Source organism: Vibrio ruber DSM 16370 (assembly GCF_900163965.1).
Taxonomy (GTDB): domain Bacteria; phylum Pseudomonadota; class Gammaproteobacteria; order Enterobacterales; family Vibrionaceae; genus Vibrio; species Vibrio ruber.
The window spans coordinates 57672-115342 of the sequence record NZ_FULE01000050.1 but is presented as its reverse complement, the minus strand read 5'-3'; the positions used below and the strand labels follow the sequence as shown (position 1 = coordinate 115342).

Here is a 57671-nt window from a genome sequence, read left to right as displayed (position 1 = left end):
TTTTGGTGGAGATGATTCCGGCCACAGCCTGGTGTGAACAATGTCAGAAACCAGTTGAAATCGATACCCATTATACCGGCTGTCCGTTATGTCATTCGTATCAGTTGCGAGTTGAAACCGGAGAAGAATTAAAAATTAAATCGATAGAGGTAGAATCTTATGTGTAGTGTTTGCGGTTGTGGCGAAAGCCATTTGGATGAGCATCATCATGACCATCATGACCATCATGACCATCATGACCATCATGACCATCATGACCATCATGACCATCATGACCATCATGACCATCATGACCATCATGACCATTCCCATCCTCATACACATGCTGAACCGTCAAAAGTACAGCCGATGGTGGTTCATCATCATTACAGCCATCAGGGCGACGTTCATCATCATATCCATTATCATATTCATCAGGACGAAGTCTCTTCACAAATGCAGACGATGCATCAATCTTCTGCAAAGCCTCACACGCATGACTCCCACCATCATCATGACCATGAAGCACCGCATCAGCCAACGGTCACGACTCAAGGCGATCTTCATTATGGTCAGGGAGCGGCTCAAACCCATGTCACAGGGGTATCTCAGCGCCAGTTAATTCATTTGGAACAAGATATTTTGAGCCAGAATGATCGCATCGCTGATGAAAACCGTGCTCATTTTCAGCAACATGGCCAACTGGTGTTAAACCTGATGTCGAGCCCGGGGTCCGGTAAAACGACGCTACTGGTCGAAACATTGAAGCAGTTGCAATCAACCTGTTCATGCGCAGTGATTGAAGGGGATCAACAGACCAGTCAGGATGCCAACCGAATTCGGGCAACCTCTGTTCCCGCGATTCAAGTCAATACCGGCAAGGGCTGCCATCTCGACGCTCAGATGATCCACCGCGCGTATCATCAGCTTGACATGCAAACGTCTGGCATCTTGTTTATTGAAAATGTCGGCAATTTAGTTTGTCCTGCGAGTTTTGATCTGGGAGAGCGGCATAAAGTCACCATTTTATCTGTCACTGAAGGTGAAGATAAGCCATTGAAGTATCCCAATATGTTTGCTGCTTCTCAGTTGATGCTGGTGAATAAAATTGATCTGTTGAACTATGTCGATTTTGATATTGAAGCCTGTATTGCCAATGCTCGTCAGATCAATCCGGATATCCAAGTGATCAAAATCTCAGCGACCACGGGTGAGGGGATGTCAGCCTGGATTGACTGGCTGACGCAACAGCAGAAGCAACTTGTATCTTGATGGTGCGTTGTTGAAGGTCATTTATTGGAGGAATGTCTCAAATTTGCGTTGAACCCGATGAATGGATCTCAGTTTGATAAAAACCGTCATAACAACAGATATCTTGATGAAATGGAGGAACTTATCTGAGAACAGGAAAGAACAGGCGGAATAAAATCTAGCTTGGACGTAGAAAGTGGATGAAGGTGTTCTTTTGGATACTTCGGTTCAGGTATATATTGTCTTCCATAGGGTAGTCAATATTTCCTGTTATTTTTGATTGTGTTATACGATTTGCCGCCGCATGACACGATTTCGTTGTATCCTGAATGAAAGATCATTCAATTTTTCAATGAATATAAAAGGATTTGATATTCATGAGATATACGCCAACGCTCAAGCTCAGCACCCGACTGGTTGCGGTGGTCACGATGATTGTGACCGGAGCGATTTTTATTTTATTTATTGGCGGAACCCTTTCTTTCCAACGCTTAGGACAGGAATATCTCAATCATTACCTACATGGTGTGGTTGAAGTCATTGATAAAGAACTGGAAGAGCCTGACGCGGCCTATTCTATGCAGCGTTGGGTTCCCAAGTTACTTCATGCCAGTAATATTGTTGAAATGACGCTCACATCCAAAGCCGGTGTGGTATATCGATTTAAAGATACGACCTCTTCGGTTGAGGAGAGCCGCTTGTATCATGCTGCTTTTGAGCTGAAACGTAATCAAGATTACACCTTACATTTTAAGGCGGTTCCGCCTTATATTGGTTTTACCTACTCTTTCAGCGCCATGTGGTCAACTACCTTTGCTGTCATTTTGATTGTGGTGTGTCTGCTGCGAGGTGTGAAATGGTTACGGGCTCAGTTACTTGGTTCTGAGTTGCTTGAAGAACGCGGCAGGATGATTCTGGCGGGACAGGTCGAGCGCTATGCAAAGGGTGATGAAAGAGAATGGCCTTACACAGCAAGTGAAGCGCTTGATCGACTGATTGAAGAACTGAAAGATGCCCGGCAGGAACGAAGCCGTTTTGATACATTTATCCGCACGCAGACATTTCTGGATCAATTGACTGGGGCTGCCAACCGGGTGTTATTTGATAGTAAACTGGAAGCGGCTTTACTTGAAAATGATGCACGTGGCGGTGTCTTAATGTTACAGCTCGAAGAGCTGGACGGGCGGGATAAATCAGAATTTGATCATTTGGTTGTTCAGGTCGGCGAATGTATTTCGAATGTTATCCAGCGTTATCCGGATGCAATTCTGTCGCGTTATTATGACACCGTTTTCTCGGTGTTGATCCCTCATCAAAATTCAAAGGAAGTGGCTCAGGTTGCTGTTCAATGTTTGAAAGGGATTGAGCGGTTGAGCCCGCCACTGCCATTGGATCAGAGTAACTGGTGTCATATCGGCATCACGATGTACAGCGAAGGTGAACAGTGGGGGAGAATTATTGATGAAGTGGAGACCGCATTAAAAAGTGCACAACTGGAAGGGGGCAACGCATGGAGCCGTTTTAACAAGGTTAAATCGGTTGATGATGAGAGAGGCAATGTCCGCTGGCGCAGTTTGTTTGAACATAACCTGACCGAAGATAAAATATGTTTGTTCAAACAGGACTGTTATATTGTTTCCCCTCAGAAGCAGCTTTCAGTTGCCCATAAAGAACTGTTTGTCAGAATTCCCGAACCGGGGCAGGGATTTATGAAAACATCCCGGTTTATCTCTGCAATTGTGGCCGTCGGATATGAGATGGTGCTGGATCGTGTGACCTGTCATCGTGTGGTTCAGTTTCTCCGGGAGGAAGACAGTGCCTGCGACATGTACTCGATTAATTTATATGTCACCTCATTTGCGCAGCGTGCTCATTTTATCTGGTTCAGGAATTTGCTGATGCAACTGCCCCGGGCCTATCGTCAGCGGCTCTGTTTCGAGTTTACCGAAAGCCATTTAGTCAAACATCTTGATTATATGCGGCCAGTGTTAAAAATGATCGAGGCGTTCAGTTGTCAGACTGTGGTTGGACAAGTCGGCCGAACGATTGTCAGTACTCATTACGTCAAAGAATTCAAAATTGACTATCTGAAACTTCACCGTAGTCTGGTAAAAGGAATTGAACGGCGTTCCGAGAACCAATTATTTGTACGGAGTATGGTTGGAGTCTGCCGGGGAGCAGATACTCAGGTTATCGCTGTTGGTGTTGAATCTGACAATGAATGGAAAATACTTCAGTCTTTGGGTGTCAGTGGCGTTCAGGGACGGTTATTTGATATCGAATCTCAATGGATTCCTAAACCCCGGGTAACCAATATTAAACCGGGGAAACGCAAACGCTGGAAAACGAAACACACACAACGCTGACAGAATAGGTTAAGATTCGGTGCTATTTCAGGCTGAATCTTTGCCCTGAGTAAGAAATCTGTTAGAAATTGCGTGTTTCTGTCCATGTTTCGGTGTCAATATCTTGCTGTGACAGCAAGGCATTGGTACATTTAACGGAATTTTAATCTTCAATTTTCTTGCAGGATGAACGAAGAATATGTTTAAGAAACTTCGTGGCATGTTTTCAAACGACTTATCGATTGATTTAGGGACTGCCAACACGCTTATATACGTGAAAGGACAAGGTATTGTTCTTGACGAGCCTTCAGTTGTAGCAATTCGCCAAGATAAAGGGCGTGGTGGTCGTAGTGTCGCTGCTGTCGGACATGCGGCGAAACAGATGCTGGGACGAACTCCGGGGAATATTTCAGCAATCCGCCCCATGAAAGATGGTGTGATTGCTGACTTCTATGTCACTGAGAAAATGTTGCAGACTTTTATCAAACAAGTCCATGACAATAGTTTTCTTAAACCGAGCCCCCGAGTGTTGATTTGTGTGCCTTGTGGTTCGACTCAGGTTGAACGGCGTGCGATCAAAGAATCGGCAGAAGGTGCGGGTGCGCGTGAAGTCTATTTGATTGATGAACCAATGGCAGCAGCCATCGGTGCGGGGCTTCGTGTTTCAGAGCCGACCGGTTCAATGGTGGTTGATATCGGTGGCGGTACAACGGAAGTCGCAGTCATTTCTCTTAATGGTGTCGTGTATTCGTCTTCGGTTCGCATTGGTGGTGACCGCTTTGATGAAGCGATTATCAATTATGTCCGCCGTAACTACGGTAGTTTGATCGGTGAGGCAACCGCAGAAAAGATTAAACATGAAATCGGGACGGCTTATCCGGGCGATGATGTCCGTGAAATCGAAGTTCGTGGTCGGAACTTAGCTGAAGGTGTACCGCGCAGTTTCACGCTCAATTCGAATGAAATTCTGGAAGCGCTTCAGGAGCCGCTCACCGGTATCGTCTCTGCTGTGATGATTGCATTAGAGCAATGTCCTCCGGAACTGGCATCTGATATTTCTGAAAACGGGATGGTGCTGACCGGTGGTGGTGCACTGCTGAAAGATCTTGATCGTCTGCTGACGGAAGAAACGGGAATCCCTGTTGTGGTTGCCGATGATCCACTGACCTGTGTCGCCCGCGGTGGTGGTAAAGCGCTAGAAATGATCGACATGCATGGCGGTGATTTATTTAGTGAAGAGTAGTGCCATCTTTGTGTCATTGTTTGAGATGAAGAGACGCTGCAAAACGGGATTGTCATCATGAAGCCAATTTTTGGGCGAGGTCCATCTCTTTCGCTACGTCTTTTTTTTGCCGTTGTACTATCAGCCAGTCTCATGCTGGCTGATAGTCGTTTAAATACTTTTTCTCACGTACGTTACTTTCTCAATAGTTTCGTTGCGCCTATTCAGTATGCAGCAGACTTGCCTCGGGTTTTATTTGACGGTTTATACGAACGGATGCAGAGTCACAAGACGTTATTGGAGTCCAATCAACGGCTGAAACAAGAAGTGTTGACGCTCAGAAGTGATTTAATTTTGTTCAATCAGTATAAAGAAGAAAACCAGCGCCTGAGAAAATTGCTGGGCTCTTCTTTTGTTCGGGATGAGCGAAAGATGGTCACGGAAGTGATGGCGGTCGATACCTCACCATATACCCACCAAGTTGTGATTGATAAAGGCCGGACCGATGGCGTCTATGAAGGCCAGCCTGTCATTAATGAAAAAGGGATCGTCGGTCAGGTGACGTTTGTGGCTGCTCATAATAGCCGGGTGTTACTGCTGATTGATGCCAATAGTGCGATTCCTGTTCAGGATTTACGCAATGATATTCGAGTGATTGCTTCCGGGAATGGCCAGTCGGAATATATTCAACTGGAGCATATTCCGAGTAGTACCGATATCGAAGAAGGGGATTTGCTGGCCTCTTCAGGGTTGGGAGGCATTTACCCGGAGGGTTATCCTGTCGCCAGAGTATCCAAAGTAGATAAAGACACACGTCGTGAGTTTGCTGTGATTGAAGCAACCCCGGTCGTTGACTTCGATCGCTTACGTTATTTGTTGTTAGTCTGGCCGAATGAGGATCGACAGCAGAAAGCCCGCCAGTCTTTAACGGATACCTTGGATAAGGAGGCGCAGCGTGGCCAATAAAGTCCTGAAAGGACATGTTGTGATCTGGATATCCTTCTTTTGTGCGCTGGTTTTACAGACGATCCCGTGGCCGGGGGCGCTTGAATTATTGCGCCCCTCATGGATTTTACTGATTCTCTGCTACTGGGTACTTGCGTTGCCGCACCGTGTGAATGTCGGTACAGCGTTGGTTCTTGGGCTACTCTGGGACTTGATTCTCGGATCGACTCTGGGGATCCGTGGCATGATGTTGTCTATTATTGTGTATATTGTCGCGATGAATTTTTTGATTCTGCGAAATATGGCGTTGTGGCAGCAGGCAATCGTGATTGGGTTACTGACCATTGCGCTTGATGTGATGGTACTGGGCGGAGAGTTTTTATTCAGGCCGGTCGAGTTCAATGCGCTGTCTCTATGGGGCGGAATCATTAGCTGTATTTTATGGCCGTGGCTTTTCCTGCTGCTGAGACGTGTGAGACGCTACTGGAATATCCGATGAACAACCGGACTCTTTATCTTGCTTCAGCTTCCCCGAGACGAAAAGAGCTCCTGACGCAGTTAGGTTACTCGTTCAATATTATTTTACCTGAGGTTGCAGAAGAGCATCAGGCGCATGAATCAGCGCAAGCCTATGTGTCGAGATTATCCCGGGAAAAAGCAATCGCGGGTTTGCACATGGTGACCTCTGAGGACGCCGTTGTGTTAGGAGCTGATACAATCGTCGTGGTTGATCAGCATATTCTCGAAAAACCGCAATGTTTTACACATGCCCGGCAGATGCTCTCGCAGCTTTCAGGACGAAACCATCAGGTCATGACCGCCGTGACGGTCACCGATGCCCGACAAACACACACGATAGTGGTAACCACGGATGTATGGTTTAAACCGTTGTCAGATAATGAAATAGAACGCTATTGGCAATCGGGTGAACCGTGTGATAAAGCTGGCAGTTATGGAATTCAGGGATTGGGTGGAAAATTTGTAACTCGGATTGAAGGTAGTTATTTTGCCGTTGTCGGACTACCGTTATTTGAAACTGACCAGCTCTTGCATAAGTTTTTATAAAATCAAATTGAGGTGCGCTCATGAGTGCAGAGTTGTTGTTGAATGTAACGCCGAGTGAGAGTCGCGTGGCGATGATAGAGGGTGGCGTCCTGCAGGAAATTCATATCGAACGGGATGCAAAACGCGGTATCGTCGGAAATATTTATAAAGGAAAAGTGAGCCGGGTGTTGCCCGGAATGCAGGCTGCATTTGTTGATATCGGTCTGGATAAGGCTGCTTTTCTTCATGCCTCTGATATTGTTCCCCATACAGAATGTGTGGCGGAAAATGAGAAACAACAGTTTCAGGTTCGTGATATTTCAGAACTTGTCCGTCAGGGACAAGATATTGTGGTGCAAGTTGTCAAAGATCCGCTCGGTACCAAAGGAGCCCGTCTGACAACGGATATCACTCTGCCTTCCCGTTATTTGGTCTTTATGCCCGGAGCCAGCCATGTCGGTGTTTCCCAACGGATTGAAAGTGAATGTGAAAGAGAGCGTCTCAAGAATATTGTCGCAAACTACTGTGATGAGCTGGGCGGTTTTATTATCCGCACCGCCGCAGAAGGTGCTGATGAGAAAGAACTCTCCCAGGATGCTGCTTTTCTCAAGCGCTTGTGGAGCAAGATCATGGAGCGGCGGGCAAAGTATAAAACGCGAACCACCCTCTATGGTGAACTGGGACTGTCACAGCGTATTCTCAGAGATTTCGTCGGAACGGATTTAACTAAAATTCTGGTAGATTCTCGTCTGGAGTTTGAAAACCTTAAAGAATTTACTTCTGAATATGTGCCGGAACTGACCGAGAAATTGTTTTTGTATGAAGGCGATAAACCCATTTTTGATATGTATGATACAGAGAATGAAATTCAGCGTTCTCTGGAGCGTAAGGTTGAGCTGAAATCCGGTGGTTATCTGATTATCGACCAAACGGAAGCCATGACCACGATTGATATCAATACCGGAGCGTTTGTCGGTCGTCGTAATCTGGAAGAGACCATTTTCAACACCAATATTGAAGCCACCCAAGCGATCGCCCGGCAACTTCGGCTGCGCAATCTCGGTGGCATTATTATTATCGATTTTATTGATATGGCCTCCGAAGAACACCGAACCCGAGTGTTGGCTTCCTTAGAAACGGCCTTGAGTAAGGATCGGGTCAAAACCAACATTAATGGCTTTACGCATTTGGGGTTGGTTGAGATGACACGCAAGAGAACGCGGGAAAGTATTGAACATGTGCTGTGTTCCACTTGTCCAACCTGTGAAGGGCGTGGACAAGTCAAAACCGTTGAAACCGTTTGTTTTGAGATCTTGCGTGAAATTACCCGGGTGAACCGGGCTTATGATGCAGATAAGTTCGTCGTTTATGCTTCGCCGGCCGTTGCTGATTCTTTACAGGGTGATGAATCTCATGCGTTGGCAGAACTTGAGGTCTTTATTGGCAAGCAAGTGCGGATTCAAGCGGAACATTTGTATGTCCAAGAACAGTTTGATGTTGTCATGATGTGACTTAACTGAGTAGGGTATTGTGCGTTTTATAGTTTCTCGTTTTGTACGGACATTACTATGGCTGTTATTAAGCCTGTTGGTTCTGCTTGCGATTCTGATTTCAGCTTTGAGAGTTGCTTTACCTCATATGAATCAGTATCAAGTACCAATGACCGAATGGATGAACCTGCAGGCTGAAATTCAGTTTTCTGTGAAGAACATAGAGGGGTTTTGGCGTAATCGGCATCCTTCTATTTCTTTAGAAGGCTTTCAAGCTCATTTACCTGACACATCGGATATTCATTTTACGGCTGACCGGGTTGATCTTGAATTTGATTTATTTAAATCCCTGCTGCAATGGCAGCCAGTGATTGCCAATTTAGTCATTTATCAGTCAAAGCTGGATGTCAGTTCGGTTGATCTGTTTCAACAGCAGTCGCCCAATGACAAGGATGAGCAGAAAAAAGTACAGCTTGAAACCATTCGTCATCTGGACAATATTTTTCTGCGTCAGCTCGATGATTTCTCGGTGCTGGACTCGGCTGTTCGTTATCGTTCCGTCTCTGGTGATATCCGGCAGTTGGAGATTTCCAGGCTAAAATGGCAGAACAATGGACACCGTCATCAGGCGCAAGGCGTGGTAAGTGTTACCAATACCGGTATTAACTCGCTTTCTGTTCGTGCAGACTTTGAAGATTTTGATTCATTTCATGATATTTCCGGTCAGTTTTATGTAAGTTCAGACAATATTAGTGTCGGCCCGTGGTTGTCTCAGTACCTGAAAAAAGAAACCGGTATTCATAGCGGTCAGGTCAGTTTTAATGGCTGGTTGACGCTCGAACACAATACGCCGAAAGATGGCTATGTGCAGGTTCTCCCTTCCGATCTGTTCTGGGCGGATTTATCCAATAAAGACGCAACGACAAGGACAAGTAAGCAGCACCGTTTACATATGCAGGAAGGGGTATTCCGGCTGATTCCGAAACAAGACGGCATGGTGATTCAGGCGCAGTCTGTCGTCTTACAAACGGATGAGATTCAGTGGCCGGAACTCAACTTTTTAATGAAATGGCAGCCGGATCACTGGCTGATGAATATCGGTGAGATCAATATTGGCTCGCTCGTGCCGATGATTAAACGCATACCTTTGTCCAAGCAATTGCAAGGGATGTTGGCACAACTGAAACCGCAAGGCACACTGCATGATATTCGCTTAGCCGGTAATATGCAGGGGATCCGCCAATATTCAGCACAACTTTCCGAGGGCGCGATTCAGCAGTGGTACTTGTTGCCGGAAGTACATCACTTACAGGCAAGTATCCGTGGCAATACCGATAAGGCTGTCATTCGGGCCAGTCTCGATGATGACACACTGCCTTACGGTGATGTGTTTCAGGCACCGCTGATTATCCAGAAAGGGCAGGTTAATTTAGTCTGGCAGTCTACTGCTGACGGTTGGTCATTATGGTCAGACAAGGTTGCCGTACGCACCCCTGATTTACAGACCGTCGGTCAATTTAAACTGGATTTTTTCCATGATCAAAGCCCGTTACTGTCACTGTATACCGAAGTCGATCTGTTTCAGGCTGGTGAAACATGGCGTTATTTACCGGTACGTGCACTTGGTGATGAATTGACCGATTATCTGTCGACTGCGATTCAGGGCGGAGAGGTCAAGACAGCGAAGATACTGTGGTACGGGCATCTGAACGATTTTCCTTATCAGCACAATGACGGTATTTTTCAGGCTTGGGTCGGGTTAAAAAATGCCCGGTTCAGTTATGATACCGCATGGCCACCTTTAACCGATTTGCAGGTGAATCTGCTGTTTCAGAATGAATCCATGTATCTGGATTCGAGGCAGGCACATCTGATGGATGTCAACGCGCTACGCATAACCGGACGGATTCCGGCTTTAATCAATTCGGGACATATTGAAATTGAAGCAAGAGCGGAAGCTCAGGGGAATGCATTACGTGATTTCATGACATCGACCCCGTTGGTCAATTCCGTCGGTGCCGCATTAACCACCGTACAGGTGAACGGCAAGATTCAATCTGAGTTTCAGCTCAACATTCCCTTTGAAAGTGGTCAAGAGCCGAGGGCATGGGGATGGGCAGATTTAAAGAACAATCAAGTTGATATTCAGTCTCCCTCACTGGATTTACGCAAAGTTTCCGGCCGGATTCGTTTTGATAATGATGTGGTTACAGCTTCAGCCTTACAGGGGGAAATGCTGGGCCAACCTGTGTCATGGGATTTTCAGGGTGAAAGCAGCAGCAAAGGATACAACGTCCATATTGATACGGTGGGCGATTGGGAAGTGACGCCTCTGGCATCTTATGTCGGTCAAAAATGGGTTAAACCGCTTTCCGGCCATGCACCGTGGGAAATGGGCGTTGATATTCAGCTCAATGATATCGGTTTCTCTTATCAGGCAAACCTGAACACCGATTTGCAAGCGATTGCCAGTCAGTATCCTTATCCGTTAAATAAAAAGAGTCAGGAACCAGGGAAAGCCGTATTACAAATTTCCGGCAATCAGGAAACGATCAGTGCCCGGATTCAGGTGCCTCATGCCAAGTATCAGACGGAAATCGACGTGACACAATCCGAGCCGGTGCTTACGGCAACCAATCTGATTTTAGGCAATGGCAGCTTTAAAGTCAGCCCGATTGTCGGCCATTCAGCTACAATTCGCTTGAATCACTTCGATCTCGATCAGTGGATTGAACTGCTGACCACAGAAGAGGCACCTTCAGGTGCACCGAAAAGCAGTGCCAGTCAAGCTGCCGCAATGCCACCGCTCCCGATACCGGATCATATTGAAATACAGGTGAAAGATCTGATATTGGCGACACTGGAATGGCATGATGTGGATTTTCTGGCCCGTCACAAAAGTTTTGGCTGGCGGATGAATGTCCAGAGTCAAGAAGTTCAGGGGAAAGCCAATTATATTGCTCCCTATGATTTAAGTGTCGCGTTGGATCAACTGCATCTGTATATCCCTGCGTTAGAAAACCGGAAAGAGCACGATTCGTTGTTTATTGATGAATCTCGACAGAACGAGCGCAGTATTACCAATTTTGATCGTCAGTTTCATCAGTTGATGCCAAACCTGACACTAGTGATCCAAGACTTCTGGTTTCAGGGGTATAAAGTCGGTCGGTTGAATATGGATTTCCAGCGGCAAGGAAAAGTGCTGTCGTGGAAGAATATTGATATCGTCAGCGGGAGTAATGAAATTCATGCCAATGGTCAGTGGACACTGGATGGGAAACAGTCCCATACTGTGCTAAGTATGGATTTGAAAGGCGATAATAATAGTGATCTGATGGAGCGTTTTGGGATCACGTCTGGGATCCAGAATGCACCGTTCTCGATCAAGACGCAGATGGCATGGGATGGCGCGCCATGGGCCGCACAGGTCGATACACTCAAAGGATCGGTCAGTTCAAAACTTGGTAAAGGCAGCATCTCCGATGTCAGTGGTGCGGCACGTTTTCTGGGGTTATTCAGTTTAGATTCCATTATTCGTAAGATGCAGCTCGATTTCAGTGATGTATTTGATCAGGGAATGGCGTTTGACTCCATTGAAGGGAGCGGAGAAATCTCACAGGGTGTGTTCGTGACCAATAATATTGAGATGGATGCACTGGCTGGCAATATGACCATTAAAGGGATGGTTGACCTGAACGCGAATACCATTGATGCTGAAGTAAATTTTGTGCCGGATATGACTTCGGGGATCCCTGTCCTCAGTGCGTTCGCCGTTAACCCGGTAACAGCACTTTATGTGTTGGCAATCACGACGGTGATCTCCCCGGTGGTTGAGGTATTTACCGAGGTCAACTATGAAGTGAAAGGGCCGATTGATAAACCTGTGGTGAAAGAGATCTCCCGGAGTAAAGGTGAATTCAAACTACCGGAAAAATTACGCGAAGAAGCACAGCAACACAAACAAGGAGCGACCCAATGAGCCGAGTCGGTTTAATTCAAATGACATCCGGGCCCGATCCTGAGCACAATCTCCGCTGGATTGAAGCACAGGTGGAAGCTTTATCTGCTCAGGGCGCAGAGTGGATTGTCACACCGGAAAATGCCATCGTCTTCGGTAACAAAGAGGATTATCATCGTCATGCCGAAGTTTTGGGTACCGGCCCTTTGCAGGATGCTTTTGGCCGGATTGCAAAAGCGTTTTCAGTCTGGCTTGTCATCGGTAGTTTCCCGGTGAGAACGCCGCAGGGCGTGACAACCACTTTGCTGGTTTATTCCTCCGACGGTCAGCTCGTCACATCTTATGATAAGCTGCATATGTTTGACGTTGATGTCGCCGATGGACACCGACATTATCGCGAGTCGGATATCTTTCTTGCCGGCTCGGCAGTCCGGATGGCGTCAACACCATTTGGTGAGTTGGGGCTTTCGATTTGTTATGATGTGCGTTTCCCCCATCTTTACTCCATGTTACGCCAGCAAGGTGCCCAGATTATCTTAGTGCCGGCCGCGTTTACCGCGGTGACCGGACGTGCTCACTGGGAAACGCTCCTGAGAGCCCGAGCGATTGAAACTCAGTGTTGGGTGGTTGCTGTCAATCAGGGCGGTGTTCATGAAGGTGGTCGTGAAACGTGGGGACATTCGATGGTTATCAATCCTTGGGGAGAGATTGTGGCTGGTCTTGCGCAAACCGCAGCGACATTAGTCACCGATATTGATCTGGATGTATTAGATCAGGTGAGATCTTCAATGCCGGTCCAATCTCATACAAGATTTACCAATCAGTTTTTGGAACAGAAGAGCGAATTATGACAATTGAACATATAGAAAAAGCACTGCTTCATCCGACCGGGCTTTCTGAACAATTCATTGAGCAAACGTTGTCGAATATGATGGCCCGGCAGATCGATTATGCGGATCTGTATTTTCAGTCCAGTTGGCATGAATCGCTGGTTCTGGAAGATGGGTTGATTAAAGACGGCTCTTTCAATATTGACCGGGGCGTTGGCGTCCGGGCGGTCAGTGGTGAAAAAACCGGGTTTGCTTATTCGGATCAGTTGACAGAAGATGCTTTGCAACAGAGTGCGACAGCAGCAAGAGGGATCGCGCAACAAGGCCAGACAGGACAGCAACGGGTTCGGCCGTTTTCCCGTAGAAATACCCAAGATTACTATGGTATGGATAATCCGCTTGATAGCTGGCAAAAGCAACAGAAGACTGAGTTGCTGAAAGCGTTGGATGCGTATATCCGTACCAAAGAACCGTTGATACAGGAAGTGTCGATCAGCCTGAGCGCTGTCTATGAGCAAATTTTGATTGCAGCCACTGACGGTACATATGCCGGTGATACCCGCCCGTTAGTCAGACTGTCGATTAGTGTGCTGGCTCAAAAAGGTGATCGTCGCGAAAGAGGCAGTGCCGGAGGCGGTGGCCGGGTCGGTTATGACTATTTTCTGACTGAGCGTGACGGTATGGCCGTCGCCTATGAATTTGCTGATGAAGCGATTCGACAAGCATTAGTCAATTTAGAAGCCATTGCAGCACCGGCGGGAACGATGCCGGTGGTACTCGGGGCTGGCTGGCCGGGCGTGTTATTACATGAAGCAGTCGGTCATGGGCTTGAAGGGGACTTCAATCGTAAAGGCTCGTCAGTATTTTCCGGTAAAATCGGGCAGAAGGTTACCTCGGATCTTTGCACTATCGTTGATGACGGCACATTAAAAGATCGCCGCGGATCATTGAATATTGATGATGAAGGGGTTCAGGGTCAGTATAATGTCTTGATCGAAAATGGCGTGCTGAAAGGCTATATGCAAGATAAGCTCAATGCTCGCCTGATGGGGATGGCACCGACCGGTAATGGTCGCCGGGAATCTTACGCGCATCTGCCGATGCCAAGAATGACCAATACTTATATGCTTCCCGGCCAACATACACCGGAAGAAATTATTTCAACGGTTAAGAAAGGCGTGTATGCCCCGAACTTTGGTGGTGGTCAGGTGGATATTACCTCCGGAAAGTTTGTGTTTTCGGCATCTGAAGCCTATTTGATCGAAAACGGCAAAATCACACGCCCCATCAAAGGGGCAACATTGATCGGTTCCGGGATTGAAGCGATGCAACAAGTCTCGATGGTCGGGAATGATTTACAAATTGATAAAGGGGTTGGCGTGTGTGGTAAATCCGGACAAAGTTTACCTGTCGGTGTCGGGCAACCAACCTTAAAACTCGATGCAATTACTGTTGGTGGGACGGATTAATCATCAATATTTTTCAATATCAAGCTGGAGTATGAACATGTCCCATGAAGACGATTATGTTTCTGTTGAGTCGTTGATCGAATTACAGAAAGAAGATACCCGAGAAATTATTGCGGCACTCCTCGAAGATGGCAGTGACCCTGAAGCGCTGTATGAGATAGAACACCACCTGTTTGCAGAGACATTTGAGCAGCTTGAAAAAGCCGCTGTTGAAGCGTTTAAAATGGGCTTTGAGGTGTTGGAAGCCGAAGAAGTTGAAGACGAAGCTGACGGGCAAATGCTGTTTTGTTGCGATGCAACCATGCAGTCAGCCCTGAATGCTGAAGCCATTGATGAGCAGGCTGAAAAATTAATCCATCTGGCGGAGAAATTCGACATTATCTATGATGGTTGGGGGACGTATTACGAAGGGGAAGATGCCCTTTATCCTGACGATGATGAAGATGATGACGAATAAGAAAGACCAATAAGAATAGAAAGCCAGCGAGTGATCGCTGGTTTTTCCAGCGTTAGGTCATGGTTCATGTAGATCGCTACACTTCACATGACCTGCCTTGACTAAATGCACGACAAATTGCTGCAAAAACCATCACGAAAGAACAACAGCCCCTAGTGATTTCATATTACTCAAAAGTGAGAATCTTACAGGTTGGCAATGGACACCTTTTCCGATTTTTTCCTTTTAATCAGAAAATGATGAATCATCGTCTGGTTTCGCAGAAACTTTCAATGAAGAACCTTGCTGTAAAGCAAGGTTTTTTTGTGGTCTGGTTTGGCTATTCAAAGAAGGCCTTGAGGTATTTGCGGATCGCACATCTGCGAATGCTAAATTGATCATTTATGCTCAAGCGGGGAGGTCAGACTCGATTTTGGTTTGAGTTTTTTTGAACAAAACCAGATTCCAACCCCAATGAGCAACGCACTGACAATATGGTAACTCTTTAATTGAACGTCCAGAAAAACGATACTGAATACACCGCCTGATAAAGGGATGATATGCGTGTAGATTTCTCCTCTTGTCGCGCCGATCTCTCCGATACCTTTGTTCCAAAAGACATAAGATAACCAAGACGGAAAGAGTACTAAATACAGCAGACCAGCCAGAAAACTACCATGAGTATAGGCTGATAGACTGATAGGAGATTGAGTCGTGGTGTAGTACCAGACAATTGGTACTAAGATGACTGCGCCTGTAAAAGAGCTGACAGTGACGAAAGCATTACTGGGGATCGTTTTGTCTTTTAGCCGTAAGAAAGAACAATAAAATGCCCAGCTTAAGGCCGACCCCATAGCCCATAGATCACCGGTATTGATATGGTGGAAGACTCGAGTATCGCTCACATTGCCTTTCATCACTAAAAAGAAAACACCAAACGTACTCAAAATAACACCCAGAATATTATTCAATGTAATTTTATCTCTGAATATGACGCCATTGATAATTAACACAATCCCCGGTGTCGCTGACATATATATTGCAGCATTCAATGATGTAGTGGTTTGTAGTCCGATATAGAGTGTTAGCGGAAACAGAACCTGCCCAAAAACAGAAAGAAATATTATTGCAATAAAACAGTTTCTTATCTTGTTTAAATTGTTTTTAACTTGGTTGAAATACAAAAAATCCAAGTAATATCGCAGTGAGTAACCATCGTGCTTCAGTCATAACAATCGGGTCTGCTTGGGCAACGAGTATATGACCAACAACATAATTACCACCCCAAAACATGGCAGCAAGGATTAATAAAAAATATGGCATTACAATATCCATTTAAATAATTATTAATATACAACAGGGGACAGTTGTGTATTGGTGACTATCGTCACATCGTGCTTTCTATTTTCCGGCTATTCAAAACATGTTTTGGGGCACTCGCGGATCGCTACATCTGCTGACATGTATTTATTTTTGCTTATTTTTTCCCCGACTTGGGTCCAGCCATATAGCGCAATTCCCGGGTGTTCCAGATTCTTTTCAATTTGATAGAGTTTGAATTTGAAGAGCTGTTTTAAATGGGGCGAGTCTCCGGATTTAATTGCAACCACCAGATAGACCTGCTTTGATGTTTTGATAAAACCGAAACTCCTCACCAACACATTGGAAACCGAGACATTGATACCAAAGAGTGTGAACCGGTCACCTGCCGGTGTCGGTACAATCGAGTAGGTTGCATCGTTATTCTTGATATAAACCGAGAGGGTCGGATCCGGATGAGATGTGTTGTTATCAAACCTTGCATAAAAAACAGCATCAGCAATGCCATCTGAGTTTAAATCTATCTGGTTCAAGCCACTATTTAATTCGAAAAAGCTAGCCGCAGGATAAGCATAAAAAGGGTGCAGGAGCAGTACGACCAAGTACAGATACCTCATTTGTGAACCGCCTCTTTTTTCGTCACCAAATGAGCACGGTTGACGATGTAGGTATATAGGTTAGGAATAGCTAAGCCCGCAAATGAGATGATAATACCGATGATCTGGTATTGATCAGGGATGAAACCGGTAAACATAGCGAAGATAGTGGCAAAAACCGGGATTAAATTAAAGAATAACGAGGACTCTGTCGGTCCGATTTTTCTCACGGAGTGAACCCACAAGAGGTGAGGAATGCAGGTTGTAAATATCGCCATATATAGAATGAGCCCCCAAGCCTGAGTGTTTATTTCTGTCAATACGCGGAACAAGTTCAAATGAGATGAGCTCAGCAAGACAATACAAATTGAGCCAAAAAACATCACCACGAATGTTAACTGAAGTGGCTCGATTTGAGATCTGATTTTTGTGGAAAAAATGGTATAGATGCTCCAAGAAAGTGTGCCGACAAAAATGATTAAATCGCCTTTAATCATCAGCCAGCTATGATCCAATGGTGAACCAATCACCAGAAAAACCCCAAGCATACAGAGTAAAAGAGCGATGACGTGAGAGAGATTGACTCGCTCTATGTGAAAGCGACTGGCGATAAATAAGGTCATCAATGGTGAAAGAGACACAATAAGCGACGCATGGATAGGTGATGTGTCGTTAAGCCCATAAAAAAGCCCCAGATTAAACCCTGCAATTCCGAGTATCCCAAGGAAAAAGAGAAACATATAGTTTCTCAATGACAGTGGTGTGGCCGATTGCCGTCTGAAAAGGCAGATCCCGCCAAGAATCATCGTACTCAGCACAAAGCGAATCGAGAGTAGCGCTAATGTGTCCACCTGCTGTAGTGCGATTTTTATCACCACAAAATTGCTTCCCCATAGGATGACAGCAATCAGTACGCCAATATAATATTTGTAGGCATGATTCAAAATAGATTTCTCATCGTGTTTGTTGTGGGAATATTTAAGGCTGGGAGGCATATCTCACTAACCGGAACCCTAAGTCAGGTCTTTTATGATGACGGGAATGGATATCGCAGTTTGCCAGTGAGTTGTCGCTGATAATAAAGCTCCCCCCACAGTAGTAGTAAAGGACGTTATTGCCATCCAGATTAAAGACTTCACCTGTCCATTCTGCAACATTACCGGACATATCAAACAGATTGAGTTCATTGGGTTGTTTCTGTCCGACAATATAGGGAATTTCTTGTTGTGATAAATCATCCGTTGGAAACCACCCGACCGTATCTGGTTGATCTGAGCCCGCAAACAGTGTGCCATATGTCTGGTTTTTTAATGCTTCTTGCCCCCCGCGAGCTGCAATTTGCCACTCAAAAATACTGGGAAGTCGATAGCCGGATGCTGACTCATTCACAGACACAGTGCCATCTTTAGGGCGTTCAAAAATGGGATTGCCGGACTTATCTAAATAATAGGGAGACAGATTGAAGTAACGGCTGATCATATTTGAAAAAATTATGGCATCCCACCATGATACACTTGCGACAGCGATGTTTGCCTCTGCTTTATTTGTATGTTTAACGATATCCCCTTCAACCAATTTATTCTGTATTGCCCAATTTGTGATTTGTTCAAATAGTGAACGTGTTACTTCTGTCTGCATTATATAGAAAGATTTTACAGATACATTCGTATGTTCTTCATATGGCTGTCGGCCAAAAACATCACCAACATAATAATCACCGGATTGTACCAGTGACTCATTTAATTTAAGTTGTTTGTCCGTTGATGAAAATGCTGGGGGATTAATAAAAAAAACACATAGAAATAATAAGTAACGCATCAATTAATAACCTCTATTTCAATTGGGGTTAGGGGGGTTGAACAGCAAGCTAAAATATAGCTGTCTTTTATTTCTGTTCGAGAGATTCCCCCTGAATGGTCCATATTAACTTGCCCTTTCTTTAATAACACTTTACAACGGCCACAGAAACCGGCTCGGCAATTGTAGTGTAAATCAATGCCAAATTTCAATGCGGTGTCTAATATGGAGGTTTCTTTATCAAGTGGAAACTCAATTATTTCTTTGTTGATGATACATTTGTTAATTTTCATTGTTATCTCTTGTCATCTAATTGGTTTAAATTTGATGGTGTTTTTTTATGAAATAGTCTGTTCTTTATCTCTTTTTTGATCGTTTTTTGCTCTTCAAGAAAAGATTTGGTAGAGATGGAGCTTTCTTCAATTCGCCGTAGCAGATAGGGCAAAGAGCTCTCCATCGGGCCATAGGGAATATATTTACTTGTTTTAAATCCATATTGTTTAAGGTAATTGGTTAAGTGATCCGAAAGTCCATAAAGTTGACCGGACCAAGTATGAGATAGCACCGGGTATTGAACGATTTTATCAACACTTTCACTATTATGTGTTGCAAAGAAAGGGGAGAAATGACTAATGTTTGTTGCAATAAATTCAATGGCGGATGAATAATTATTATCTGTTTCTTCTTTTGTTGAAAAAATAGGAAATTCAGACATATCTGTACAATATTTTCGCTCATCTTCCAAGTAGGCGCCCCGAACCAATTTAATGCCCGCTTTGAAGTGATGCTGAACCGATTGTTGATAGCAATGTTTGAGAAATGCCAGTTTATCTTTGAGATAGCATTGAACAGTTAAGTAAATAACGGTTTGGCTCGTATTATATTGCTTCATATATTGAACGACCAATTCATCCACAGCAGGCTGAATCCAGGACTGTTCGGCATCGACCATCACTTTCACATGATGCTGAGACGCCATCTCGAATATATCTTCATAACGTTGTTTGGTTTGGTTCCAGTCATTTAGTTCACTTGTTGAAAGGCATTGACGATGAGATATCTTCTGATAAATCAGGCTTGAGCCAATTGAAGACGGTTTAATAACAACAAATGGGATATGCTGTTTCTGACTCGATAGCTTGATTAAACTTATTGTATTATCGAGAGCCGCTTGAAACCCGGATGAGTGATCTATACCTTCGACAGCATAGTCGAGTAAACTTGCGGTTCCATCCCGGCTGAGTGTATCAGATGTATGGATTGCTTCATTGATACTTTCTCCGCCAAAATATATTTTATATATAATATTGTGAAACTTTGATCTTACACCTTGAGTAATTAGCCATTTAAATAATTTTACCGATAATATCCCAGTATATTTGTTGGATAAAATAATAGATGAAAAATACTTGAAAAATAATTCTAAATTTGAGTGCCGAGAATACATATTTCCCTCTCCATAGGATATCCATTATTATAAAAATAAGGCAAGTAATCATTACACATTACTTGCCTTTGCTATTTTAGGTTAGGCGGATAGCTCAGCTAACTCTTTCGCTTCAGATGTTTGACCACGATATAGACGTCGCACTATATTATCATCCTGGAATTCTTCTCTTTCGTGAATAACTCTACGGTTATCCATAATAAGAAGCTCATTACTTTTCCAATAATGCTTATAATAATATCGATCTTGTTTGTAGAATGCTTCAAGCTCTTTGAAGAATTTATCATTCTCTTCCTGTGAGAAACCGACGATTCTTGATTCCCAGCTAGCTGGCTGACCTTCATGGAATGGAAAATAGATCAGCATCTTTTTAATCCACCCTAGGTCTGTAAAGACCGGCACATCAAACCAACCTTCCGGAGAGACATCAGAGTAATACCCTTTTTCTAAAACACGCGCTTGGAATGTCTCATTTTCAAGTATATCTTTCAGGTGACTCGGCATTTCTTGGTTCGCAAGAACATGGTCAACGACGGTTGTTGCCCCTCTGAATTTCATGTTTTCTATGGTATCGGAATAAAGAAAAACATGGTCTACCGCAGTGAGTAATAATCCACCATCCGCATGGAGTGGTAATTGTCCCCGGCCAGTAACAATTTTTCCTTTTTCACCATCGAGCTTGAGTGTATCGACATAGCCAAATCCGACACCGATTCGCTCTTCCGAATACTCAACTATTTCACCATAAGTGGTATAAAAATCTCGGAAGTCATTTGCATCAAGTTTAATGTCTTGAACAACCAAGAACCCTTTCTCTCTTAAGAGCTGTTTGATTTCTTCAGGTGTTGATTGTCTGAAGCCTTCCTCAGTCATTCTGGCACCAAAGCTGGTACTCATGATTGGTTCGTAATCCATTAGTTTTATACTCCTATTTCTGACGTTGTTTTTAATACCCGGTTAAAATGTTTTTGTGCATCTCCGGCGCTAAATGAAAGCCGGTGAACTTCTTTAGATTCTTTTCTTGCGGTCTCTAAAAGCTCAAAATATTTATGATTCATTACTTTTTTCGTCGATTGGAAAGACGGTGTTGGGTAGGCCGCTAATTTCTCTGCTTCGTTAATCGCGGCTGCTAAAAGCTGCTCGGGTTGAGTCATCGTATCAGCGAGATGCAGTTGAGTTGCTTGCGTTGCATCCAGCTCATCACAGCTGTAAACAATCGACTTCATCGTGTTATAGCCAATGCAGTGCGATAGTATTTGAGCGCCTAAAGAACACCCAATCCCATGTTTTAATTCAGGCATAATGAATTTTCCGGTAGATGATATGATTCGGACATCAAACATCATGGCAAATTGAAAACCCATTCCAATCGCATAACCGTCGATTGCCGCAACAGTTGGCTTTCTGACGTTGAGTACAGTCTGATATAAGTCAATGACTCTATCGATCCATCGATCAACTTCTATCCCGCCTTTTAGATTGCGGACTTCATTAAAATCGCCCCCGGCACTAAAAGAGCGATTCTCACCACCATGAACAACGATGGCACTGATATTCGTATCGTGATCCGCTTCAACTAAAGCTGCCTTCACGGCATCTTCAAGTTCTTCACTAAACGGATTATGGATACTTTTATGATTGAGTGTAATTACTCTGACAGAATTGATGTCGGAAGTTTTAATAGTCATGACATTACTCCGTAATAATTTTTTTAATTTCATCTAAGTTGTAGTCATCAATATTAATTCGGCCTAATATTAATGATTGGTACATCTTGTATGTAAATAAATTCTTCTCGTAATAATTATCAACTTTTACACCAAGTGTATTGGCAAATGATTGATCAACGGCTGAGCCTTCATGGATGCCGATTTTTTTACGCCAGACAATTTCATCCGGTAATTTTTTGAATGAGTCTACATATTTTCTCAGAATATATTTATTTTCATTATCTCTGATTTTTAATTTGTGATTCATATTTTCACATAATGAAATGAGTCTTCTTGTCCAGAAAGGATGTCGGATATCAATACCAAGCTCGCGAGGCCCGAGTGTTGAAAACTCTGATGTCCACTGTGTCCGATAGACTAATTGGCTCAGTTCCTGGTTCGGGTCATGCTGACTATTTGGATTGATGACGCCACCAAATAATAAATCTGAACCATAACCCGTCAGTAAGAGCTCTGAGTTTTTATTTGCCATTTTGTAAACATTAAATAAACCAGATTGAATTTCTGCAGAGAGCCCATCAAAAATTTCATTATAGTAAATCGATTCAATAACACCATGAATGATATCTTTCTCATCCAATACCTTATTTTCATGAGTGGTGTGCAGACACTCTGAGACGATCTCTGCATATGGAAATTCATTGAATGATTCAGTGCCAATTGAATAGGTATAAATATTATCGAATTGTTCGCTTGCTAATAGCGTAATGAGACTGGAGTCAAGTCCGCCAGAAAGGGGAATCCCCACCTTTTTATACTGGTTATGCGAATCACTGACAGGTGCTTTGATGTAGTTATCAATGATTTGCAGCAGGTGCTCTTCATCAAAGTTTGTTTCACCATGATTACTGCAAAAGGATAGATCTGAACTTTTATTATAAAAATATCCTTTACGATCAAAAGATATCTCATTAATACTGGCTGGTTTTAGTTTAGTTGCATTGTGAATGGGAGAAAAGTTATTTTCTCTTGGACCATCGATACAAACTAAATTCGGATTTTTAAAATGAACTGCTTTATCACCCTCAACAGCTGCGAATACTTTCAAATTATTCGTAATCCACAATGAATGATTATCGTAAGATGAAATAATACTGACAGGATTCATACCAAATGGATTAGTAATAACTTGGCATGTTAAATTATTATTCTCCATGATGATGCAAAAATCGCCTTCCAGTACAGAGAGTGATTGAAAGCCTAGTTGCTTTATCATGATCATTATAATATCTGCAGGATTTAGATTATTCGCATTCGAGCATAAGTTTGACACAAACTCATGAATAAAACCTAAGTTATGTATATCGCCAATTAAATGGATGGTGCTTTCTCCATTATGCTGGCTATATTTTTCTTTTTTTCCTACACATAATATTCCATCTGATATAGGGATGGTATTACAGTTAAATGAATTTTCTACTTTTTTCTCTATATTGGCAGTCGATTTTTTGATTAAAGAAAATCCTGTCTCCATGGAAACCTCTGTTGAGTTTAATTAATTAGAAATGAATTTCTTGTGCTAATCAATCTAAACAAGCCTAATTTTTTGTCAATCTTGATAAATTTACAAACGCTATTTAGATCACATTATTAATAAATTATTAACACAATTTAAATAAATTAATTTTTTCAACCCAAGTTGGAGTTTATATATGTCTTTTCGTGTTGATAAATTGGTTTTTTTATCTATATGAATAATATTGTTTAATTTGTTTTATTATGTAAATATCTTAATTATATTGCATGTAATTTGTTACTTTATTATTATATGTCATTGATTTACAAGTGTTATTTTAATGTTAAGATGTTATTTATTTTGTTACATTATGTGTAATTGGTGGTTTGGTTATTATATGTGTATGAATCCTATTCATTAATTGAAAATATATCACTAGGATGTTTTTAATAATATTGAATTGTTTATTTTGTCAATTTCTTTATTATCTGAATTCTCAGTTATTTAATTGCCTATTTGAACAGTTTGATAATGATTAATTGATTAAATATACCCATAAGCACCGATTCTAAAGTGAGCTAATGGTGTCAGCGTAATCATGTGGGAGGCTCAGAGTGTAGAATGAATTGAGATTCGGACGATAAGCGGACTCATCGGGGTGAGCAGAAGGTTGGTTTCAGCGGATTTGTTTCGTGGGGGCAGCAAGGCTGTTACTTTTTGGATCCCCCTCACTCAATGAGGGGGGATTTTGGTCAGGGCTTACGCTTGAATCAAAGCGACCGCTTCGCGCGTGAGGCGGGCGACTTCTTCCCAGTTTCCGGATTCAATCAGTGATTTTTCGACCATCCATGTTCCCCCACAGGCTATCACGCGAGGGATATCGAGGTAATCTTTGATATTTGATGGTTTGATACCACCGGTCGGCATCAGCTCCAGATTGGTATACGGTGCAAGCAAAGACTTAACCATGTTGATCCCACCCGATGGCTCCGCAGGGAAGAATTTCATGGTGGTGATTCCCATTTCCAGTGCGGCTTCAACCACGCTCGGGTTATTGATTCCCGGAATGATTTCAATGCCGAGTTCTTGACAGGCCCGGACTGTATTGGGATTGAAACCGGGAGAGACAATAAATGTCGCCCCCGCTTCTTTGGCGGCGATAACCTGCTCCCGGTTGAGTACGGTACCAGCACCGATTAGCATGTCTGGCTGTGATTCACGCAGCAGACGAATGGCTTCGGCGGCTGCATCTGATCGGAAGGTGATTTCGGCTGCGGGCAGGCCGTTTTCAGCCAGCACTTTGCCCAGAGGAATGATGTCCTCAGCTTTGTCGATTGCAATCACAGGAATGATTTTGATAGCTTTTATTTGCTGTTTAATGTCTGACATGGTTGTTCCTTATTAAGAAATCAGAGCGGCTTGAGTGTAGATGTTGTCGATAATGGCACCGCGATGTTGAATCACTGTTCCCGCGAGTTTGTTGCCTCGCTGGCACGCCTCAACCAGATCGTATCCGGCTAAGTAGGCCGATAAAAATCCACCATTGAATGAATCACCGGCGGAGGTTGTATCGACCACCTGTTCAACCGGAGTCGTGGCGACGGTCTGAGCTGGCAAACCGTGAGCCTCAACGAGACATCCATCAGCCCCCGTTTTGACTACACAATGTTTTACTCCCAGCGTTTTCAAACGGTTGAGCGTGTGTGTCGGTGTATTATCTCCCCACAATTGTTGCTCGTCATCAAATGTGACCAAGGCTAAGTCGGTTAACCGATACATAGCTTCGTAGATCGTTTTTACGGTGACATGATGATCGTCGGGCCACAGTGCCGGGCGAAAGTTACTGTCAAATGCAATTTCCACCCCTTGCTGGCGCAGTTTTGCCAGCAGGTTGAGTAAATCCATTCGATCTTGTTCCGGCAGAATTGCGAGGGTAATACCGCTGAGGAAAACCATATCGACATGGCTCAGCGCGGCTTTGATTCCGTCAATATCGGGATGTTGCATTAAATAACGCGCTGCCGATTGATGACGCCAGTATAAAAATGTCCGCTCTCCCTGATCGTCGAGTTGAATTAAATATAGTCCCGGAGAGCGGTGTTCATCACGCAATACCAATTCAGTATCGAGCCCTTCCTGTTGCCAACGTGAGATCATTCCCTGGCTGAGCGGATCGCTTCCCAACGCGGTAACATAGGAGACCTGAATATTCGCCGGATCCTGATTGGCAGTTCGGCCCCGGCACAGATAAACGGCTGCGTTGAGGGTATCACCGCCAAATGTTTGTTGCATCGGACCGAATGGTTTGCCATTCAGCTCAATCATACACTCACCGATAATGGCGATATGTTTCATTCGTTAATCCCTCGCTTCAAAATAGCGTTTCGCATTGCCAAAACAGATATTCTCAACCATCGGACCGAGTAACGAGAAGTCATTGGGGACTTCGCCATTTTCGACCCAGCCTCCTAACATATTGCACAGAATCCGCCGGAAATACTCGTGACGGGTATAAGAGAGGAAGCTACGTGAGTCGGTCAGCATACCGACAAACTGGCTGAGCAGGCCAAGCTGTGAGAGCTGCTCTATCTGGCGCTGCATTCCGTCTTTTTGATCGTTAAACCACCATCCCGATCCAAACTGGATTTTGCCGGCAATCCCGCCGCCTTGGAAGTTACCAATCATGGTCGCCATCATTTCGTTGTCTCTCGGATTGAGGCAATACAAAATGGTTCGGGGCAGGGCGTCGGTCTTATCCATTTCATCTAAGAGATGAGCCAGTTCAAAAGCAAACGGCCGATCACCAATTGAATCGAAGCCCGAATCCGGACCGAGTTGGGCGAACATGCGGCTGTTATTGTTCCGCTGTGCACCAATATGGAGTTGCATAACCCAACCAAGCTTGGCGTAACGCTGACCGAGCCAGACTTGCACCGCGGTTGAAAACTGGGCGCATTCCAATTCAGAGAGTGTTTCACCATTGCAGCGACGTCTCAGCAGGGTATCAAGTGCTTTTTCATCCGGGATCGGCGCATAGCGTACAATCTCAATCCCGTGGTCTGCGGCACGGCAGCCATGGGCATCGAAGTGAGCCAGACGCAGATCGAGTGCGCTGAGTAAATCACTGAAACGTTCAATGTTGATATCAGCGACTTCCCCCAGCTTGTGGATGTAGTCAGCGAAACCATCGAGTTCTATTTTGAAGACTTTGTCCGGGCGCCAGCTTGGCAGAACCGCGATATCGAAATCATTATCCTGAGCAATGGTCCGGTGGTGTTCGAGTGAGTCGATCGGATCATCCGTGGTACCCGCCATGACAACGTTCATCTGTTGCATGATTCCCCGGGCAGAATAGTCTGGCATGGCCAATCGTTCGTTACACTGTTCCCAGACCGCATTCGCGGTTTGCGGCCCCAACAGGGTATTGGTGATGCCGAATGGACGACGCAGTTCCAGATGCGTCCAGTGATACAGAGGATTCCCTAATGTTTGCGGCACCGTATTGGCCCAAGCGAGATATTTGTCATAGTCGCTGGCATTCCCGGTGATCTGGTGTTCAGACACCCCTGCCGAGCGCATCGCTCGCCATTTGTAGTGATCACCTGCGAGCCAGATTTGGGTCAGGTTTTCGAATTGACGGTTATTCGCGACGTCTGCCGGACTCAGATGGCAGTGATAATCATAAATCGGTTGATGACAGGCGTATTCGTGATAGAGACGACGCGCGGTTTCCGTATTCAGCAAAAAGTCTTCATCCATAAAGTTCTTCATTGGGTTCCTCCTGACAGTGCTGCGACCGTTGCGCGGGCACCATGATCCAGTAACGATTGATAGGCGTGACTCACAGCGTCAATGACTTGTGGGTTCTGGCCCAGTTCGCGAGAGAAAATCGCTTCCACACTAAGCAATGCCGGCACAACCGATACATTGAGTCCGTGTTGATCACAGATATCACGGAGCTGCTTTGCCATCGGATCGCGCACATCAATCTCATTGCCATGCTCATCAATACCTGAGACATAACGCATCCAGCCGGCAATCCCGGTTGCAATCCACGAAAAATCACTGCCATGAGCCAGATGATATTTCAGGCTGTGACCCATCCGTTGCGGAATTTTTTGACTGCCGTCCATCGCAATTTGCCAGGTGCGGTGCTTGAGACTTGGGTTGCTGAAACGTTCAATCAGTTGGGTGGCATAGGCTGTCAGGTCGGTTCCTTGCGGCATATTGAGTGATGGAGCCTGCGCTTTGAGCATCATGTCGAAAGCGGCCTGACGATAGCCTGCATCCGTCATCGTGTCAGAGATATGCTCATAGCCACCGAGGTAGCCGAGATAAGCGAGAAACGAGTGACTCCCGTTGAGCATTCTCAGTTTCATCTCTTCATAGGGGACGACATCGTCAACAAACTCTGCGCCCGCCACATCCCATTCGGGACGCCCGGCAGCGAAGTTATCTTCAATCACCCATTGACTGAAGGGTTCACAAGCAATCGCACATGGATCGTCGCAGCCCAACAACGTTGCAATTTCGTCAAGTGTATCAAGCGTTGCTGCCGGTACAATCCGATCAACCATGGTGCAAGGGAACGTGACATGGGTTTCGATCCAGCGGTGAAGCTGCGAATCCAGTTGGCGGGCGAATTCAAGCACCGCGGCTCTGGCCACATGCCCGTTTTCTTGGATGTTATCGCATGACATGACCGTAAAAGGCTGTAAGCCTCGTTCATGACGTCGTTTCAGCGCCTCAACGATATAACCGAGCGCTGATTTGGGGGCGTGCGGTGTTTGTAAATCCTGTTGAATCAGAGGGTGAGTCAGGTCTAGCTGACCTGTCGCCGGATCGACACAATACCCTTTTTCGGTGATGGTCATCGAGACGATTGCCACTTGCGGTTCCGCCATTTTCTCCAGTACCGCTTCAATACTGTCCAACTTCGGATGGCATGACTCGGTCACGGCACCAATCACTTTGACAACCGTTTCCTCTGCACCTTTTTCTGCGACGGTGTAGCAGTGATCCTGACGGCGCAGTGCGGTGATCAGGTCTTCACTGGTGAAGAGACTGACTTCGCAGATTCCCCAGTCACTGGCGGTTTTTTGTAACATTTCATGGGTGAAGAGCGCCTGATGTGCGCGGTGGAATGCGCCGAATCCTAAGTGAACTATTCTCGTCACCAGACGGCTTCGATCATATTCCGGTAAAGATACGCCAGAATTGAGTTGTGTATTCGCTATCGTCTTCATGTTGCTCTCTTCTCAGATTGAAATATGATGATGGTTCTCAGTTGGCTGACCGTTGACGATCAGCTGCCGGTTTTCCGTCATAGGGAGTTGAATCTCGATGCAATCATAATCGGGTTGGAAGTCACCCGCTTTCGAGACGGAGACCTGAACCGATTTGGCATCGGTTGTCACAGCGACAGACAGCTCGGCATATTGACCATTCTGATAGGCATAACTCTCACCGTCATCGTCAAAAATGGTTTGCGAAAAATGATGTGTGCCCTGAGCCGGGAAAATCAGTAACACACGCTGGTTGTCATGCCGGGTATTTGCGACACCGGTTTCCGGGTTGAGCGGCAGTACACAGCCGGCTTTGACCAGCAGCGGCAGCGTCTCTAACGCGGCCGGTACAGTGATCGTTTGACCGGCACTAAACCATTGGTGGGTATAGAAGTCATACCAGCCGACGGTGTTATTCGGGAGATAAACATCACGCTGACGTTGATTCGGTTCAACCACTGAGGCTACCAGTAGCGACTGACCGAGCATAAAGTCATCATTTTCCGCCCAAGTGTTGGCATCATGCTCATGATCGAGGAAGGTCGGACGAAGCATTGGTTGATGTTCATGGTGAGCCAGCCACAGCGCATCATAGAGATAAGGCATCAGCTGATAGCGCAGTGCCATCGCTTTGCGAATAATCGGGGTGACTTCCGGGTACATCCACGGTTCATTGACCGTCCCGTCGTCATTCCATGAATGAATGGTGAAGCGCGGGTGCATCACGCCATTTTGCACCCAACGGACAAAGAGTTCGGGATCCGGTTTATCACCGGAGAATCCACCGACATCATGGCCGATATTGTACAAACCCGATAGGCTCATGCCCAAGCCCATTTTGATGTTGTACTTCAGGCTCGTCCAGTTGGTGCGGTTGTCACCACTCCAAGTCTGGACGTATCGGTTCATGCCGGGACATCCGGAACGGGAGATCAGGTAAGGCCTTAACTGCGGTGCGAATTCTCGCTGGGCATGGTACGACGCTTTCATCATCAACAGGGGTTGTAACGGTCGGATCAAGCTAACCGGGATGGCGTTGCCGAACCCGTAACAGCGCGCCTCACGATCCCATATTTCATATTCATTGTTGTCGTTCCATGTTGCGTCGATACCGTATTCAAGCAGCTGTTTGGTGACGTTGCTTTTCCACCAGTCGATGGTTTTCGGATTGGTAAAGTCGAGGTGAGAACCCTCCGCATCCCAGAAGACCGATATTTCCGGAGTATCGCTTTCTGAATCCTGAATAAACAGCCCCTGTTGTTTGACTTCCTGATACATCGGGTGATCATGCAGCAGACAGGGCTTGATGTTGGCTGCGAGCTTCAAGCCATGCTGGTGGAAATAGTCAGACATGGCCGTCGGGTCGGGGACTTTGTCATGATTCCAGTGAAAGACATAACGCTTATCGCCAATTGAGGTATAGCCTGATGAAAGCTGGAAAGAGTCGCATGGGATTTGATGGGCTGCGCACTGATCGACAAAGCTCTCGAGCAGTTCCTGGGCATTCGGTTCGTCGGTATAACGCATTGTCGAACCGCTGTAGCCTAAACTCCATTTCGGGCCGAAGATTGTGCCGCCGGTCAGTTTGACAAACGAGCGGGTGACATCAATAACTTGCGGGCCAAGGATGAAGTAAAAATCCAGATCGCCGTCTTCAGCACGATAACTACGATATTTGATGTGATAGTTGTCGAGTTCATTGCCCAAGTCAAACCAGCAGCTGGCGAGGTTATCGTAGAACAAACCGTAACTCACATTCTGTGGTGTCCGGGTAATATAAAACGGGATGTGTTTATAAAGTGGATCTGTCGAGCTGGCGTTGTATCCCATCGCGTCGAGGTTACGCATCTCAAAACGGCGGCCTTCCCGGTTGAGATTCCCGGTCTTTTCTCCGAGTCCAAAGTAATGCTCGTTATCGCCCCGGTGCATGAAGTGGGCGATCCCTTCGCTACTTGTCGCAAGCTGAATTGCACCGGTTTTACGATCATGGGCGAGGGGCTGCCATTCCCCCTGTGCATGGTAGTGCCAGTGGAGTTGCAAGGGTTGTGTGATGGTCAGTTTCAGGCGGTCGGTAGCGATTTCAACTACATCATCATTGTGCTTTAACTGATAATCGGGCAGCGAATAGCCTTGCACCGATGTTCTTTCCCGGCCGTTCCAGTCGATATCATCGGCGGCAGGGGAGACGGTCCAGGTTCTGTCGAGGCGCAAGCTTTCATTTTTCTTGACTAGCACGCGGAAGATATCGGGTTCGAGAACAAAGATATGCAGGGTATGTTTTGCATCGCAGCGAAGAATGATTTCGTTACCCAGAGCTGAATCCCATTGCCAATGTTTTAATGTTTTCATCATTTAGTCCTTACACCGGGGCGCCCCTATCGTACGCCCCCAAGAATACCAGTGAGATTAATAGCCGAGGAAGGCTTGAGGCAGTGCTAAGCTGATTTCCGGAATGTAGGTGACCAGCATCAGCGCGAGCACTAAGACTGCATAGAAAGGCAGCAATGGCTTGATCACTTTATCGATTTTCACTTTACCTACCGAACAACCGATAAACAGTGCACTACCGACCGGTGGCGTACAGATACCGATACAGAGGTTAAACGTCATCATGATTCCGAAGTGAACCGGATCCATTCCCAGATCCATCGCAATCGGCAAAAAGATCGGGGTGAAAATCAACAGGGCCGGCGTCATATCCATAAAGACCCCGACGATTAATAGAATCAGGTTAATGATGAGCAGGACGACGATCGGATTTTCAGATACATTCATCAGTGCATCACTGATCATGTAAGGGATATCGGCATTGGCCATTGCCCAGGACATCCCCATTGAGGCACCGATCAAGAGCAGTACAATAGAGGTGGTGATCACCGACTCCAAAATAATCGCCGGAATTTGTCTGATCGTGACTTCACGATAGAACACCACCGCCAGCATCAGTGTGTAAACCACTGCAATGGCGGATGCTTCAGTCGCGGTAAAGATACCACCGATAATCCCGCCCATAATGATGACAATCAGACCAAGGCTTGGCAGCGCATCGAGTGTTCTTTGCAGTACGATTTGACCACTGGGTTTTTCGGAGACCGGATAGTTGCGTTTTTTCGCAATAATTGCCGCGACAACCATTAAACCTAAGCCCATGATCAGGCCGGGGATGTAACCTGCGAGAAACAAGGCGCCAATCGATGTCCCGCCGGAAATTAATGAATAGACGATAAAAGTATTACTGGGCGGAATCAGTAATCCGGTCGGACAAGAGGTAATGTTGACGGCTGCGGAATAGGCCGGATCGTAGCCTTCTTTCTTTTGTAACGGAGACATGGTGCCACCGACCGCTGCTGCGGATGCAACTGCTGAGCCGGAAATTGAACCGAACATCATATTCGCCAGTACATTGACGTGGGCTAATGATCCCGGTAATTGGCCGCCCAGCACTTTCGCAAAGTTAATCAGCCGTAGGGCGATGCCCCCCTGATTCATGATGTTTCCGGCAAGAATAAAGAAAGGAATGGCGAGTAAAGAGAAACTATCCAAACCTGAAGCCAGTTTCTGCGAAATGACCGCAATTGCTGCATCAAAAGGGAGCGAGAGCATGACTGTCAGCAGTGATGAAATTGCAATACCAAATGAAATTGGTACGCCTAATCCCAAGAAAATAAAGAAGGTACCAAACAGAACAATAATAATTTGCCAATCCATGAGTCAGTTCCTATTTTAATTGGTTAGCCACAGAATCCTCTTTATGTGACTTACTACACATCAGAGTTCTCAGGTTGGTCAAAAAGTCAGTTGTCAGATAAATCAACATAAAGATCCCACTGAGGGGAATTGCTGCATAAACGTAGCCCATTTCTAGACTGAGTGCCGGAGATATCTGACCGGTTTCCAGAACATGCAGCATCAGTTTTCCACCGCCGTAAACCATGATGACACTGGCAAAAATGATACTGATTGCATTAATGACAAGCCGAAGAATGCTGTGCTTAGCCGGATTTTTCTCTAAAATTTGTTCAAGTAATTCAATGGCTAAATGGCGTTTTTGTCCCAATGTATATGCCGCACCCATCAGGCCGACCCATATAAAAAGAAAGCGAGCGAGCTCGTCTGTCGTTGTACTGGGGGTATTCAATACATACCGAGAGAAAACTTGCCAGACGACGCAAATCACAAGGACGCTGGATAACCCGATGCAGAATATCGACAGCCCTCGATTAATTACGCCTATTAACTTGTCCATAATGACTCCTGGTAAACCAATTTTTGTTATATAAGCATGTAGGGGAAATTATTTTTCATAAAATCGCTTGGCATTAGAGCATGTCACACAGAAACAGCCTGTGATCGAACTCTCATTAATATTTGGTCTGAACAGTTGTGGTCATTTTTTATGAAGTTGGTCAACCAATGTGAAGTTTTTTATTGAAATTGGTCTGCATTGGCAGCTAACTTAAGGGTGACCTACTAAAGATGAGATGAGTAGGCATGGATCGCTCATCCGACAATCTGAAAGATAACGCATGAAAATAACATCACTCTAAATGGAGAACATTATGCGGTTGAATAAAAAAACGCTGTCTACCCTGATGGCCTGTGTGGCGGCTGCTTCAATTTCTTTTACGGCATCTGCGACCACCATTCTAAAGCTGAGCCATAACCAAGACAGAAATCACCCGGTTCACAAGTCGATGCAATATATGGCAGAGAAAGTAAAGGAATATACCCACGGTGAGGTGAAAATTCGCATCTATCCGAATGGCCAGTTGGGAACCCAACGTGAGTCGATGGAGCTGCTGCAAAATGGTGCTTTGGATATCGCGAAATCAAATGCGAGTGAGCTGGAGTCTTTTGAACCGGCTTATGGTGCATTTAACATCCCTTATATTTTCCATGATCGCGACCACTTTTACCGCGTGCTGACCGGTCAGGTTGGTGACGATATTTTAAATGCATCAAAAGGAAAAGGTTTCATCGGATTAACTTATTATGATGGTGGTGCGCGTAGCTTCTACGCCAAGAAACCAATTAAATCACCTGCTGATCTGAAAGGGATGAAAATTCGTGTTCAGCCCAGCCCTACCGCAGTCAACATGATTAAACTTATGGGCGGCTCGCCAACTCCGCTGGCTTATGGTGAATTGTACACTGCGCTGCAACAAGGCGTGGTTGATGGTGCTGAGAACAATGAAACGGCTTTAACCAACTCTCGTCATGGTGAGGTCGCGAAATTCTTCAGCATGGATGAACATACCATGATTCCTGATGTATTGGTTATCAGTGAAGAGTCTTGGAATAAACTCACGCCAGATCAGCAAGTTGCTATTCGTAAAGCTGCCAAAGAGTCAATGCTGTATCACAAAGATCTCTGGACCAAAATGATTGCCGAGGCGCAGGAAAAAGCGAAAACAGCAATGGGTGTTTCTTTCGTAAAAGTTGAGAAGCAGCCGTTTATTGATGCGGTGAAACCGATGCATGATGAAGCATTGAGTAATCAAGCAATTGCAAAATATGTCAAAGAAATTGATGCGCTGGCAACAAATTAAGCGTGTCATCAAAGGTTGACCAATGTATCTTGGTCAACCAATTTTTAGGGTTCGATTGTCGTTGTATCTGTATCCAATAATACCTGCCCCCAGACTAACGGTAGTGAACTAAGCGAGATCATATGGGTATTCAAACAAACCTCGGTGTTCGTGTTGATATGATTCATCCACAGCGTCTTTATCAAAAAATAGGCCTTGGATTGCAGAACAGAATTGCGTCCGGAGAGTTTGGTCTCGGGGATCGTCTGCCGCCTGAACGGGAGATCGCTGAAGAACTGGATGTGAGCCGTTCCGTCGTTCGCGAAGCGATTATCATGTTAGAACTGCAAGGATTTGTTGAAGTCCGCAAGGGGTCGGGGGTTTATGTCATTAAATTGCCGGACACATGCCAGGAAGAGCAGGCGCCAGAGTTAAACCGCAGTAGTGATGTCGGGCCGTTCGAATTGTTACAGGCGCGACAGGTTCTGGAAAGCCAGATCGCGAGTTTTTCTGCATCGAATGTAACCAAGAATGAAATTTCCCGCCTTCGGTACTATTTGGATCAAGAGCGCGTCAATCTGGAAAATGGGACTGAAGACTACGAATATGACCGGCTATTCCACCTGACGATTGCTGAAGCCTCTCAAAATAGTGTTCTGAGTGACATCATTCATGATTTGTGGGAGCGGCGAAATGAAAGCCCAATGTGGCAGCAACTGCATTCTCGTATTAAAAGCAATACCTACCGGTGTCAATGGTTAGAGGATCATGAGCGGATTTTACAGGCATTACAAAAGCGAGATCCGGACGGGGCAAGACAAGCGATGTGGCAACACATCGAAAATGTAAAGCAGACGCTGTTTCAATTATCCGATATGGATGACCCGTTATTTGATGGTTATCTGTTTCGCTAATTTTGTGGATAAAACCATGTCGCACTCATTCGATATGGCTCAACAATGAATCACTGAAAAACGAATCACTGGAAAACGAATAACTAGGAAACAATTATGGAACAAACTTGGCGTTGGTATGGCCCAAGCGATCCTGTGTCTTTAGATGATATTAAACAAGCAGGCGCCACGGGAATTGTAACTGCATTGCATCATATTCCGAACGGTGAAGTATGGCGCAAAGATGAGATCCTCAAGCGTAAAGCACTTTTGGAACAGAAAGGGTTTAATTGGTCTGTGGTCGAAAGTGTTCCGGTACATGAAGAGATTAAAACGCGCACTGGTCGCTATGCACAGTGGATTGAAAACTACAAACAATCGCTGATTAATCTCGCCGAATGTGGCATTGATACCGTGTGTTACAACTTTATGCCGGTACTCGACTGGACACGTACGGATCTGGAGTATCAGCTTCCCGACGGGTCAAAAGCACTGCGCTTTGATCAGATTGAATTTGCGGCATTTGAACTTTTCATTCTCAAACGGCCGGGGGCAACAGCCGATTACACTGAAGCAGAACAAGTTCAGGCGAAAGCCCGTTTCGAACAGATGTCTCAGGCACAAATTAAGAAATTAACCGCCAATATCATTGCGGGTTTACCGGGGGCAGAAGAAGGATATACGTTAGAAGAGTTTCAGGCGCGTCTTGATACCTATCAGGGCATCGACAAAGAAAAACTGCGTGAACATATGGTGCTATTTCTTCAGGAACTGATGCCCACATGTGAACAGTACGGCCTCAAATTAGCGGTTCATCCGGATGATCCACCGCGTCCGATTCTTGGTCTCCCCCGGATCGTCTCAACCATTGAAGATATTGAAGCACTGACAACAGCAGTGCCAAGTATGATGAATGGAATCACCATGTGTACCGGTTCTTACGGGGTGCGCGGCGATAATGATCTGGTGCGGATGATTGAAACCTATGGTGACCGGATTTACTTCACTCACTTGCGTTCAACCTTGCGTGAAGAAGGTAACCCGATGAGTTTCCATGAAGCCGCGCATTTAGATGGCGATGTGGATATGTACAACGTGATTAATGCACTGCTGAAAGAAGAGCATCGACGTGAAATGGAAGGGGATGTGCGCCGTATTCCGATGCGTCCGGATCACGGTCATCAAATGATCGATGATCTGAAAAAACAAACCAATCCGGGTTATTCCTGTATCGGCCGCTTAAAAGGGCTGGCTGAGATTCGCGGGGTCGAACTTGCTTTAAAAAGGGCATTTTACACCAGTAAGTAAATGATTGATCTGTACCTGATGACGTTTTTTGCCGTTGATTGATTTAGCCGCTGTTGAGCGGCTTTTTTTTATGGGCAGAGATTTGATTCTTTCAAAATAGCTGCGACTCTGGGACAATGTAAAAATTGATCCAGAACAAGTTGTGGCATATGAAATATTCACTGGCAGGTTATTGGCAGCTCTCTCCGCTGACTGATCTCACGGTTCCTCAGGATGATATCTGTTTTCCCGCACCGCTGAGCGAGGTTCTCCCTGTCACGCTTTCTGAAGCAGAGATTGCAGCACAGGAATGGCACCTCATGCACGATATTGAAGTGGATGACGCATTGCTGAGTTTCACGGGGATTGATCTCGTTTTAGAAGGGATCGACCATCATGCAGAGATCCGCCTCAATGGCGTCGCTCTGTTTGACTGTGATGGGTTGTCATCTGTTTATCGCAAAGATATCAAATCATTACTTCAACCCGGTCGGAACCGATTTGAGATTTTATTTCTCGAGCCTGACGATGAACCCTTGATAGAAGTCGAACAACATCCGCTCTGCTTTCTGGGAAAAGAGCCCGTTCGTCATTATGACTCACGCGTCGGTATCTGGCGGGAACCTTATTTACAGTGCATCCGCCACGTCAGATTGACCCATTTGACAACGGAACAGGTCTGGCATCACGGTGGTGGCTGTGAACTGTTGGTTCATATTTATTTTGAAATGTTAAAACCCGGGCTGGTATCAGCGGTGATTAAATTTGACGGGATGAGCTATCAGATCCCGATTGATATGAGAAGCGATCAGGCCAGTGCGGTTTTTCAGGTTGAGGCACCACGTTATTTTAATCCCGAACATCCGGATCCACAGGATTTATATCGATTAACGGTTCAACTGGACGGGCAGGAAGAAAGCTGCCAAATCGGTTTAAGTGAAGGGGTATGTGTGACGCACTTTCCGTTGTGACGATCAGATTGTTTTTGAAGCTGTTTATCTTTGAAGCTGTTTGTTTTTGAAGCTTTTTATCTTTGAAGAAAGGTGTCTTTGAAGCAATTGAGCATATAAGACTGAACATATAAAAAAGGTGCCGATTCGACTCTGCACCTGTTTTGTATTCTCTTCATCCCAGTATTCAATCGCGCTGAGATTAGTATTCCTGAGGTTTGACAACCAGTACATGAATCGGGGAGTTTTGTACCACTTTACTGGCTACTGAGCCTAAGACCACCTTATCAATTTTGGAGCGTTTGTGACTCGGCATGATAATCAGGTCGCTGCCCAGTTTTTCGGCATAATCCAAAATGGTGCTATAGGGTTTCCCTTCTGCAATATGAAGATGATAGACCACTTCTTCGTCAATATGCGCTTCCGCAAAAGCTTTGAGCTGTGCTTTGACGTCAGCTTTCATGTTGGCTGCCGCATCTTTAGGGAAATAAGTCGAAACCATTGACATATGAATGCCGGGAAGCACATTGAGCAGATGTATCTCCGCATTGGAATTTTTTGCATGCCAGACTGCGATTTCTACCGCTTTATCGGCAAAGCCTTGCTCGTTTAAATCAACAGGTACAAGAATGTGTTTGTACATGGGTATATCACCTCTCTAGCCAGAATCCGGGTCATTATATGCCTGACCTGTGTCAGGCATATTGATGTGACATCTATTTTGATGATCTAATGCGACGTTTTTGATTCCAGATCAATAATAACGTGAGGAACAGTGCCGGAACGAAAACCCACTCTTTCATTGGTCGTTCAGATTCGACAATGATTGAGTCAATCTTCCAGTCAAAATCAATGCCGGAGGCTTCTGCCGGACTCCCGAATTCAACCATATCGACGATCATATCTTGCCCTTTCTCGGTCAGCATCAAGCCCATTGAGCTGACTCTCTCTTCGGCTGTTTTGGCGCGCTCATCAAATGGCAGCCGAACTGTTTTCGTGACATGTTCACCATTCATTTTGTCGCCTGAGACAACCAACTTTAATGCTTCTCCCGGATGAAGCCGTTGCGTCACCTGGTAAATCTCGGTTCCCGGATGGAGTTCATGCTCCGGATAGAGCATATCCCACCAGAACCCGGGGCGGAAGAATGTAAAAGTCAGCGCAAGCAGTAAGAGCGTTTCCCACCATTTATTCTTGGTAAACCACCATCCTTGTGTTGCCGCCGAGAACAGCAGCATCGCGATAATGGCAGAGAAAATGGTCAGCATTAAGTGCCACCAAGTATCAATCCCAATCAATAACAGCTGGGTATTGAAGACAAACATGAACGGTAAGATGGCGGTCCGGATATCATAGGTAAACCCTTGAATACCGGTTCGAATCGGATCGGATTTGGCGATCGCGGATGCAGCAAATGCAGCCAGCCCGACCGGTGGCGTATCGTCTGCCAGAATACCGAAATAGAACACAAACAGGTGAACCGCGATCAAGGGAATGATCAAACCGTGTTGCGCCCCGAGCGTTACGATGACCGGAGCCATCAGCGTTGAGACCACAATATAGTTTGCCGTGGTCGGCAGCCCCATTCCCAGCACCAGACTGATTACCGCCGTGAAGATCAACATCATGATCACGCTGCCACCGGAAATGAACTCAACAAAGTCAGTCATGACCAGTCCGATCCCGGTTAAGGTGACCACACCGACGACGATCCCGGCGGCTGCGGTCGCAACCCCGATACCAATCATATTACGCGCACCGGAGGCGAGACTTTCAAAGAAATCATTCAAGCCGACTTTTGCTTGGGCGGCAATATCACCGGTTTTGTTCATGAAAGCCATTAAAGGACGCTGGGTCAGCAAAATGAAGATCATAAACACGGTTGCCCAGAATGCTGATAATCCGGGAGAAAAACGTTCAACGGTTAAGCACCAGACCAGCACCACGATTGGCAGCAGGAAGTGTAGCCCTGATTTTAGTGTCGGACCGGGTTCAGGTACTTCGTTGAGTTCTTCGTTGATATCAACGGTCTGATCCACATAGCGAGAAGATATTTTGACCAAACCAATATAGGAGGCAAGTAGCGCGAGGGTCACGATAGGTGTTGCCGCTGAACCAAAGGCTGACTTGGTCCAACCAACACCGTAATAGACGATGGCACTGATGGCACCGAGTGCCAGAATTGTGCCGGTAAAAGACAGCACGCTCTGCAGCAGGGTGACCGTTTTACGCCGCGGCAGTCCTTCCATACCAGCTTTACAGGCTTCGAGATGGACTATATAAATCAGGGCGATATAAGAGATGATCGCTGGCAGCGCAGCGGCTTTAATCACTTCAACATAAGAAATACCGACATACTCAACCATCAGAAAAGCGGCTGCGCCCATGATCGGTGGTGTCAGCTGACCATTGGTTGAGGCGGCCACTTCTACGGCACCGGCTTTGGTGCCGGGAAAACCAACGCGTTTCATCAACGGAATGGTAAATGTCCCTGTGGTCACGACATTGGCAATCGAAGAGCCGGAAACCAGTCCGGATAATCCGGAGGCGACAACTGCGGCTTTGGCCGGCCCGCCTCGCATGTGGCCCAACAACGAGAAAGCGACTTTAATAAAGTAGGCACCGGCACCGGCTCTTTCGAGCATCGCACCGAACAACACAAACAAAAATACAAATGAGGTTGAAACACCCAAAGCAACGCCGAAGACCCCTTCGGTGGTGAGCCAGAGGTGAGACATCGCTTTATTTAAACTTGCGCCTTTGTGTGCAATGACATCCGGCATATACGGTCCGGCGAAGGTATATGCGAGAAATACCATTGCCACCATCATCAACGGTGGACCTAAAGCCCGGCGAGTGGCTTCAAGAAGTAACACCATACCGATTACTGAGACCACAATATCAACGGTTGTCGGAGCCCCTGAACGACCTGCCAGTGCTTCATAAAACAGATAAATATAAGCAGCGGAGAAACTGCCGAGTAATGCCAGTATCCAGTCAATCAGGGGAATGTGATCCCGGGAAGAATTCTTCATGGCCGGATAGGCGGTGAATGCAAGGAATATTGCAAACATCAGATGGATTGAACGCGCCTGTGTGTCGTTGAGAACGCCAAAATCAAAAATGAATGGTAGCGGGGAAGCATACCAAAGTTGGAAGAGTGACCAACAGACCGGAACAACCCAGAGAATCCGGCCTGCAAGGCCCTTGGGATTGCGAGCACCTGTATCTGCCTGTGCCACCATGTCCTGCACATTTGCCTGCGTCATGTACGTTATCCTTATTATTGATGGTCTAATGATGAAGTTACACCATGACTTTCAACATCCGCGGAAAGTCAGAAACGATATTGCGAAATTAAAATGAGTGATTCATGCAATACCAAAATACAAAGAGGAGGCGCTCGGCCTCCTCATGATTTATCAGTACGTTAGCCTGAGGAGATTCTTATTTGAGTAAGCCAACTTCTTTGTAATATTTGACTGCACCCGGATGAAGCGGAATTGAAATCCCTGCTTTCACCATGTCTTCTTTTTTCAGGTGAGCAAATGCCGGATGAAGTCTTTTGAAGGTATCAAAATTTTCAAACACAGCTTTTGCCACGTTATAAGCAACTTTGTCAGAGACATCCGCACTGGTGACCAGTGTTGCTGCAACACCGAAGCTTTTTACGTCCTGATCGGTTCCCCGATACATCCCGGCAGGTACATCGGTATAAGTATAGTAAGGGTTTTCTGCAACGATCTTATCAATTTCCGGACCGGTTACAGGGACAAGTTTCGCATCACATGATGTGGTTGCTTCTTTGATAGAACCATTCGGGTGACCGACAACGTAGATAAACGCATCGATTTTATTATCACACAGCGCTTGAGAACGTTCCGAACCTTTCAACTCAGAAGTGAGTTTAAAGCTGTCTTTCGTCCAGCCCATTTTATCCATGACAACTTGCATCGTGGCGCGATCACCGGAACCGGGGTTACCGATGTTGACACGTTTGCCTTTTAAATCTTTGATATTATCGATATGGGCGTCGGTACGGGCAATGACGTTAAATGGTTCTGTATGAAGAGAGAACATTGCACGTAGTTTTTTGTAAGGGCCTTGCTCAGCGAATTTACTGGTTCCGTTGTAGCCGTGATACTGCCAGTCGGACTGGACGATACCAAAATCAAGTTCACCGGAGCGAATTGTATTGACGTTATAAATGGAACCACCCGTTGATTCAACGGAGCAACGAATATCGTGTTCCTTGCGATCTTTATTCACGAGTTTACATATTGCACCACCAGTTGGGTAATACACACCGGTGACAGAGCCTGTTCCTATTGTAATGAATTCTTGCGCATTGACGGCAGCGCTTGCACCAATGGCTGCGACAGTAATGGCGCTAAGTTTCATAATTTTATTCAATGCCATGAATATTCCTTCCTTTTTGCTTGTTGTCTCTCAGTGAATATAGACTAAGAGCGTTCCCATTGAAGAAACAGCAACTTTTCACAATGACTGGAAAAGTGAGCCGATAATATCAAAAAATTGGCACAAAATTGAAATATTGTTAATGAGAATTACACATATGACAAAAATATCAGAGAAATATCTGGCAAAAGAGAATCGAATTGGTGAATGGAATCAATAGTTTAAATATGAGTAAAATCAAACACTAGAGATACTGAAGATGTGATACTAATCACATTAATGACTTCAACAAGCAAGATATTGTCTTTTTTATCACTAGTGTTTTATGTCGCAAAAATTACCCGAAGTATTCAAAAAGTTCGCATACGGAATGGTGTAACTCTTCAACGGAAATTTGACGGGTTGGGGTAATGAAAATGGTATCGTCTCCGGCAACGACGCCAAGAATGCCTTCTGACTTACCGAGAGAATCTAATAAGCGCGCAATGAGTTGCGCAGCACCGGGGCCGGTATGAATGACGACCAGCGCCGGATTATAATCAATATCAAGTACCAGTTCCCGCAGAGAACTTGAAACGGTCGGGACTCCTAATTCTGCCGGAAGACAGTACACCATTTCCATTTTTGCGTTGCGAGTCCGGACTGCACCGAATTTTGTGAGCATTCTGGAGACTTTGGATTGATTGATGTTCTCAAATCCTTCACTGCGTAAAGCCTCGACGATGTCACTTTGAGAGCCGAAGCGTTCTTCTTTCAGTAACGCTTTAAATGAGCGGACGAGTAAGTCCTGTTTATCTACGTTTTTCATAATTTACTTAGCAAAGACTTTAGCCAGTAGATGGCATCAGCCTTACGGTTATCAAAATTACCACACAAGATGAATAGCGACCTTATGTATCCTTTGAATATTTTCGCATAGTTATGCACAATGCTCCAACTGATTTAAAATTCAATATAGAGAATCAGTTGTCAGCTATTTTGGTATAAATGGATATATAAAGCATAACGTATTGTATAATCGATACTAATACTGTAGGGAAGGCTTGCTCAGGCCGATGCTTCAAACTGGTTCTTGCGTCACTTCGCAAAGCTAGCGCGAGCCAATTGTAATCAAGTTGTAATTGCTATAGCTTTTCCAGTTGCATAACTACCCTATAAAAGAAATATCGAGAGAACGCTCAAGGAGAATTACAAATGAAAGTCGCTGTTATTGGTGCCGCTGGTGGTATCGGTCAAGCCCTTGCTCTGTTATTGAAGAATCATCTACCTGCCGGTTCTGATCTTGCCCTTTACGATATTGCACCTGTGACACCAGGTGTAGCAAAAGATCTCAGTCATATCCCGACGCCTGTTTCAATCAATGGCTATTCAGGAGAAGATCCAACGCCAGCCCTTGAAGGTGCTGATGTCGTGTTGATTTCTGCGGGAGTTGCCCGTAAGCCGGGTATGGATCGTTCAGATCTGTTTAACGTGAATGCCGGGATCGTCAAATCTCTTGCTGAAAAAATTGCGGTCGTTTGTCCTGAAGCCTGTGTCGGAATTATCACGAATCCTGTTAATACTACTGTTCCTATTGCGGCGGAAGTGTTGAAAAAAGCAGGTGTTTATAATAAACGTAAATTGTTCGGTATCACGACACTGGATGTGATCCGTTCAGAAACATTCGTCAGTGAACTGAAAGGGAAAAACCCACTGGATGTGAATGTGCCAGTAATCGGCGGCCACTCAGGGGTGACAATTCTTCCTTTGCTTTCTCAGGTCAAAGACGTCTCTTTCTCTGATGATGAAGTTGCTGCCTTAACGCACCGTATTCAAAATGCAGGAACTGAAGTTGTGGAAGCAAAAGCCGGTGGCGGAAGTGCGACATTATCAATGGGGCAGGCTGCTTGTCGTTTTGGTTTGTCTCTCGTAAAAGCGCTTCAGGGTGAAGCCAATGTGATCGAGTGCGCTTATATTGAAAGTGATGGCGGACTGGCACCGTTCTTTGCTCAACCAATCAAATTAGGCAAAGATGGCATTGAAGAAGTATTGAGTTATGGCGAACTGAGTGCGTTTGAACAGCAAGCGCTGGACGGTATGCTGGATACGTTGAATGGCGATATTCAGCTTGGTGTTGATTTCGCATCATAATGATTCGATATACTGATTAGAATGAAAAAAGCTGGCTTAGCCAGCTTTTTTTTCAAGGAATAAACCGTGTTATTTAGTGCGATGTACCGCGAGATGAGCCAGTGAAATCAGCGCTTCTTTATATTCGTTGTCAGGAATAATCCGGAGTGCCTCAATGGCTTTGTCGGCTTCTTCTTGTGCTCTTTGCTGAGTGTAAGTCAGAGAGCCGGTCTGTTCCAGAATTTCAAGGATCGCTTCGAGGTGTTCCATACCGTTGGATTTTTCGATCGCATCCCGAATCATCTGCACTTGTTCGGGGACTCCGGTGCGCATGGCATGAAGTAGGGGAAGCGTCGGTTTTCCTTCGGCCAGATCATCACCGACATTTTTACCCATTTCATCACCATCTGATGTGTAATCCATCCAGTCATCAATCAGTTGAAATGCTGTCCCCAGATAACGGCCATAGTCTTGCAATGCTTTTTCTATATCAGCGTCAGACTCGCTGAGGATCGCACCGATCTGAGTCGCTGCTTCAAATAAACGGGCTGTTTTGGAGTAGATCACCTGCATGTAATTCTCTTCGGTGATATCCGGATCATTACAGTTGATCAACTGTTGGACTTCGCCTTCAGCGATAACATTCACCGCGTGGCTCATCAGCTCCAGCACCCGAAGTGAGCCAAGTTGGGTCATCATTTGGAATGAACGTGTATAAATATAGTCACCGACCAATACACTGGCGGCATTGCCAAAAGTTGCGTTGGCGGTGGCTTTGCCCCGTCTCATGTCCGATTCATCGACGACATCATCGTGGAGCAATGTCGCGGTGTGTATAAACTCAATAAATGCAGCGGCTTTAGTATGAGCCTCACCGGTATATCCCAGCGCACGGGCAGAGAGTACGGCTAGCAGAGGACGCAGGCGTTTACCGCCACTATTGATGAGGTAAAAACCAAGCTGATTGATCAATGAAACGTCAGAATTAAGTTGGGCAAGAATAGTCTCATTAACTTTTGCCATATCATCGGCAGTGAGCGCTTGGATAGCTTTAAAATCCATTGTAAATCCGGCTGAAGTTCGATATTTGTAAGGAAATAATGTTCTTTGAATCCGCTCATAATACACTAAAAAACAGCAATGAATACATGCTATAATGCTAGGCTCGAGAGAGTTTTGCCCTATGAGTTGTTTTTCGCCAATTTTTTAAAAATAGCGCTTGTTTTAAAAACAGCATTCGCGTAGAATCTGCGCCCTATTGATGATTAGTTTAGCGCACACCCAAAATTACTCAAATAGTAGGATGGCTGTGCGGAAAGAGCGGAGTAAAATATGTACGCTGTTTTCCAGTCTGGTGGTAAACAACACCGAGTAAGCGAAGGTCAAACACTTCGTTTAGAGAAATTAGACGTTGAAACTGGCGCAACTGTTGAATTTGATAAAGTTCTTCTGGTTGCTAACGGTGAAGAAATCACTGTTGGTGCGCCTCTTGTCGATGGCGGAAAAGTAACTGCAGAAGTTGTACAACACGGTCGTGGCGATAAAGTAAAAATCGTTAAGTTCCGTCGTCGTAAGCATTCTCGCAAGCAACAAGGCCATCGCCAGTGGTTCACTGAAGTGAAAATCACTGCTATCAACGCTTAACGTAGGAGAGTTTAACAATGGCACACAAAAAAGCTGGTGGTTCTACTCGTAACGGCCGCGATTCAGAAAGTAAACGTCTTGGTGTAAAACGTTTTGGTGGTGAGTCTGTATTGGCAGGTAACATCATCGTTCGCCAACGTGGAACAAAATTCCATGCTGGTACTAACGTAGGTATCGGTAAAGACCATACGCTTTTCGCTCTATCTGACGGTAAAGTGAAATTTGAAGTAAAAGGTTCTAAAAACCGTAAGTTCGTTAGTATCGAAGCTGAATAATTTTAGCTTCCTGATGAATTTAAAAGCCCTGCCATTTGGTGGGGTTTTTTGTTTATTGCAAGTTTGTGGATCCGCAGGCGATCCACTTAAAGAATGTTATAAATGATTTGCCCGGAGTTCTGCTAAAGTTTATAGCAAGAGCTTTAGGTAATATTGCAACGCAAATCATGCGGAGTGAAAAATGAAATTCGTTGATGAAGCTGTCGTAAAGGTTCAGGCGGGTGACGGTGGTAACGGCATTGTCAGCTTCTGGCGTGAAAAATTCGTCACGAAAGGCGGCCCTGATGGTGGCGATGGTGGTGATGGCGGGGATATTTATATTCTCGCGGATGAAAACCTCAATACACTGATTGATTATCGCTTTCAGCGCTTTTATGACGCGGAACGCGGCGAGAATGGCCGTGGCGGTAACTGTACGGGAAAACGCGGTAAAGACAAAGTGCTTCGTGTTCCGGTGGGAACCCGGGCAGTGGATATCCATACCAATGAAGTGATTGGTGAAGTCGCAGAGCACGGCAAAAAACTGATGGTTGCCAAAGGTGGCTGGCATGGTTTAGGCAATACTCGTTTCAAGTCATCGGTCAATCGTGCCCCAAGGCAGAAAACCATGGGAACGAAAGGTGAAGTCCGGGAAATTCGTTTAGAACTGCTATTGTTGGCTGATGTTGGCATGTTGGGTTTACCCAACGCAGGAAAATCGACATTTATTCGCGCTGTTTCGGCGGCAAAACCGAAAGTGGCAGATTATCCGTTTACCACGCTGATTCCAAGTCTGGGCGTCGTCAGTGTTGTTCCTGAAAAGAGCTTTGTGGTTGCTGATATTCCGGGGTTGATCGAAGGCGCTGCCGATGGTGCGGGGCTGGGGATTCGATTCCTGAAACATCTTGAGCGCTGTCGTGTATTGTTACATATGATCGATTTATTACCGATTGATCAAAGTGATCCGGCTGAAAACGCCAGAATCATTATTGATGAATTGCATCAATATAATGACAAGTTGTCACAAAAGCCACGCTGGCTGGTATTTAACAAAGTTGATCTACTCCCTGAAGATGAAGCTGACCAGATTATTCAGTCTGTATTGGATGAACTGGAATGGGAAGATGAATATTTCCGGATTTCAGCCATCAATAAACAGGGCACGCGTGAACTCTGTATGAAGCTGGCTGATTTTATGGAATCGTTGCCAAAAGAAACGTCAGAACGCACTGAAGAAGAAAAAGTCGAATTTATGTGGGATGACTACCATCAGTCGGCTATGAATAGTCCGGATGTGATTACCGAAGAGTGGGATGACGAGGATTGGGATGATGACGATGACGACGATGGTCATGTGATCTATGTCCGAGACTAATCAATGCATTTAATTTTTTAAACCGCGATTTTTATTGCGGTTTTTTTTGTCTAAATCATTTTCCAACGTATCATTTTCGGGCAAACTCTGAGTTTCGTATGTGATTGACGAATGGATTAGGTTGGGAAGGGAATCATGACATCGAAACAGAGAGCAGTCTCTCGTCTGATTGCTCAGGCGGGGCAGATGCTGTTAGCTCATGGAGCAGAGAGCACCTTAGTTGCGGATATCATGAGACGGATGGGGATTGCCAGTGACATGGATGAAGTCGAAGTTGCGCTGACAGCAAATTCACTGGTGGTAACGACCGTTTATCATGCGCATTGTATAACGACAGCACGTCGATGTCAGGACCGTGGCATCAACATGAAAGTTGTGACTGATATTCAGCGTATTTGTATCATGATGGAAAAAGGTATTGTTGATTATCAGCTTGCGCAACAAAAACTAAACCGGATCACCCCACAGCGATATAATCGTTGGTTGGTGCTCGTGATGATTGGATTATCTTGTGCAGCATTTAGTCGTCTCGCTGGCGGAGACTGGAGTATCTTTGCTGCCACTTTCGTTGCTTCTTCTGTTGGTATGTTCGTGAGACAGGAAATTGCTCACCGACATTTTAACCCGCTGCTTAACTTTGCCGCCACGGCATTTGTCACCTCTTTAATTTCAGCTCAGGCTGTCAGTTATCAATGGGGAAATAACCCGACTTTGGTGATGGCGTGCTCAGTATTAATGCTTGTGCCTGGTTTCCCGTTGATTAATTCAGTGGCTGACATGCTGAAAGGATATGCCAATACGGGGATCGCCCGGTTTATGATTGCATCGCTCCTGACACTTTCAACGTGTCTGGGGATTATTGCAGCAATGTTTGTGACAGGCGTTTCGGGGTGGTAATGATGAATATAGATATGGTGATGACGCTATTACTGGGATTGTTGAACGACATGTTCTTTGCGTCAATTCCTGCGGTTGGTTTTGCATTGGTTTTTAATGTTCCGGTACCGGCATTGAAATATTGTGCACTGGGTGGTGCGATTGGCCATGGTTGTCGCTTTCTATTGATGAAGTATGGAATGCCGATTGAGTGGGGAACATTTTTTGCTGCTACACTGGTCGGAATGATCGGGGTTCACTGGTCTCACCGTTTTCTCGCCCATCCGAAAGTATTCACTGTGGCGGCATTAATTCCGATGGTTCCGGGGGTTTTCACTTACCGGGCGATGATTGCGATGGTTGAGATCAATCATCTTGGTTTTACGCCGGAGTTATTTTCCGTTTTGATGGAAAACTTCCTGAAGGCGATGTTTATTATTGCAGGTTTGGCCGTTGGTCTCGCGGTGCCCGGCTTATTATTTTATCGTCGAAAGCCAGTTGTTTAGATTGCTTGCAGCACGAATCTCGCTAGAATAGCAGCTGTTTTTTTGATGTGACGGTGGTATTTCTATGATTATCAGTATGATTGCAGCGATGGCGAATAACCGGGTGATTGGTAAAGAAAACCAAATGCCTTGGCACCTGCCGGCAGATTTTGCCTGGTTTAAACGTTGTACGCTAGGCAAACCTATCATCATGGGAAGAAAAACTTTCGAGTCGATTGGTAAGGCGCTTCCCGGGCGGCAAAACATCGTCATCACTCGCAACCCTCAGTTTCACGCAGACGGGGTCGATGTAACTGACTCGCTTGAAAATGCATTGACGCTGGCAGGCGAGGTGGATGAAGTTATGATCATCGGCGGGGGAAGTATTTATCAGTCGGGTTTATCGCTGGCTTCAAGGTTATATCTCACCTATATTCAGGCTGAAATTGACGGGGACACCCGTTTTCCGGATATCGGTACTGAATGGCATGAGACTTATCGGGAAGCGTATCCCCAAGATGAGAAAAATGCTTATGACATGTCATTTGTAATACTAGAGCATAGTCATGAATGATCACTCGGGCAGAGCGGTTTAACGCACCTGAGTTTCTGTCACGGCGGGCTGGCTGAACAGTTGTTGATCTTCCCAGCGGATCATGGTCAATGAACCACCCCAGACACAACCGGTATCCAGTCCGATGACATCTTTTCTGACACATCCTTCCAATGCCGCCCAGTGACCAAAAATAATACGTTTTTCGATAGGGATTGCTCTTGGCAGATCAAACCATGGGCGCAATTGACTGGGGTCGACTTCAGAAGGTGGTAATTTACAGTCCATATCCAGAGCGCCACTGGGAGTACAGAAACGCATTCGGGTAAAGGCATTAATGATATAGCGGTAGCGTTCCAGACCTGACAGCGAATCATGCCACTGATTGGGCATATTTGCATACATATGTTCGATAATCCACGGCCATTGAGCACTCCGGAGTAGTGACTCAATTTCTTGTGCAGCCTGACGTGCTGTCGGCAGATCCCATTGTGGTGAGATACCGGCATGGCAGACGACAAACTCTGGATGCTCTTGCAAAAGGGGTTGGAACCGTAACCATTCGAGCAGCTCATCTCGGTCCGGAGCCTGAAAAATAGCTGCGGTGCGATCTTTCTTTTTCAGCGGATGAATGCCGAGCGCAATTGATAGCAAGTGGAGATCATGATTGCCTAATACAGCTTTGGCGGATGTTCCTAATGCTTTAATATATCGGAGCGTTTCCAGTGACTTAGGGCCTCTGGCAACCAGATCACCGGCAATCCACAGTTGATCATGCCGTGGGCTGAATTCAACTTGGGAAAGGAGTAGTTCGAGTTCGTCCAGACATCCTTGTAGATCGCCAACAATATAATTTGCCAATTCAATCGCTCCTGTTCGTTGCAAGCATTAAAACAATTCGTTTATCAATTTGTTTAGGTGATCAGTTTAGAATATGCGGTACATAGAGGCGAAAAGGGTCTATTTCTGCCGTAAACTCTTTTCCTTCGCTGTCATGCATAATGTACTGTCCTTGCATGACTCCAACCGGTGTTTCGAGAGCGGTTCCGCTGGTATAGGTATATTCGTCATTGGCTGCAATATGGGGTTGTTCACCGACGACACCATCACCTTCTACGGACATCTGTTTCCCGTTGGCATCTGTGATTAACCATCTGCGTCCGATCAGTTGCACCGTTTCCTGGCTGAGATTCTTCACCGTTATGATATACGCAAAAATATACCGATCTTGTTCCGGGAGTGACTGTTCGGGGATATATTTGGTATGAACTTGCACTTTAATGCATGGTTTGGATATATCCATATAATCTCCTTACTCGGCCGTGCCGCGGTTAGTACCGCGGCAATCATGCTGCTAGCTGTTGCTGTCGAGCCAATTTGCCATTGCGACAAACTGACTGAGGGACAGATTCTCCGGACGACTAGTCGGATTGATCCCTAGCTCTTCTAAGACTGAAACATCAAGTAGTGATTTATAACAGTTACGTACAGTTTTACGTCGCTGATTAAATCCTTCCCGACAGACTCTGTCGAGCCATTTAAGACTGGTTGCAGGATAAGGTAACTCCTGATGTGGTACAAGCCGGACAACTGCTGAGTCCACTTTCGGTGGCGGGACAAACGACTCCGGCGGTACTTCCAGTACCGGTACCACCTTACAATAATACTGAGTCATGACTGTCAGGCGTCCGTAGGCTTTGGTTCCCGGCCCGGCTGCAAGTCGGTTGACAACCTCCTTTTGCAACATGAAGTGCATATCCTCAATTTGATTCTGGAATTCAAACAAATGGAACATCAAGGGTGTTGAGATATTGTATGGCAGATTACCAAACACACGCAGTTTGTTTTGAGACTGTACCAGTTGGCTAAAATCAAAGTTGAGCGCATCTGCTTCGTAGATCGATAGTTTGTCTTTCAGGTCGGGGTGGTTTTTCAGCCGTTCGGCTAAGTCCCGATCCAGTTCTACGACGCTGAGTTTATCGACTTCTTTCCCGACCGGCTCGGTCAACGCCCCTAAACCGGGACCGATTTCAACCAGATTTTGTCCGGGCTTCGGATTAATCGCCGCAACAATACCATCAATGATATAAGGATCATTGAGGAAGTTTTGACCGAAGCGTTTTCGGGCTTTGTGCCCTAAGTGGACATCATTTTTTATCATCATTAATTACTTTGTTTGCTTATTTACTAATTCGATTGCTTGCTGTAAAGCTGTTTTCAAACTGCCGGTATCGGCAGTGCCGGTACCGGCAAGATCCAAAGCTGTGCCATGATCAACCGACGTCCGGATAAAAGGCAGCCCCAGCGTGATGTTGACCGAGCGGCTGAATCCCTTATATTTTAGTACAGGAAGCACTTGGTCATGATACATACCTAAAATTGTATCAGCTTGTTCGAGATACTTGTCATGAAATATCGTATCGGCCGGCAGTGGCCCGGTAAGGCGTATATTTTCTTCATCTCTCAATGCATTTAGTGTCGGTGTAATGGTTTCTATTTCTTCACTGCCTAAGCAACCATCTTCCCCTGCATGAGGATTCAGTCCGCACACGTAAATGTGTGGGTCATCAATCGCAAATTTCTCTTTCAGGTCTTTATGCAGGATACGAATAATGCTTTTAAGACGCTCGGTGGTGACGGCCTTTGATACATAAGCGAGAGGGATATGGGTTGTCACCAACGCAACCCGAAGCCCTTCTGTCGCAAGCATCATCACCACTAGCGGGGTATTTGATTTTTCTGCAAAAAATTCGGTATGTCCGCTGAAGGCAACCCCGGAACGATTAATCACACCTTTATGGACAGGGCCTGTGACGACGGCATCAAATTCACCGCTCAGGCAGCCTTCTGTGGCTCTTTCCAGTGTTTGCAGTACGTAGCGACTGTTGGTTTCATCAAGCTGTCCGGCAGTGACAGGCGTTGCCAGTGCGATATGTTCTACGACCAGTGAGCCAGCCTTTTGCGCAACCGGAGGTTGTGCAGGGTCATAATCATTGAGTGCAACATTGAGACCCAGCAAAGCAGCCCGTTGTTGTAATAGTGATTTATCTGCACAGACCACAATTTGATGTGACCAGTCTTCCTGAGAGAGTGCCAGCACTAAATCCGGACCAATTCCCGCCGGTTCTCCGGCGGTGACTACAATACGCTTAATTGTCATTTCCATTGTCCTTGAGCCGTTCAATAAAGGCACTTGCTTTCAGCTCTTGAATCCAGGTGCTGGATTCTTCATTAAACTTACGATTAAACAAGATTCGGTACGCTTTATTTTTCTGTGCGGCATCGGTCTTATCTACCTGACGACGCCCTAAGACCTCGACAATATGCCAGCCGTGAACGGTTTTAAATGGTTTACTGATTTGACCAACAGGCAAGGTCTCAATCTGATGTTTGAACTCCGGCACATAAATATCAGGTGACTGATAGCCAAGTTCACCTTGTTGTGATGCTGACCCCGGATCCTGACTGTATTGCTCAGCAAGTTCGCCAAAAGTCGCTTCTTTATTATGAATTTTCTGAATGAATGAGTTCAGCTCTTTTTTCGCACCCTCATCACTTAAAATAATGGAGGTTTTAAGCAGAATGTGACGTGCATTGACCTCCGTGACGGATACGGTTTGTAATCCTTTCACATCATCAATTTTCAGAATATGGAGTCCGACGCCACTTCTGAACGGGCCAATAATCGTCCCTTTGTTTTGCATCTTGATCTGATCAGCGAAAATGGTCGGCATTTCTTCTTTACGCATCCAGCCCCAGTCTCCGCCTTCGAGTGCTTTAGGGCCTTTGGAATAGGTGAGTGCCAATGTTCTGAAACTTTCGCCTTTGGCGAGCCGGCGGACTAATGATTTTGCCAGCGCTTCGACTTTAGACTTCTCATTGTCATTATCGATACGGAGCTGAATATGACTGATTTTGTACTGAACGGACGTATCTGTTTCTTGATTGAGAATATCTGCCAGCGAGTCTACCTCTGCCGGTAAAATATTAATTCTACGGCGCACAAGGGCATTACGTGCTTCAGAAATAGCGATCTCATCACGGATTTTTTCTCTGAAAGTCCCGTAGCTGACCCCGGCTTTTTCGATTGATTTTCTCAATTCCTGTACCGTTTGGTCATTCTGCTTGGCTATCTCTTCAATCGCCTGATTTAAACGATTGTCGTCGATTTTTACCCCGATACGGTCGGCTTCCTGCTTTTGCAGTGTGTCTGAAATGAGTTTATCAACCACCTGTGCACGAATGATATCGTCCGGCGGAAGCGTCTGATGGTGATGCGCAGCATTCGCTTTAAACAGCTTCATCTCTGTTTCTATATCACTGGTTAAAATCGCACTGTCATTCACAATCACGGCCATACGATCCAGTTCGACCGGGGTTGCATTGATGTTCAGACTATAAAGGCTGATGATTGTGATTAGAAAGTATTGCCACAGTTTCATCGAAAATCCTATTGATTAGGCATATATCTTAATATGCTACTGATTATTCAAAGATATAATGATTTACAAACGTTAATATGCAAGCAATAGGTTGGCACGATGGCCTCACTATTGCTCTGGGTGTATTGCATTAGTTACTTAGCACGAAGGGGCGTCCATAACCAATTGCATTCGACTGTAATTCATTGTTATGCGTCATATTCGTTCCCAAGCCAATGATACCGATATTGACACTCAGGTTGCTTTCATATCTTGCTTCGGCATCAGGGTATTGTTGAAATGAAGGGGTCCACTTATCCAGTTCCCGGCTGTACGTCAGGCCGATAAACCAACAGTCAGACAGATAAGTCAGGTTGGCCTGCCATTCTAATGGATTGTCTGTGGTGAGATCATAATAGTAGAGCGCCTTCGTTTGCCATTTCGGTGTGAGATTGTATTGTGCCACGACACCAAGTTGTGAAATGCCATCTTTGGTCAGAGAATTGACGTCCAGCGTGTCACCGACGGTATCTTCTATGTAATCTTGGGTGACATAGCGGTAGTTGGTCTGGATAAAGCCCTTATCATGCCGGTACTCAAGTGTGCTGTTAGACAACTGTACGCGAGAGGTATCAACATCATATTGGATACCACCATGATAGAACAGTGCGTCGTCATAGTTGAAATCCATTTCCACAGCCCAGGCCGAATAATCTGAGTTTTCGGTGGTTGAATTATTCAAGTTATTTTTAAGGCCTTTATCCAAATAGAATATTTGCCCAAAAGCGATATTTAAGCGTTCTTTATACTGATCGTCGAAAAAGCGCGATGCAGCCCCATAGCTAATTTGGTTGGCTGGGGCGACAAAGTCAACGCTACTGTATTTACGGCTCCGGAACAGACCATAGTAGTCGGTCTGTAACAGTGTCGTATCGTAACGGGCAATATCACTCTGGTCTCTCTTGGGAATATAAAGATATTGCACCTGAGGTTCTAGTGTCTGGGTATAACCATCTAAAACGACGGTATCCCGCTCAAGAATCAGGCCGAGATTTGAGCGAAACTCAGGGATATCTCTGGAGACATTTTCTTTATAGCCTTTAGAGGGATCAACGTTATCTAAATCTTGTTGATAATAGGTTGAAAGTAAGCGTGCCTCTGTTGTCCAGGTTCCCCAGGTTGCCCCGAGCGGAATCTTGATGCCGGGTTCAATATGGACACGGGTTGCAGAAGGGGCACCATTTTCATCAGTATCGAATCTTGAGACATGGCTAATTAAGTCAAAATCAAGATAGCGCATCAGCTCCGGGGCGTAATAGTTAAATGCAACCTGAGGCATTAATTTGTACGGTTGGTTACCCGTTGTCGTCAGGATCTGGAAGTCCCGCGTAAGCAGAGAAAGATCCCAGTTAGCTGAACGGTAGCTGACACTGGCTTCCTGAGTTAACTGGCCATCTTGCCGGGTGCCTATTTCTGAGCCCAGATCTGAAAAATAATCAATATCACTGACTTCGGCATAATTGACTGCAAGCGCCCAGGATTGATCATAAATGCCGTAATGAGTCAGTTGGAATCCCCAGCGATCATCTTTTTCCGGATATTTTTTATCATCCGGCAGATATTCATAAGTAATATCGCCCCTTCCAAAAGTATTCAAATAACGAAAATGGCTGTTCAGTTGGGTGCCCCGGTTTTCCATATATTTCAGATCGGTCTGCAAGTCATAGTTAGGGGCAAGGTTCCAGTAAATCGGAACATTCAGTTGAAAGCCGTCTTTTGAACCGAAAGAAAATGTCGGGTACAAAAATCCGGTTTTTCGTGTGTCCCCAATCGGCACTTGTAGTAATGGCAAATAGAATAGGGGAACGCCCAGTACTTCCATTCGGGGATTATAAAATGTTGCGGTTTCTTCATTCTGATCAATTGAAATACTGGATGCTTTTAAACGCCAGGCATTATCACCGTCAGGGCAAGACGTGATTGAGCCATCTTCTATCTCATACATTGCCTGACCTGTTTTGGCGACATAAACCGCATCACCGCGACCGGGCTGGCAGAGAAAGTGGTAATTGGTTTTTTCCAGAGTCAGCTGGTCGGTGTTGAGATTATTGGTTGCCCGCTCAGAGACGGCCTGAACTTCACCATCATCGAACTTGACATTCCCCTGTGCGACCACAATGTTATCTTTCTGATGCAGGGTGACGGTATCGGCACTCATCCGCTTTTTACCCTGAACGACGACAACATTACCAACGTATGTTGCTTTATCACCATTAACTGCTTCGAGCTTATCCGCTTCAACATTAATGGGTTGCTCATTCTGGTTGGTTGGTTCGATGTCTCCGGCACGGCACTGACCGATAGTAACCGTATTGCTTTGCGGAGCTGTTTCTGCATAACTATATGGGATAAAAAGTGCTGCACAGATCGACGCTGCTAGCAACGAACGAGGAAAGTCTGACATCTAGTTGTGTTATCCTGTTAAATTGAGTTGATTCGGATGATCAGCATCAGTTGAACTAAAAATGTCTCTAATCATAATGGAAATTCAATCATACAGCACTAGTAGACTGCGCAACTCGTAAAAAATTCATAGAATGAGAGTCAATAATGCATATTTTAGGCAAATTTTTGGGTACTTTTTTTGGTTTATTGCTGGGAGGGCCGCTGGGAGCCATTTTCGGGCTTTTTCTTGGACATCAGTTTGATAAAGCCCGGAGACAGTATCAAGGATCACCATTTTCTTCGGTCGGAGGTCATGGTGGTGCATCTCAGGAAGAGCGTCAGGAGGAGTTCTTTCGTGCCGCTTTTTCGGTGATGGGCCATGTTGCCAAGGCCAAAGGAAAAGTCACAAAAGAAGAGATTCGTTTAGCAACCATCATGATGGATCGGATGAATCTCAATGATGCGCAACAACGCTCGGCACAAGAAGCATTCCGTGAAGGAAAAGAGTCTGATTTTCCTTTGGAAGAGGTCCTTGAGCAAGTGATGCGCTCGACTGGCGGACGACGTGATTTAATTCAATTTTTTCTTGAATTACAGATTTCAGCAGCCTTTGCTGATGGGGAACTTCATCCGAGTGAACGGGATATTCTGCATAAAATTGCCCGGGGACTGGAATTCTCAGCGGCGCAGCTTGAGCAGCGACTGAGAATGCAGGAAGCGGCATTTCGCTTTCAACGTCATGCGAATTCAGGACAAGAGAGTTATCAAGACAATCGGCAGGGTGGTGGTTTCAACCAAGCCTATAATGCGAATCATCTGAGCGATGCTTATCATGTGTTGGGGGTGGATGAAACTGCTGATGCAAAAACGGTAAAAAGAGCATATCGGAAACTGATGAATGAACATCATCCCGATAAATTGATGGCGAAAGGTCTGCCACCGGAGATGATGACCGTCGCGAAAGAAAAATCTCAGGAAATTCAGCAGGCTTATGAGTTAATTAAAAAAGCCAAAGGTTTTTAAGTTGATCTGAGGTTGCGAGCGCAGCCAAACCAAAAAAAGCCACAGCAAATGCTGTGGCTTTTTTTTAAAGTGGCTCCCCCTGCGGGACTCGAACCTGCGACATACGGATTAACAGTCCGCCGTTCTACCAACTGAACTAAGGGGGAATAAACTTTTAAGACGTTCTCGTCTATGCAAATTGTGGTGCCGGCTGCCGGAGTCGAACTGGCGACCTACTGATTACAAGTCAGTTGCTCTACCTACTGAGCTAAGCCGGCTAAAATATGGCTCCCCCTGCGGGACTCGAACCTGCGACATACGGATTAACAGTCCGCCGTTCTACCAACTGAACTAAGGGGGAATAAACTTTTAAGACGTTCTCGTCTATGCAAATGATGGTGCCGACTGCCGGAATCGAACTGGCGACCTACTGATTACAAGTCAGTTGCTCTACCTACTGAGCTAAGTCGGCGCTTAATCATTTTCAAATTATTCATGGTGCCCGGAGGCGGAATCGAACCACCGACACGGGGATTTTCAATCCCCTGCTCTACCGACTGAGCTATCCGGGCAACGGGGTGTATTAAAAAGTTTTTCTCAGACAAGGTCAACAACAAAATGCAAAAAAAGTATCGTTTGTTGCTTTTATGCCCAAGTCCCCCAGAAATAGAGGTTTATTGAGATATCTTATCCGCAGGTAGCGGGAGAAATACGAGAAATTGTCCCTGAATTTTGTACGACTGAGCGGGAATTGAAAAGGGGAGGACTTACTTGGAAATGGATTTCGGTCACGGCTTTTGCTGAGCGTATAAAAGTGGCCAGAATGTTGA

General features: G+C 45.4%; 52 protein-coding genes and 5 tRNA genes (1 of these 57 only partly in view). 24 read left to right on the top strand and 33 right to left on the bottom strand.

Annotated features, from left to right (window positions below; translation table 11 throughout):
- The 12 genes from hypA to rraB form a co-directional block, all read left to right on the top strand.
- Window positions 1-167, top strand: the 3' end of a protein-coding gene (gene hypA, locus VR7878_RS17855; protein ID WP_077337369.1) for a hydrogenase maturation nickel metallochaperone HypA. The gene continues 184 nt to the left of window position 1, outside the view; 167 of the gene's 351 nt are visible here — the last part of the coding sequence; the start codon falls outside the window, past its left edge; its stop codon occupies window positions 165-167.
- A complete protein-coding gene (gene hypB / locus VR7878_RS17850; RefSeq protein ID WP_077337368.1) occupies window positions 160-1251 on the top strand; it encodes a hydrogenase nickel incorporation protein HypB in 1092 nt (363 codons plus the stop codon). Before hypA ends, hypB begins: the two co-directional genes overlap by 8 nt.
- A gap of 356 nt (window positions 1252-1607) precedes the next feature.
- On the top strand, window positions 1608-3596 hold the full coding sequence (gene csrD / locus VR7878_RS17845) for an RNase E specificity factor CsrD (RefSeq protein WP_077337367.1): 1989 nt from the start codon (window positions 1608-1610) through the stop codon (window positions 3594-3596).
- 178 nt (window positions 3597-3774) lie between these two features.
- The gene (locus VR7878_RS17840; protein WP_038185732.1) at window positions 3775-4818 is read left to right on the top strand and encodes a rod shape-determining protein; all 1044 of its coding nucleotides are present in this window, start codon (window positions 3775-3777) and stop codon (window positions 4816-4818) included.
- 57 nt (window positions 4819-4875) lie between these two features.
- Window positions 4876-5763, top strand: a complete 888-nt coding sequence (gene mreC / locus VR7878_RS17835; RefSeq protein ID WP_077337366.1) for a rod shape-determining protein MreC — start codon at window positions 4876-4878, stop codon at window positions 5761-5763.
- Window positions 5753-6241 (top strand): rod shape-determining protein MreD, encoded by a 489-nt coding sequence (mreD, locus tag VR7878_RS17830; protein WP_077337365.1) that lies wholly within the window; start codon window positions 5753-5755, stop codon window positions 6239-6241. Before mreC ends, mreD begins: the two co-directional genes overlap by 11 nt.
- Entirely contained in the window at window positions 6238-6807 is a 570-nt protein-coding gene (locus VR7878_RS17825; protein ID WP_077337364.1) for a Maf family protein, read from the top strand. The genes mreD and VR7878_RS17825 overlap by 4 nt, the downstream gene beginning before the upstream one ends.
- A 20-nt stretch (window positions 6808-6827) precedes the next feature.
- Window positions 6828-8297, top strand: a complete 1470-nt coding sequence (gene rng / locus VR7878_RS17820) for a ribonuclease G (RefSeq protein WP_077337363.1) — start codon at window positions 6828-6830, stop codon at window positions 8295-8297.
- 28 nt (window positions 8298-8325) lie between these two features.
- Complete coding sequence (locus tag VR7878_RS17815) at window positions 8326-12255, top strand: YhdP family protein (protein WP_077337405.1); 3930 nt, start codon at window positions 8326-8328, stop codon at window positions 12253-12255.
- Window positions 12252-13085, top strand: coding sequence for a carbon-nitrogen hydrolase family protein (locus VR7878_RS17810; protein ID WP_077337362.1), 834 nt, complete (start codon window positions 12252-12254; stop codon window positions 13083-13085). Before VR7878_RS17815 ends, VR7878_RS17810 begins: the two co-directional genes overlap by 4 nt.
- Window positions 13082-14533, top strand: coding sequence for a metalloprotease TldD (gene tldD, locus VR7878_RS17805; protein WP_077337361.1), 1452 nt, complete (start codon window positions 13082-13084; stop codon window positions 14531-14533). The genes VR7878_RS17810 and tldD overlap by 4 nt, the downstream gene beginning before the upstream one ends.
- 37 nt (window positions 14534-14570) lie before the next feature.
- Window positions 14571-14990 carry a ribonuclease E inhibitor RraB gene (gene rraB, locus VR7878_RS17800; protein WP_077337360.1) on the top strand — a complete coding sequence of 140 codons (420 nt, stop codon included), beginning with the start codon at window positions 14571-14573 and terminating at the stop codon, window positions 14988-14990.
- 377 nt (window positions 14991-15367) lie between these two features.
- Here the strand turns inward: rraB and VR7878_RS21515 are convergent, their stop codons facing one another.
- The 17 genes from VR7878_RS21515 to VR7878_RS17720 all read right to left on the bottom strand — a co-directional run bounded on the left by VR7878_RS21515 (window position 15368) and on the right by VR7878_RS17720 (window position 32846).
- Window positions 15368-16153, bottom strand: coding sequence for a DMT family transporter (locus tag VR7878_RS21515; RefSeq protein WP_261855954.1), 786 nt, complete (start codon window positions 16151-16153; stop codon window positions 15368-15370).
- Window positions 16134-16292, bottom strand: a complete 159-nt coding sequence (locus VR7878_RS21510) for an EamA family transporter (protein WP_205409484.1) — start codon at window positions 16290-16292, stop codon at window positions 16134-16136. Before VR7878_RS21510 ends, VR7878_RS21515 begins: the two co-directional genes overlap by 20 nt.
- Before the next feature lie 89 nt (window positions 16293-16381).
- Window positions 16382-16906: a carbapenem self-resistance protein CarG family protein gene (locus tag VR7878_RS17790; RefSeq protein ID WP_077337359.1), complete on the bottom strand. Its 525-nt coding sequence runs from the start codon at window positions 16904-16906 to the stop codon at window positions 16382-16384.
- Window positions 16903-17880, bottom strand: coding sequence for a DMT family transporter (locus VR7878_RS17785; protein ID WP_077337358.1), 978 nt, complete (start codon window positions 17878-17880; stop codon window positions 16903-16905). The genes VR7878_RS17790 and VR7878_RS17785 overlap by 4 nt, the downstream gene beginning before the upstream one ends.
- A complete protein-coding gene (locus tag VR7878_RS17780) occupies window positions 17864-18703 on the bottom strand; it encodes a formylglycine-generating enzyme family protein (RefSeq protein WP_077337357.1) in 840 nt (279 codons plus the stop codon). Before VR7878_RS17780 ends, VR7878_RS17785 begins: the two co-directional genes overlap by 17 nt.
- Window positions 18703-18975 (bottom strand): 2Fe-2S iron-sulfur cluster-binding protein, encoded by a 273-nt coding sequence (locus tag VR7878_RS17775; protein ID WP_077337356.1) that lies wholly within the window; start codon window positions 18973-18975, stop codon window positions 18703-18705. Before VR7878_RS17775 ends, VR7878_RS17780 begins: the two co-directional genes overlap by 1 nt.
- 2 nt (window positions 18976-18977) lie before the next feature.
- Entirely contained in the window at window positions 18978-20129 is a 1152-nt protein-coding gene (locus tag VR7878_RS17770; protein ID WP_077337355.1) for a proline dehydrogenase family protein, read from the bottom strand.
- A gap of 81 nt (window positions 20130-20210) precedes the next feature.
- Window positions 20211-21044 carry a TauD/TfdA dioxygenase family protein gene (locus tag VR7878_RS17765; RefSeq protein WP_077337354.1) on the bottom strand — a complete coding sequence of 278 codons (834 nt, stop codon included), beginning with the start codon at window positions 21042-21044 and terminating at the stop codon, window positions 20211-20213.
- A gap of 5 nt (window positions 21045-21049) precedes the next feature.
- Complete coding sequence (locus VR7878_RS17760) at window positions 21050-21850, bottom strand: enoyl-CoA hydratase/isomerase family protein (RefSeq protein WP_205409483.1); 801 nt, start codon at window positions 21848-21850, stop codon at window positions 21050-21052.
- On the bottom strand, window positions 21822-23333 hold the full coding sequence (locus VR7878_RS17755; protein WP_077337353.1) for an asparagine synthase family protein: 1512 nt from the start codon (window positions 23331-23333) through the stop codon (window positions 21822-21824). Before VR7878_RS17755 ends, VR7878_RS17760 begins: the two co-directional genes overlap by 29 nt.
- Window positions 23334-24074: 741 nt before the next feature.
- On the bottom strand, window positions 24075-24704 hold the full coding sequence (locus VR7878_RS17750) for a bifunctional 4-hydroxy-2-oxoglutarate aldolase/2-dehydro-3-deoxy-phosphogluconate aldolase (protein WP_077337352.1): 630 nt from the start codon (window positions 24702-24704) through the stop codon (window positions 24075-24077).
- Window positions 24705-24716: 12 nt separating this feature from the next.
- Window positions 24717-25670 carry a sugar kinase gene (locus VR7878_RS17745; protein WP_059123301.1) on the bottom strand — a complete coding sequence of 318 codons (954 nt, stop codon included), beginning with the start codon at window positions 25668-25670 and terminating at the stop codon, window positions 24717-24719.
- Window positions 25671-25673: 3 nt separating this feature from the next.
- Window positions 25674-27086 carry a glucuronate isomerase gene (gene uxaC, locus VR7878_RS17740; RefSeq protein ID WP_077337351.1) on the bottom strand — a complete coding sequence of 471 codons (1413 nt, stop codon included), beginning with the start codon at window positions 27084-27086 and terminating at the stop codon, window positions 25674-25676.
- Window positions 27083-28561: a mannitol dehydrogenase family protein gene (locus VR7878_RS17735; RefSeq protein ID WP_077337350.1), complete on the bottom strand. Its 1479-nt coding sequence runs from the start codon at window positions 28559-28561 to the stop codon at window positions 27083-27085. The genes uxaC and VR7878_RS17735 overlap by 4 nt, the downstream gene beginning before the upstream one ends.
- 12 nt (window positions 28562-28573) lie before the next feature.
- Window positions 28574-30949 carry a glycoside hydrolase family 31 protein gene (locus VR7878_RS17730; RefSeq protein WP_077337349.1) on the bottom strand — a complete coding sequence of 792 codons (2376 nt, stop codon included), beginning with the start codon at window positions 30947-30949 and terminating at the stop codon, window positions 28574-28576.
- 57 nt (window positions 30950-31006) lie between these two features.
- Window positions 31007-32308 carry a TRAP transporter large permease gene (locus VR7878_RS17725; RefSeq protein WP_059123297.1) on the bottom strand — a complete coding sequence of 434 codons (1302 nt, stop codon included), beginning with the start codon at window positions 32306-32308 and terminating at the stop codon, window positions 31007-31009.
- Window positions 32309-32318: 10 nt separating this feature from the next.
- Window positions 32319-32846: a TRAP transporter small permease gene (locus VR7878_RS17720; protein ID WP_077337348.1), complete on the bottom strand. Its 528-nt coding sequence runs from the start codon at window positions 32844-32846 to the stop codon at window positions 32319-32321.
- Between the two features lie 313 nt (window positions 32847-33159).
- Here VR7878_RS17720 and VR7878_RS17715 point away from each other — a divergent pair, with 313 nt between their 5' ends.
- The 4 genes from VR7878_RS17715 to VR7878_RS17700 all read left to right on the top strand — a co-directional run bounded on the left by VR7878_RS17715 (window position 33160) and on the right by VR7878_RS17700 (window position 37279).
- Window positions 33160-34149: a TRAP transporter substrate-binding protein gene (locus VR7878_RS17715; RefSeq protein WP_077337347.1), complete on the top strand. Its 990-nt coding sequence runs from the start codon at window positions 33160-33162 to the stop codon at window positions 34147-34149.
- Between the two features lie 122 nt (window positions 34150-34271).
- Window positions 34272-35042, top strand: coding sequence for an FCD domain-containing protein (locus tag VR7878_RS17710; RefSeq protein WP_139344140.1), 771 nt, complete (start codon window positions 34272-34274; stop codon window positions 35040-35042).
- 96 nt (window positions 35043-35138) lie between these two features.
- A complete protein-coding gene (gene uxuA, locus VR7878_RS17705) occupies window positions 35139-36329 on the top strand; it encodes a mannonate dehydratase (RefSeq protein WP_077337346.1) in 1191 nt (396 codons plus the stop codon).
- A gap of 149 nt (window positions 36330-36478) precedes the next feature.
- The gene (locus VR7878_RS17700) at window positions 36479-37279 is read left to right on the top strand and encodes a glycosyl hydrolase 2 galactose-binding domain-containing protein (protein ID WP_077337345.1); all 801 of its coding nucleotides are present in this window, start codon (window positions 36479-36481) and stop codon (window positions 37277-37279) included.
- A gap of 181 nt (window positions 37280-37460) precedes the next feature.
- Here the strand turns inward: VR7878_RS17700 and VR7878_RS17695 are convergent, their stop codons facing one another.
- The 4 genes from VR7878_RS17695 to argR all read right to left on the bottom strand — a co-directional run bounded on the left by VR7878_RS17695 (window position 37461) and on the right by argR (window position 42485).
- Complete coding sequence (locus VR7878_RS17695; protein WP_077337344.1) at window positions 37461-37901, bottom strand: universal stress protein; 441 nt, start codon at window positions 37899-37901, stop codon at window positions 37461-37463.
- A 73-nt stretch (window positions 37902-37974) separates the two neighbouring features.
- Window positions 37975-40527 (bottom strand): TRAP transporter permease, encoded by a 2553-nt coding sequence (locus VR7878_RS17690; protein WP_077337343.1) that lies wholly within the window; start codon window positions 40525-40527, stop codon window positions 37975-37977.
- Window positions 40528-40705: 178 nt separating this feature from the next.
- A complete protein-coding gene (locus tag VR7878_RS17685) occupies window positions 40706-41677 on the bottom strand; it encodes a TAXI family TRAP transporter solute-binding subunit (protein WP_077337342.1) in 972 nt (323 codons plus the stop codon).
- A gap of 337 nt (window positions 41678-42014) precedes the next feature.
- A complete protein-coding gene (gene argR / locus VR7878_RS17680) occupies window positions 42015-42485 on the bottom strand; it encodes a transcriptional regulator ArgR (RefSeq protein ID WP_021019780.1) in 471 nt (156 codons plus the stop codon).
- A gap of 386 nt (window positions 42486-42871) precedes the next feature.
- Between argR and mdh the strand changes: the two genes are divergently transcribed.
- Window positions 42872-43807 carry a malate dehydrogenase gene (gene mdh, locus VR7878_RS17675; protein ID WP_077337341.1) on the top strand — a complete coding sequence of 312 codons (936 nt, stop codon included), beginning with the start codon at window positions 42872-42874 and terminating at the stop codon, window positions 43805-43807.
- 69 nt (window positions 43808-43876) lie between these two features.
- Here the strand turns inward: mdh and ispB are convergent, their stop codons facing one another.
- Window positions 43877-44848: an octaprenyl diphosphate synthase gene (ispB, locus tag VR7878_RS17670; RefSeq protein WP_077337340.1), complete on the bottom strand. Its 972-nt coding sequence runs from the start codon at window positions 44846-44848 to the stop codon at window positions 43877-43879.
- A gap of 270 nt (window positions 44849-45118) precedes the next feature.
- Here ispB and rplU point away from each other — a divergent pair, with 270 nt between their 5' ends.
- From rplU to folA, 6 genes are all read left to right on the top strand, one after another.
- A complete protein-coding gene (gene rplU, locus VR7878_RS17665; protein WP_021019783.1) occupies window positions 45119-45430 on the top strand; it encodes a 50S ribosomal protein L21 in 312 nt (103 codons plus the stop codon).
- Window positions 45431-45447: 17 nt separating this feature from the next.
- Window positions 45448-45705 (top strand): 50S ribosomal protein L27, encoded by a 258-nt coding sequence (gene rpmA / locus VR7878_RS17660; protein WP_021019784.1) that lies wholly within the window; start codon window positions 45448-45450, stop codon window positions 45703-45705.
- 181 nt (window positions 45706-45886) lie between these two features.
- Entirely contained in the window at window positions 45887-47059 is a 1173-nt protein-coding gene (gene cgtA, locus VR7878_RS17655; RefSeq protein WP_077337339.1) for an Obg family GTPase CgtA, read from the top strand.
- 135 nt (window positions 47060-47194) lie between these two features.
- On the top strand, window positions 47195-47956 hold the full coding sequence (locus tag VR7878_RS17650; RefSeq protein WP_059123285.1) for a threonine/serine exporter family protein: 762 nt from the start codon (window positions 47195-47197) through the stop codon (window positions 47954-47956).
- Between the two features lie 14 nt (window positions 47957-47970).
- The gene (locus VR7878_RS17645) at window positions 47971-48441 is read left to right on the top strand and encodes a threonine/serine exporter family protein (RefSeq protein ID WP_370737103.1); all 471 of its coding nucleotides are present in this window, start codon (window positions 47971-47973) and stop codon (window positions 48439-48441) included.
- Window positions 48442-48505: 64 nt separating this feature from the next.
- Window positions 48506-48994 (top strand): type 3 dihydrofolate reductase, encoded by a 489-nt coding sequence (gene folA, locus VR7878_RS17640; RefSeq protein WP_077337337.1) that lies wholly within the window; start codon window positions 48506-48508, stop codon window positions 48992-48994.
- 18 nt (window positions 48995-49012) lie between these two features.
- On the opposite strand, the gene apaH is transcribed toward folA, so the two are convergent.
- From apaH to lptD, 6 genes are all read right to left on the bottom strand, one after another.
- A complete protein-coding gene (gene apaH / locus VR7878_RS17635) occupies window positions 49013-49834 on the bottom strand; it encodes a bis(5'-nucleosyl)-tetraphosphatase (symmetrical) ApaH (RefSeq protein WP_077337336.1) in 822 nt (273 codons plus the stop codon).
- A gap of 61 nt (window positions 49835-49895) precedes the next feature.
- Window positions 49896-50276: a Co2+/Mg2+ efflux facilitator ApaG/CorD gene (gene apaG, locus VR7878_RS17630; protein WP_077337335.1), complete on the bottom strand. Its 381-nt coding sequence runs from the start codon at window positions 50274-50276 to the stop codon at window positions 49896-49898.
- A 51-nt stretch (window positions 50277-50327) separates the two neighbouring features.
- On the bottom strand, window positions 50328-51137 hold the full coding sequence (gene rsmA, locus VR7878_RS17625; protein WP_139344139.1) for a 16S rRNA (adenine(1518)-N(6)/adenine(1519)-N(6))-dimethyltransferase RsmA: 810 nt from the start codon (window positions 51135-51137) through the stop codon (window positions 50328-50330).
- 3 nt (window positions 51138-51140) lie between these two features.
- Window positions 51141-52133, bottom strand: coding sequence for a 4-hydroxythreonine-4-phosphate dehydrogenase PdxA (gene pdxA / locus VR7878_RS17620; protein ID WP_077337401.1), 993 nt, complete (start codon window positions 52131-52133; stop codon window positions 51141-51143).
- The gene (gene surA, locus VR7878_RS17615) at window positions 52123-53415 is read right to left on the bottom strand and encodes a peptidylprolyl isomerase SurA (protein WP_077337334.1); all 1293 of its coding nucleotides are present in this window, start codon (window positions 53413-53415) and stop codon (window positions 52123-52125) included. The genes pdxA and surA overlap by 11 nt, the downstream gene beginning before the upstream one ends.
- Window positions 53416-53545: 130 nt before the next feature.
- Complete coding sequence (gene lptD, locus VR7878_RS17610; RefSeq protein WP_077337333.1) at window positions 53546-55858, bottom strand: LPS assembly protein LptD; 2313 nt, start codon at window positions 55856-55858, stop codon at window positions 53546-53548.
- A gap of 146 nt (window positions 55859-56004) precedes the next feature.
- Between lptD and djlA the strand changes: the two genes are divergently transcribed.
- Window positions 56005-56862: a co-chaperone DjlA gene (djlA, locus tag VR7878_RS17605; RefSeq protein ID WP_077337332.1), complete on the top strand. Its 858-nt coding sequence runs from the start codon at window positions 56005-56007 to the stop codon at window positions 56860-56862.
- 70 nt (window positions 56863-56932) lie between these two features.
- Here the strand turns inward: djlA and VR7878_RS17600 are convergent.
- The 5 genes from VR7878_RS17600 to VR7878_RS17580 all read right to left on the bottom strand — a co-directional run bounded on the left by VR7878_RS17600 (window position 56933) and on the right by VR7878_RS17580 (window position 57413).
- Window positions 56933-57008, bottom strand: a tRNA-Asn gene (locus VR7878_RS17600).
- A 35-nt stretch (window positions 57009-57043) separates the two neighbouring features.
- Window positions 57044-57119, bottom strand: a tRNA-Thr gene (locus tag VR7878_RS17595).
- Between the two features lie 7 nt (window positions 57120-57126).
- Window positions 57127-57202: transfer RNA gene (locus VR7878_RS17590), tRNA-Asn, on the bottom strand.
- A gap of 35 nt (window positions 57203-57237) precedes the next feature.
- Window positions 57238-57313: transfer RNA gene (locus tag VR7878_RS17585), tRNA-Thr, on the bottom strand.
- A 24-nt stretch (window positions 57314-57337) separates the two neighbouring features.
- Window positions 57338-57413, bottom strand: a tRNA-Phe gene (locus VR7878_RS17580).
- Between the last annotated feature and the right edge of the window lie 258 nt (window positions 57414-57671).

What these genes read in the sequence shown, in the direction of transcription:
- hypB (WP_077337368.1), top strand. Translation starts at nt 160, where the DNA reads ATGTGTAGTGTTTGCGGTTGTGGCGAAAGCCATTTGGATGAGCATCAT.
- csrD (WP_077337367.1), top strand. Translation starts at nt 1,608, where the DNA reads ATGAGATATACGCCAACGCTCAAGCTCAGCACCCGACTGGTTGCGGTG.
- VR7878_RS17840 (WP_038185732.1), top strand. Translation starts at nt 3,775, where the DNA reads ATGTTTAAGAAACTTCGTGGCATGTTTTCAAACGACTTATCGATTGAT.
- mreC (WP_077337366.1), top strand. Translation starts at nt 4,876, where the DNA reads ATGAAGCCAATTTTTGGGCGAGGTCCATCTCTTTCGCTACGTCTTTTT.
- VR7878_RS17825 (WP_077337364.1), top strand. Translation starts at nt 6,238, where the DNA reads ATGAACAACCGGACTCTTTATCTTGCTTCAGCTTCCCCGAGACGAAAA.
- rng (WP_077337363.1), top strand. Translation starts at nt 6,828, where the DNA reads ATGAGTGCAGAGTTGTTGTTGAATGTAACGCCGAGTGAGAGTCGCGTG.
- VR7878_RS17810 (WP_077337362.1), top strand. Translation starts at nt 12,252, where the DNA reads ATGAGCCGAGTCGGTTTAATTCAAATGACATCCGGGCCCGATCCTGAG.
- tldD (WP_077337361.1), top strand. Translation starts at nt 13,082, where the DNA reads ATGACAATTGAACATATAGAAAAAGCACTGCTTCATCCGACCGGGCTT.
- rraB (WP_077337360.1), top strand. Translation starts at nt 14,571, where the DNA reads ATGTCCCATGAAGACGATTATGTTTCTGTTGAGTCGTTGATCGAATTA.
- VR7878_RS21510 (WP_205409484.1), bottom strand. Translation starts at nt 16,292, where the DNA reads ATGCCATATTTTTTATTAATCCTTGCTGCCATGTTTTGGGGTGGTAAT.
- VR7878_RS17790 (WP_077337359.1), bottom strand. Translation starts at nt 16,906, where the DNA reads ATGAGGTATCTGTACTTGGTCGTACTGCTCCTGCACCCTTTTTATGCT.
- VR7878_RS17785 (WP_077337358.1), bottom strand. Translation starts at nt 17,880, where the DNA reads ATGCCTCCCAGCCTTAAATATTCCCACAACAAACACGATGAGAAATCT.
- VR7878_RS17780 (WP_077337357.1), bottom strand. Translation starts at nt 18,703, where the DNA reads ATGCGTTACTTATTATTTCTATGTGTTTTTTTTATTAATCCCCCAGCA.
- VR7878_RS17775 (WP_077337356.1), bottom strand. Translation starts at nt 18,975, where the DNA reads ATGAAAATTAACAAATGTATCATCAACAAAGAAATAATTGAGTTTCCA.
- VR7878_RS17770 (WP_077337355.1), bottom strand. Translation starts at nt 20,129, where the DNA reads ATGTATTCTCGGCACTCAAATTTAGAATTATTTTTCAAGTATTTTTCA.
- VR7878_RS17765 (WP_077337354.1), bottom strand. Translation starts at nt 21,044, where the DNA reads ATGGATTACGAACCAATCATGAGTACCAGCTTTGGTGCCAGAATGACT.
- VR7878_RS17760 (WP_205409483.1), bottom strand. Translation starts at nt 21,850, where the DNA reads ATGAAATTAAAAAAATTATTACGGAGTAATGTCATGACTATTAAAACT.
- VR7878_RS17755 (WP_077337353.1), bottom strand. Translation starts at nt 23,333, where the DNA reads ATGGAGACAGGATTTTCTTTAATCAAAAAATCGACTGCCAATATAGAG.
- VR7878_RS17750 (WP_077337352.1), bottom strand. Translation starts at nt 24,704, where the DNA reads ATGTCAGACATTAAACAGCAAATAAAAGCTATCAAAATCATTCCTGTG.
- VR7878_RS17745 (WP_059123301.1), bottom strand. Translation starts at nt 25,670, where the DNA reads ATGAAACATATCGCCATTATCGGTGAGTGTATGATTGAGCTGAATGGC.
- uxaC (WP_077337351.1), bottom strand. Translation starts at nt 27,086, where the DNA reads ATGAAGAACTTTATGGATGAAGACTTTTTGCTGAATACGGAAACCGCG.
- VR7878_RS17735 (WP_077337350.1), bottom strand. Translation starts at nt 28,561, where the DNA reads ATGAAGACGATAGCGAATACACAACTCAATTCTGGCGTATCTTTACCG.
- VR7878_RS17730 (WP_077337349.1), bottom strand. Translation starts at nt 30,949, where the DNA reads ATGAAAACATTAAAACATTGGCAATGGGATTCAGCTCTGGGTAACGAA.
- VR7878_RS17725 (WP_059123297.1), bottom strand. Translation starts at nt 32,308, where the DNA reads ATGGATTGGCAAATTATTATTGTTCTGTTTGGTACCTTCTTTATTTTC.
- VR7878_RS17720 (WP_077337348.1), bottom strand. Translation starts at nt 32,846, where the DNA reads ATGGACAAGTTAATAGGCGTAATTAATCGAGGGCTGTCGATATTCTGC.
- VR7878_RS17715 (WP_077337347.1), top strand. Translation starts at nt 33,160, where the DNA reads ATGCGGTTGAATAAAAAAACGCTGTCTACCCTGATGGCCTGTGTGGCG.
- VR7878_RS17710 (WP_139344140.1), top strand. Translation starts at nt 34,272, where the DNA reads ATGGGTATTCAAACAAACCTCGGTGTTCGTGTTGATATGATTCATCCA.
- uxuA (WP_077337346.1), top strand. Translation starts at nt 35,139, where the DNA reads ATGGAACAAACTTGGCGTTGGTATGGCCCAAGCGATCCTGTGTCTTTA.
- VR7878_RS17700 (WP_077337345.1), top strand. Translation starts at nt 36,479, where the DNA reads ATGAAATATTCACTGGCAGGTTATTGGCAGCTCTCTCCGCTGACTGAT.
- VR7878_RS17695 (WP_077337344.1), bottom strand. Translation starts at nt 37,901, where the DNA reads ATGTACAAACACATTCTTGTACCTGTTGATTTAAACGAGCAAGGCTTT.
- VR7878_RS17690 (WP_077337343.1), bottom strand. Translation starts at nt 40,527, where the DNA reads ATGACGCAGGCAAATGTGCAGGACATGGTGGCACAGGCAGATACAGGT.
- VR7878_RS17685 (WP_077337342.1), bottom strand. Translation starts at nt 41,677, where the DNA reads ATGGCATTGAATAAAATTATGAAACTTAGCGCCATTACTGTCGCAGCC.
- argR (WP_021019780.1), bottom strand. Translation starts at nt 42,485, where the DNA reads ATGAAAAACGTAGATAAACAGGACTTACTCGTCCGCTCATTTAAAGCG.
- mdh (WP_077337341.1), top strand. Translation starts at nt 42,872, where the DNA reads ATGAAAGTCGCTGTTATTGGTGCCGCTGGTGGTATCGGTCAAGCCCTT.
- ispB (WP_077337340.1), bottom strand. Translation starts at nt 44,848, where the DNA reads ATGGATTTTAAAGCTATCCAAGCGCTCACTGCCGATGATATGGCAAAA.
- rplU (WP_021019783.1), top strand. Translation starts at nt 45,119, where the DNA reads ATGTACGCTGTTTTCCAGTCTGGTGGTAAACAACACCGAGTAAGCGAA.
- rpmA (WP_021019784.1), top strand. Translation starts at nt 45,448, where the DNA reads ATGGCACACAAAAAAGCTGGTGGTTCTACTCGTAACGGCCGCGATTCA.
- cgtA (WP_077337339.1), top strand. Translation starts at nt 45,887, where the DNA reads ATGAAATTCGTTGATGAAGCTGTCGTAAAGGTTCAGGCGGGTGACGGT.
- VR7878_RS17650 (WP_059123285.1), top strand. Translation starts at nt 47,195, where the DNA reads ATGACATCGAAACAGAGAGCAGTCTCTCGTCTGATTGCTCAGGCGGGG.
- VR7878_RS17645 (WP_370737103.1), top strand. Translation starts at nt 47,971, where the DNA reads ATGGTGATGACGCTATTACTGGGATTGTTGAACGACATGTTCTTTGCG.
- folA (WP_077337337.1), top strand. Translation starts at nt 48,506, where the DNA reads ATGATTATCAGTATGATTGCAGCGATGGCGAATAACCGGGTGATTGGT.
- apaG (WP_077337335.1), bottom strand. Translation starts at nt 50,276, where the DNA reads ATGGATATATCCAAACCATGCATTAAAGTGCAAGTTCATACCAAATAT.
- rsmA (WP_139344139.1), bottom strand. Translation starts at nt 51,137, where the DNA reads ATGATGATAAAAAATGATGTCCACTTAGGGCACAAAGCCCGAAAACGC.
- pdxA (WP_077337401.1), bottom strand. Translation starts at nt 52,133, where the DNA reads ATGACAATTAAGCGTATTGTAGTCACCGCCGGAGAACCGGCGGGAATT.
- surA (WP_077337334.1), bottom strand. Translation starts at nt 53,415, where the DNA reads ATGAAACTGTGGCAATACTTTCTAATCACAATCATCAGCCTTTATAGT.
- lptD (WP_077337333.1), bottom strand. Translation starts at nt 55,858, where the DNA reads ATGTCAGACTTTCCTCGTTCGTTGCTAGCAGCGTCGATCTGTGCAGCA.
- djlA (WP_077337332.1), top strand. Translation starts at nt 56,005, where the DNA reads ATGCATATTTTAGGCAAATTTTTGGGTACTTTTTTTGGTTTATTGCTG.